Genomic DNA, 56017 nt, shown 5'->3' with positions numbered 1-56017 from the left:
CTACCTCAACCCCGATCAGCGCCGCCTCTACGACCTCGTCTGGAAGCGCGCCGTCGCGTCCCAGATGCAGTCCGCCGAGATGGACCAGACGGCAGTCGATCTGGATGACGCCGCCGGCAAGGCGCGTCTGCGCGCCACGGGCCAGGTCATCGCCTTCGACGGCTATCTGAAGCTGTACCGCGAGGACATCGACGACAGCCGCCTGGCCGCCGATGACGAGAACAAGACCCTGCCCCCGATGCGCGAGGGTGACGCCCCCAAGCGCGGCGAGGTGGCGGCCAACCAGCACTTCACCCAGCCCCCGCCGCGGTACTCCGAGGCGTCTCTTGTGAAGAAGATGGAGGAGCTCGGCATTGGCCGCCCCTCCACCTACGCCTCCATCCTGCAAACGCTGCAGGACCGCGAGTACGTTCGCATCGAGCAGCGCCGCTTCATCCCCGAGGATCGCGGCCGCCTCGTGACCGCCTTCCTCGTCTCCTTCTTCGAGCGCTACGTCGACACCAATTTCACCGCCGCGCTGGAGGAGAAGCTCGACGACATCTCCGGCGGCCGCGCCGAGTGGCGCGAGGTGATGCGCGAGTTCTGGGCGCATTTCCATGAGGCCGTAAATGCCACAAAGGACCTCAAGATCAGCGACGTCATCGACGCGCTGGACGAGGATCTCGGCCCGCACTTCTTCCCAGCGAAGGAAGGCGGCACCGACCCGCGACTCTGCCCCAACTGCCATGCCGGGCGTCTCGGCCTACGGCTAGGCCGTACCGGCGCCTTCATCGGCTGCTCGAACTACCCGGAATGCCGCTACACCCGCCCCCTCGCCGTCCCCGGTGCCGAGGGCGAGGATGCTGGGAATGAGGGGCCGCGCAGCCTTGGCAACGATCCGGCCAGCGGCCAAGAGGTCTCGCTGCGCCGCGGTCCCTACGGTCTCTATGCCCAGCTCGGTGAGCCCGGCACGGACGCGAAGGGCAAGCCCACCAAGCCGCGGCGCGCCTCGCTTCCCCGCGGCATGGACCCGGAGACGCTGACGATCGACCGGGCCGTGGCCCTGCTGAACATGCCCCGCATCATCGGCCTGCACCCCGAGACGGGTGAGGAGATCACCGCCAATCTCGGCCGCTTCGGGCCTTATCTGAAGATGGGCGCCCTCTCGCAAAGCTTGCAGCCCGGCGACGACGTGCTGGCGATCGGCATGAACCGCGCCGTCGAGCTGCTGGCCAGTGCCAAGCCGCGCGGCATCGCCTTAGGCAGCCATCCGAAGGATGGCGCGCCGGTGGAGGTGAAGCGCGGTCGCTTCGGGCCCTTCGCACAGCACGGCAACACCGTCGCTTCTCTGCCCCGCGGCGTGCAGATGGAGGATTTCACCCTCGACCAGGCGGTCGCCCTCCTGACCGAGAAGGGAAAGGTCCTGGTGCCGAAGGGCAAGGGCGGGGCACGCAAGGCACCGGCGAAGAAGGCCGCTGCTCCGGCCGCCGAGGCCGCGCCGCGCAAGGCGCCGGCCCGCGCCGCCAAGCCCGCCGCGAAGGCGGCAGCCAAGGCCACGGCCAAGAAGCCGGCAGCGAAGAAGGCTCCGGCCAAGGCAGCGGCCGCAAAGGCAGCCAAGCCGGCCACCCGCGCCAAGCGGTCGGTCTGACTTGGCGGCAGGCCTCCCGAACGACCCCGAGCCGAACGACCCCGAGCCGGAGGACCGCGTCGGGGCGGAGCCCACAGGGGAAGGCCCGCCCACTCCCCTGCCCTCGCGCGAAGCGCTGCGGGCGTATATCCGCAACGCCACGGGCCGCGTGGGCAAGACCGAGATCAGCCGGCATTTTGGCCTCTCCACGGAACAGCGGCCCGCGCTGCGCGCCCTGATGGCAGAGCTGAAGGAGGAGGGCAGCGTGTCCCCCGTCGGCCGCCGCACCATCCGGTACAGCGCCAACCTGCCGGACATGGCGGCGCTCGAGGTGTTCGGCACCGACGCCGATGGCGATCCCGTGGCCCGTCCGATCGCTTGGGACGGCCCCGACAAGCCCGTCGTCTACATGCGCCCGGAGCGCCCCGGCCAGCCTGCCCTGGCACCGGGGGACCGCGTGCTGGCTCGCATCACCCGGATCGGGCCTGGCAGGTATGAGGGGCGTACCTTCAAGCGCATCGGCACCAGCAGCCCGTCCCGCGTCCTCGGTATTTTCGCGGACGGCATGGTGGAGCCCGTGGACCGCCGCTCACGCGCCAACTGGGTGATCCCCGCCGGTGAGGAGAACGGCGCCGACAGCGGCGAACTGGTGCAGGCCGAACCTCTGCCTGGCATGGCGGGCGCCCGTCTCTTCGGCCCCAAGCCCGCCCGCATCGTCGAGCGGCTGGGCCGCATGGACGACGCCCGCGCCATCTCGCGCCTCTGCATCGCCGCCCATCGCATCCCCGATACCTTCCCAGAGGAAGTCGTCCAGGCTGGCGAGCGCGCGCGGGCGGTACCGCTGGGCACGCGCGATGACCTGCGCGATACGCCCCTTGTCACCATCGACGGCGAGGACGCGCGCGACTTCGACGATGCGGTCTTCGCCGAGCCCGACGGGGACGGGTGGCGCGTCCTCGTCGCCATCGCCGATGTCGCGCATTACGTGCGCACCGACGCCCCGCTCGACCGCGAGGCGCGGCTGCGCGGCAACTCCGTGTACTTCCCCGACCATGTCGTGCCGATGCTGCCCGAGACCCTGTCCAACGGCTGGTGCAGCCTGAAGCCCGGCGAGGACCGGGGCTGCCTCTATGTCGAGATGCGGTTCGACGGTGGGGGCACCAAGACCGGCCATCGCTTCGGCCGCGGCCTCATGCGCTCCGCCGCGCGCCTCACCTATGAAGCCGTCCAGGCCGCGCGCGATGCCGGCGAGGATGCCGGGCTGGAGGAGGGCCATGTCGCCCGCCTCTATGGCGCCTTCGAAGCCCTGCTGGCCGCGCGCACCCGCCGCGGCACCCTCGAGCTCGACCTGCCGGAACGCCGCGTGGTCCTGGACGGGAACGGAAAGGTCCTCTCCGTCGTCCTGCGCGCCCGCCTCGACAGCCATCGGCTGATCGAGGAATTCATGGTCGCCGCCAATGTCTGCGCGGCCGAGGAACTGGAGTGCCTACACCAGCCCTGCATGTACCGCATCCACGACCGCCCTTCAGACGAGAAGATGGAAGGTCTGCGCCGATTCCTCTCGGGCTTCGGCATCAACCTCCCGGCTTCCGACCGCGTGCGCCCGCGGGACTTTGCCCAGGTGCTAGAGACGATGCGCGACGCCCCGGAGTCGCGGCTGGTGAGCGAGACCATCCTCCGCGGCCAGTCCCAGGCCGAGTACAATCCCGAGAACATCGGCCATTTTGGCCTCGCGCTGCCGCGCTATGCCCATTTCACCAGCCCGATTCGCCGCTATGCCGACCTGCTGGTCCACCGGGCCCTGATCCGGGGCCTGAGGCTGGGCGAGGATGGATTGAGCGACGCCGAGGCGGCCGGGATGCCCGATACTGGCGAGCACATCACGAAGACCGAGCGGCGCGCCGCCATGGCGGAGCGCGACGCGGTGGACCGCTACCTCGCCTCTTACATGGCAGACCGCGTCGGCGCGCATTTCACGGCGCGCGTTTCGGGCGTGACACGCTTCGGCCTCTTCGTGACACTGGAGGAGAACGGCGCCAACGGAATCGTCCCGATGGCCGCCCTTCCGGACGACCAATGGATTCACGAGGACGCGGCGATGCGCCTGATCGGCCGCCGCACAGGGTTGAGCTTCACCCTTGGCCAGGAGGTCGAGGTGCGGCTGGCCGAGGCCGTGCCCCGCACGGGCAGCCTGACCTTCCATCTGCTGCAGGGCACGCCGGTGCCGGCTCGGCGCGCAGGGGGGACACCGCCGCGCGGCCGCCAGAAGGCCGGGGATCGCAAGCCCGGCGGCAAGGCGAAGCGCCCGCGCTGAATTCCCGGTCCCTCGCCCGCTCCACAATCGCAGCGATCCGCCGGGCACGTCTGGCGCTGTGGGTCGGCGCTTGGTTGCTGGCCCTCCCGTTGCTCACTGCGCCCGCCCGCGCGCAGGAGTTCGGCCCGGCTCTGCGCGTTGGCTTCACCGCCATCGCCGAACGCCATCTCGACTCGACGGACCCGATGGAGCTCGGCCTCTGGGCCCTGCGTGGGCTGGAGGCGATCGATCCCTACCTCTCCGCCGCTCGCCGCGGCCCAGCCCTCGTGCTCGGGTTCTCGAACCGGCTGGCGGCGGACCGCTTGGCGGGCACCAGCCCTGCCCAGGTGGCGGAAGCGGTCGCGGCCCTTTTCGCCGAGGGCGAGCGGCAGTCCCCGGCGCTGCGCCGCGCCGGCCGTCAAGCCATGCTGCAGGCCGGCTTCGAGGAGGTGTTCAATCACCTTGACCCCTATAGCCGCTACATGACCCCGGATGAGGCGCGCCACGGCCGCGAACGCCGGCTCGGCGCGGGGGACCTCGGCCTCTCCCTGGTGCCAGCCGCGCGCCGCGCCGTTGCCGTCGGGCCGGTCGCGCCCGGAAGCGCCGCAGCGCGCGCGGGGCTGCGGCCCGGGGACGTTGTGGTGGAGGCCGACGGGATTGCCCTTTCCGCCGAGGACATGGACGAAGCGCATGCCGCTCTGGAAGGCACGCCGGGCAGCAGCGTCCTGCTCTCGATTCGTCGCGGGCGTCGGCGGCTGGAGGTCTTGCTCACCCGCAGCGCGGCGCCCCTTCTCTCGGTGACAGCCCAGGCGCGGGACGGGGTGCTTTGGCTGCAGCTGCCGCTGTTCTCCTCAGCGACGCCCGAGCAGCTCGACCGCGCGCTGTCCGATTACCCGGCCAGCGCTGCCCCGCTCGGTGTCGTGCTGGATCTGCGCGGCAATCGCGGCGGGCTGCTGCAGCAGGCGATTCGGGTGGCCGATTCCTTCATACCGGCCGTTCCGCCCGCCACCCTCGCCACCACCGAGGGCCGCCACCCCGATAGCCGCCGCCGCTTCACGGGTGGTGGGCCGGACCTCGCGGCGGACCGCCGGCTGGTGGTCCTCGTCGATGGCCGCACCGCCTCGGCCGCCGAGGTTGTCGCGGCAGCGATCGGGGATCTCGGCCGCGGCGTGGTGGTGGGCAGCGCGACGATGGGCAAGGGCCTGATCCAGGTCCTGGTGCCAGTGCCTGGAGGCGGGGAACTCGCCCTGTCCTGGTCCCGTATCCTCGCCCCGCGGGGCTGGCCGCTGCAGATGCTGGGCGTCCTGCCGGCCCTGTGCACCAGCCGTGGCGCCGAGGAGATGGCCCGCAACCTCGCCATCCTCGGCACGCCGGACAGCCCGATGGCCGTGCCCCTGGCCCGCGCCCGCGCCGCCCGCGCCCCGGTACCGACGAGCGAGGTGGCCGCCCTGCGCGGCGCCTGCCCGCCGGCCGAGGGGCGGGACGCCGACCTTGCCGCGGCCCGGGCCGTGCTGGAGCGGCCGGAGATCTACGCTGCCGCCCTGGCGCGCTGAGCTTCCGCGCCAAAATGCTTGACCTTCCGGCCGACGGCGGTAGTTTGCGCCCCCTCTGCGACCCGGCCCTGGCCGGCACCCGCCCCTGTGGAATCGAGTCCCGAGTCAGAACATGGCCAAGTCAAACACCATCCAGATCCGCCTCGTCTCCTCCGAGGACACCGGCTACTTCTACGTGACGAAGAAGAACACGCGGAACGCCACCGGCAAGATGGAGAAGAAGAAGTACGACCCCGTTGCGCGCAAGCACGTCGTCTTCCGCGAGGCCAAGATCAAGTAATCCCCTTCGGGCGCTCCGGGGCCTGATAGCGACAGGGTTGCTTAGCGCCCGGGAACCCCATGGTTCCCGGGCGTTTCGTCATGCCGTCTGTGTTCAGGCCGCCTCCGCTCGCAGCACCACCCGGCCCGTCACCGTGCCGTCCCGCAGGCGGCGCAGCACCGAATTCGCCTCGGCCATCGGTACGGTCTCTACGGGCAGTGCGGCCAGCTTGCCGGACTTGGCGAGCGCCATCACCGCCCGCAGATCGGCGAGCGAGCCGACATAGGATCCCTGCAGCGTCAGCGCGCGGATCGCCATGAGGGGCAGCGGCAAGGTCACCTCCCCCCCGAACAGCCCGACCTGGACGAGCACCCCGCCCTTGCCCAGCGCATCGAAGGCAAAGCGGGCGGTGGCGGAGCCATTCACGAGGTCGATCACAGCGAGCGCCGGGCCGCCGCAAGCGGCGACAATGGCTGCCGTCACGTCGCCCTCCGCCAGCACCGTATCCGTCGCCCCGGCCGCGCGCGCCGCCTCGAGCTTCTCCGCCGAGATGTCGACGGAGACGATGCGGCGATGGCCCAGGGCGCGCAGCATGTGGATGGCGTTCAGCCCCAGCCCGCCCGCACCCACCAGCACCACTGGCCGGTCCGGCGGCAGGTCGCCGAGTTTGCGGATGGCTGAATGGACGGTGATGCCCGAGCAGGCATAAGTGGCCGCGACCGCCGCTGGAACGCCGTCCAGCGGGACGAGGTAGCGCGCGTCCGGCACAAGGACATGGCTGGCGTAGCCGCCGTTGCGGTAAATGCCGAGGGTGCGCGCGGCGTTGGGGCACATGTTGTCCTCCCCAGCCGCGCAGCGCTCGCACTTGCCGCAGCCGATCCAGGGGAAGACCACTTTCTCCTCGCCCACCGAGACGCCCGTTGCCTCCGGCCCGACCGCCGCGACCCGCCCCGTGATCTCATGGCCCATCGCCAGCGGCAGAACCACGCCGCGGTCCTTCAGCGAGAGCCGGCCGCGGCTGCCCAGGTCGTAGCCGCCCTCCCAGATATGAAGGTCGGAATGGCAGACGCCGCAATGCGTCACCTCCACCAGCACCTCGGCCCCTTTCGGCTCCGGCGTCGGCATGTCCAGCGCCTGCAGCGGCGCCCCTTCCTCGACCACGGCCCAGGCGCGCATCCTCGTTCCCTCCACTCTTCTGTCAGGATCGCACACCCCGGGCGGGCACGGGTCAAGCGCTTCCCCTGGCGCGGCGCGCGCGATGGCGCTACGCGTTCGGTAAGATTCGGGAGAGAACGCCAATGGATCGCCGCGCCCTTCTCGGCCGCGCCGGACAGGCCGCCACGCTTGCTGCCGGCACCGCCACCGCGACAGCGGGCCTTTCAGCCCCGGCCGTCGCGCAGACCGCCCAGCCGGCGCTTCGCTGGCGCCTCACCTCCTCCTACCCGCGCTCGCTCGATGCCATTTACGGCGCGGGCGAGGTCTTCTCGCGCGTGGTGTCGGAGCTGACCGACGACCGTTTCCAGATCCGCGTTTTCGCCGCCGGCGAGATCGCCCCGCCGCTGCAGGCGCTGGATGCCGTACAGTCCGGCTCCGTGGAATGCTGCCACACCACCAGCTTTCTCTACACCGGCAAGAATGACGCCTTCGCCTTCGCCACCGGCCTGCCCTTCGGCCTCAACACGCGCCAGCAGAACGCCTGGATGTATGAGGGCGGCGGCATCGACCTGATGAACGAGCTGCACCGCAAGTTCAACGTGTACGGCATGCCGCTGGGCGCCACCGGGGCGCAGATGGGCGGCTGGTTCCGCAAGGCGCTGGGCCCGGCGAGCGATCTGAACGGGCTGAAGATGCGCATCGGCGGGTTGGCCGGCCAGGTGCTGTCCCGGCTCGGTGGCGTGCCGCAGCAGCTCGGTGCCGGCGACCTCTATCCGGGCCTCGAGCGCGGCACGATCGATGCCGCCGAGTGGCTCGGCCCCTATGACGACGAGAAGCTTGGCTTCGTGCGCGTCGCGCCCTTCTATCACTACCCGGCCTGGTGGGAGGGCGGTGCCTCCACCTACTTCTACGTCAATCTCGACCAGTGGAACGCGCTGCCGAAGTCCTATCAGGCCGCGATTCGCGCGGGCTGCGCGGAGGCGACGCACTGGATGGTCGCGCGCTACGACATCCGAAACCCGGACAGCCTGCGCCGCCTCGTCGCCCAGGGCGCGAAGCTCACCCCCTTCTCGCGCGACATGCTCGACACCTGCCTGCGCACTTGGCTGGACATCGAGCGCGACCTCGTCGCCCGAAACCCGGATTTCGCGAAGATCCATGAGAGCTGGTCGAAGCACCGCGACGATATGCGGATCTGGCACCGCGTGTCGGAGCTGAGCTTCGATAACTATGTGGCGCAGGCCTCTGCGCGCCGCTGAAGGAAGGCCCGGGGAGATGAACCCCCCGGACTCCTACTTTATGTTCGAGTTCGTCGTCGCGCCGGACGCGCCGACGCTGCAGACCAAAGATAGAAGGGGCCCGGGGGGGAACTTCCCCCGGCCTACTGACCGGGCCGCCGCTCCGGTGCCCGTGCCGCCACCAGCGCCCGGCGGATTTCAGCCTCGGCGTCGCCCAGCGCCTTCGTCGCGGCCTGCCGCCTCTCCCGCCCTTCATGGGCAATGCGAAGGCTGTCCTCGATTGTCGCGACCAGCGCGGCATTCGCGGTCTGCACGGCGTCCAGATCCACCACCCCGCGCTCAATCTCGGTCCGAGCCTCGGCATTCGCGCGGCGCAGGCCCTGGGCGTTGGCGGTGAGCAACTCGTTGGTCAGGTCGGTCGCGGCGCGCACAGCGTCTCCCGCCTCGCGCATGCGCTGAAGTGCCAGCGCCTGGGCCAGCTGCGTGCGCCAGAGCGGTACCGTATTGGCCAGCACCGAATGGATGCGTCCGGCCAGCGCCTTGTCGTTCTCCTGGATCAGCCGAATCGAGGGCAATGCCTGCATGGCGATCTGGCGTGTCAGGCGCAGGTCATGGATGCGGCGGTCCAGCTCCTCGCGGGCGGCGCGCAGGTCGCGCAGGCGTTGCGGAGCGAGCGGGTCGCGGCCGACCTCCGCCTCCCACTCGGCGGCGGGAACCGCCTCCTTGTCGGTGCGGGCCAGGACGGCCTCACCGGCGGCGATGTGCTCGGCCAAGGCATGGAACCACTGCAGCGTGCCGTCATAGAGGCGCTCCAGCCGCTCCACGTCCTCCATCAGCCGCGTGCGGTGCGCGTCCAGCTTGTCGCCGATCGTCTCCACCTGGGCCCGCACGCCCTCGTAGCGCTGCAGGATGGCGGTGGTCTCGGCGCCGGCGCGGGTGAAAAGGCGGGCGATGAGGCCGGGCTTGGCATCCAGCTTCGTCACGTCAAAGCCGCGCAGAGTGGAGAGCAGGTTGGACAGCGAGCTGCCCGCCTCCCCCACCGCGTCGTTGCGCGCGGCGCCTAGCATGGCATCCGCGGCCGCGGCGGCGCGGCCCTGCGCCTCCTGCCCGAAGCGGGTGATGCTTCCGGGGTCGTTCAGGTCGATCCGGCTAGCGAGTTCCGTCACGCGCTCCGGCGCGGGCTGCAGCGTATCGCGGCTCACGCGATGCCCTCCTGGTGCAGGCGGTCCTGCAGGACCTTCACCTGGATTGCCAGCGCCTCGGTCTCTGCGCCGCGCAGGTCCTCGGCGGATTGGCGGGCGGCTCGGGCGAGGTCGTCCACCAGCACCGGCAAGGCCTCGGGCGGCGTGGCACCCTGGGCCAGGCGAGCGCCGATCCGCTCCAACCCGTCCACGCCCACGGCCAGGACACGTCGCGCCTGCCCAGCGGCGTCGGGGCGCAGCGCCAGCTCGTCCAGCAGACCACCCATGGCGTCGGCGGCAGGCAAAAGGCGGGGATCGGCGCCGCGAAGGGCGGCGATGCGGGCTCGCATCGGGTCGAGCGGACCCGGCGGGGGCGGGGCCGGGCGCGGCGGCGGGGGCGCCGCCTCGGTCACGCCCTCATAGAGCAGCCGGGCACCGCCCCAGGCCATGAGGCCGAGCACGACCGCGCCGATTGCCCCTGTGCCACCGGCAAAGCCGGCTGCCAGTCCCGTGCCGACGCCGAGCAGAACCGATGCCCGGCGGGCATCGCCGCTGCGGGCGCGGGCGAGGCGCGACATGGCCAAGCCCACCCCGGCAAGTCCTGCGATGCAGCCGCCGATCAAGCGTCCCTCCCCGCTGGCCAGTGCCAGGAAGAAGGCCGGGACCAATGGAATGGCGAAGAGGGCAATGGGCACGCCTCGCAGCCCCGTCCACCAGCGAGGCAGGCGGTCATGCCCGCGATAGGGGCTTCGGGCGGCGCTCAATCAAAGAGCTCCAGCAGGACGTGCACGAAGGACAGCATCCCGGTGAAGCCAAGCCCTGCCGCGAGGAGCGCGAGACCGGTCAGGCGCCTGACCGGGGCAGGCCAGGCGATGGCAGTCGGGGAAACCGAAGGAGGGGCACGATTCATGGCGGCAGACAGATCGCCCCGCGATGCCCCCTCTTCAAGCGTCCGGCTACAGCTTCACCTTCAGCAGTCTCCCCACCTCGCCGACGATGCCCGCCCTGAAGGCAAGGACGCAGAGGACGAAGATGACCCCCTGGATGATCGTCACCCAGGCACCGAAGGGCGCCAGATAGGTCTGCATCCCGACCACGGCCGCAGCCCCCAGCACCGGGCCGAACAGCGTGCCCAGGCCGCCGAGCAGGGTCATCAGCACCACCTCGCCCGACATGGACCAGTGGACATCGGTCAGCGTCGCGATGCCGACGGTGATCGCCTTGGCGCCGCCCGCCACCCCCGCGATCCCGGCCGAGAGGACGAAGGCCACCAGCTTGTAGTCATCCGTGCGGTAGCCGAGCGAGGTCGCGCGCGGCTCGTTCTCCCGGATGGCGGTGAGCACCTGCCCGAAGGGCGAGTGGATGATCCGGTGGATCAGCAGGAAGCCCGCCAGGAACAGGCCGGCGATGAACCAGTACAGGGTCATGTCCGTCGAAAGGTCCACGATCCCCAGCAGCCGACCGCGCGGGATGGACTGGATGCCGTCCTCGCCATGGGTAAAAGGCGCCTGGAGGCAGAAGAAATAGACCATCTGGGCCAGCGCCAGGGTGATCATGGCGAAGTAGATGCCGGCGCGGCGGATAGCGATCCAGCCGAAAACCAGCCCGAGCCCTGCGCCCACGGCGCCGCCGAGCAGGATGGAAAGCTCCGGTGTCAGCCCCCAGACCTTCACCGCATGGGCGGCGATGTAGCTGCCCATGCCGAAATAGGCGGCGTGGCCGAAGGAGAGCAACCCGACATAGCCGATGAGCAGGTTGAACGCGCAGGCGAAGAGGGCGAAGCAAAGCAGCTTCATCAGGAATTGCGGGTAGAGAAAGAAGGGGCAGACAACGAGCGCCGCCACCAGGACGAGGAGGGCGATGCCTTGGGCGCGACTGAAGCCCAGGAACCCCGTGCGGGGCGCCGCCGGCGGCAGGGCAGCGGGGGTCAGGTCGGGCGAGGCGGTGGTGGCGGACGCCATGGGTCAGGCCCTTCCGAACAGGCCGGCGGGGCGTGCGAGCAGCACGATCGCCATGATGACGAAGATCACGGTAGCCGAGGCCTCCGGGTAGATCACCCGGGTCAGCCCCTCGACGAGGCCGAGGCCGAAGCCGGTGATGATGGAGCCGAGGATCGAGCCCATGCCGCCGATCACGACAACGGCGAAGACCGTGATGATGAAGTTTGACCCCATACCCGGGTTCACCGAGTAGATCGGCGCCGCCAGCACGCCCGCGAGCGCAGCAAGGCCGACGCCGGCCGCATAGGTAAGCGTGATCATGCGCGGCACGTTCACGCCGAAGGCCTGCACCAATGGCGCATTCTCGGTCGCCGCCCGCAGATAGGCGCCAAGCCGGGTTTTCTCGATGACCAGCCAGGTGGCGATGCAAACGGCGAAGGCCGCGACCACGACCCAGACGCGGTATTTCGGCAGAAGCATGAAGCCGAGATCGATCGGCGCGCCGGTCAGGGCCGCCGGCGGTGCATAGGGCAGGCCGGAAGCGCCGAACTGGTTCCTGAACAGCCCCTCGATGATCAGCGCGAGCCCGAAGGTCAGCAGCAGGCCGTAGAGGTGATCAAGCTTATAGAGCCGCGAGATCATGGTGCGTTCGAGCACCACGCCAAAGGCCCCGACGATCAGGGGTGAGAGAATGAGCGCCCCCCAATAGGGAATGCCCGCCCAGTTCAGCAGCATCCAGGCCACGAAGGCGCCCATCATGAACTGGGCACCATGGGCGAAGTTGATGACGTTCAGCATGCCGAAGATGACGGCAAGACCCAGCGAGAGCAGCGCGTAGAAGGCGCCATTGACCAGCCCCAGCACGATCTGCGGCGCCGACATCTCAAGCTGGAAGAGGAGTTCCTCGAACAAGGCGGGTCACCCGGCAATCTGGCGGGGAGGCAAGCCGCCTCCCCGCGTTTCGGTTCAGGTACGGACGAGCGAGCAGCCGCCATCCGCCATCGGGCGCCAGGCCTCCTCGACCGGCACGGTGCGCAGGAGCTTGTAGTAGTCCCACGCGCCCTTGCTCTCGCCGGGGGTCTTCACCTCGAACAGGAAGGAGGGATGCAGCTTGCGGCCGTCCTGGCGGATGGAGCCGGCACCGAAAGCATCGTCATCCGTCGGCATGGCCTTCATGCGGGCCACCGTCTCGGCGCCGCTCGCGCGCGCCTGGGCGGCGCCCATATCGGCCACCGCCTTCAGGTAGTGCAGCGCCGCGCTGTAGCAGCCCGCCTGCCACATGGTCGGCATGGCGCCACCCATCGTGCCCTTCACCTTGTTGGCGAGGTTGCGCGTACGGTCGTTGAGATCCCAGTAGTAGGTCTCGCTCAGCACAAGGCCCTGGGCGGTGTTGAGGCCGAGGCTGTGCACGTCGCTCGCGATCATCAGCAGCACGGCCAGCTTCTGGCGGCGCGTGAGGCCGAACTCAGCCGCCTGTTTCACACAGTTGATCGTGTCGACACCCGCATTGGCGAGGCCGACGACCTTCGCGCGCGACTGCTGCGCCTGGAGCAGGAAGGAGGAGAAGTCGGTGGTGCCCGGGAAGGGATGCCGGACGGAACCGAGGACGCGGCCACCGTTCTTGCCGATCACCGCGGAGGTGTCACGCTCCAGCGCGTGGCCGAAAGCGTAGTCGGCCGTGATGAAGAACCAGGTATCACCGCCCGACTTCGCCATGGCGCCGCCGGTGGAATTCGCGAGCTGCCAGGTGTCGTAGGTCCAGTGGATCGTGTTGGCGTTGCAGGCGGAGCCAGTAAGGTCGGCGGTCGCGCCCGTGCTGTTCAGCATGATGGAGTTCTTCTCCTTCACCACGCTGTTCACGGCCAGCGCGCAGGAGGAGGTGGCGACGTCGATGATGACGTTCACGCCGTCGCGGTCGATCCACTGGCGGGCGATGGTGGAGGCGACGTCGGGCTTGTTCTGATGGTCGCCCTGCAGCACCTCCACGTTGATGCCGCGGCCCGTGACGCCGCTGTCCTGCACGGCCTGCCGCACGCAGGCCACAGAGCCGGGACCGGCGCCGTCACGATAGGTGCCGGACATGTCGGTCAGAACGCCGATCTTGATCGTGTTGTTCGACTGGGCGCGGGCGCTGTTCCAGGGAAGCATGCCGAGCGCGGGCAGCGCAGCGGCGCCACCCAGGATGGTGCGGCGGTCGAGGGTCATCTCTGTTACGTCTCCCGTTATGTTCTGTTCTGCTTCGCGCGGTGGCCCATCCTGGGCCTCTCGCGCCTAGACGCCGAGATAGGCGTGCAGCCGATCCATGCTGCCCGCCATCTCATCGTTCCGGACGGAATCGACCACGCGGCCGTGCTCCATCACATAGTGGCGGTCGGCGACCGTCTGGGCGAAGCGGAAGTTCTGCTCCACCAGCAGCACGGTGAAGCCGCGCTGCTTGATCTCGCGGATCATGACGCCGATCTGCTGCACGATGACGGGCGCCAGACCCTCGGTCGGCTCATCCAGCAGCAGCAGCGGCGCGCCGGTGCGAAGAATCCGGGCGATGGCAAGCATTTGCTGCTCGCCGCCCGAGAGCTTCGTGCCCTGGCTGCGGGCGCGTTCCTTCAGGTTGGGGAAGAGCGCGTGGATGGTCGGGATGTCGAGCCCGCCATCGCGCACACGCGGCGGAAGCATCAGGTTCTCGGTCACGTCGAGGCTCGCGAAGATGCCGCGCTCCTCCGGGCAGTAGCCAATGCCCGCGCGGCCGATCTGGTCCGGGCTCATCCGGATCGTCTCGCGTCCCTCGAAGGTCACCGATCCCGAGCGCCGGCCGGTGAGACCCATGATTGAGCGAAGCGTGCTGGTCTTGCCCGCACCGTTGCGGCCGAGCAGCGTCACCACCTCGCCAGGCCGGATGTCGAGCGAGACGCCGTGCAGCACATGGCTCTCGCCGTACCAGGCGTGCAGGTCGCGGATGGCCAGCAGGGCGTCGGTGCTCACCTCGGGCATGGCGGGCGGCAGGGCGTCAGGCATGCGCCGTCACCTCGTCCTGGGCCGTGGCGCCGGAGACGCCGGGGTCGCTGCCGAGATAAGCCGCGATGACGGCCGGGTTGCGCGAGACCTCGGCATAGGGGCCTTCCGCCAGCACCTTGCCGCGGGTGAGCACGGTGATGGTGTCGCAGAGACCTTCGACCACCTTCAGGTTGTGCTCCACCATCAGCACGGTGCGCCCCTGCGCCACGCGGCGGACGAGGGCAACGATCCGGTCCACATCCTCATGCGTCATGCCAGCGGTGGGTTCGTCCAGCAGCATGAGGGTGGGCTCGAGGGCGAGAGTGGTGGCGATTTCCAGCGCGCGCTTGCGGCCATAGGGCAGCGTGCCGGCGGAGGCCTGGGCATAGCTGGTTAGGCCGACATCCTCGAGCAGCGCCATGGCGCGGTCATCGTAGCGGCGCAGGACCGAATCGCTGCGCCAGAAATCGTAGCTGCCGCCCCGCTCGCGTTGCAGCGCCACGCGGACGTTCTCCAGCACCGTGAGATGCGGGAAGACGGCGGAGATCTGGAAGGACCGCACCAGGCCGAGCCGCGCGACCTCGGCTGGCTTCATGCGGGTGATATCCCGCCCGTCGTAGCGAATTACTCCGCGCGAGGGCTGCATGAACTTGGTCAGCAGGTTGAAGCAAGTGGTCTTGCCCGCGCCGTTAGGCCCGATCAGCCCGTGGATCGTGCCCCGCCGGACGCGCAGGTTCACATCTGAGACCGCGACGAAGCCGCGGAACTCCTTCGTCAAACCCTCGGTCTCGAGGATGTGTTCCTGCACTCGGTACGCCCCATTTCCCTGTTGCCGTCTTCGCGGCTGCAACGGAACCATGCCGGGCCGGGGTGAGCCGTGCAAGCGGATTGCGGCTGCGCCATAAATCGCTCCGTCTGCCCCCGAAATGAAGGGCGCGTGCCGAGCAGGCGTGTATGGTTCGGTCAATGAAGGCCTCTGCTGCTCCCGTATCCCGGGCGACAGCGGTCCGCTCCGGATATCAGCCGGGCGGGACCTACCCGCCGTGACGCTTGCAGGAGCCATCCTCGCCGCGCTCGGCGGCACGGTGATTCTGTTCTGGCTTCTGGCCAACCTTGTCTTCCTGCGGCGGGCGAAGCCTGCAGAAATCCATTGCCGCGGGCCCGTGGTGCTGCTCCTGCCACTGGCAGGCGCACCACCGGACTTGCCGGCTCTGCTGCAAGCCCTGGCCAGGCAGAGCCTACAGCCCGTCCGCATGATCGTGGCCGTGGAGGAGGGTGACGAGAAGGCGATGCTGGCCGCGATGTCCGTGCCCCTTCCCTTTCCGCTCGAAATCGTCACGGCGGCGCCAGTCGCCCATCGCGGCCAGAAATGCTCCAACCTCCTGGCGGGGCTGGCGCTCCTCACCCCCGAGGAGCCTGTGGTGGTCCTGCTCGACGCCGATATCCGCCCGCCATCCTGGTGGCTTTCCACCCTCGCCTCCCTCGTGCTGGAGGGTACGGCCGACCTCGTCACCGGCTATCGCTGGCTGCAACCGGGCCGGGGCGTTTGGACGCATTTCGTCGCTTGGCTGGACCGCTCGGTCGTGGCGCTGCCGCGGGTGCGCTGAATGCCGGTGGCCTGGGGCGGGTCCCTCGCCCTCGGCCCCGCGGCGCTGGCGGGGGGAGCCGCCGCAGCGGCGCTGGAGCGCACGCTGTCGGATGATCTCTCGCTTGCCGAGATGGCCCGCCGACGCGGCCTACGCCTGCTGACTCGGCGTATCCTGCTGCTGCCCACGCCGCTCGAAAACTCGGCGCGTGCCATGGCCAGTTTCACGCTGCGGCAGCACCGGATCCTGCACCTGTACAGGCCGGCCCTGTGGTGGGCGGGCGCTGTGGCGAGCCAGGTGATGTCGCTCCTCTGGCTCTGGCTCGCCCTGTTGCAGCCGCTCTGGCTGCCGCTACTACCGGCCTGGGGAGCGCTTCGCTGGGCCATGCACGACCGGATCGCGTTCCGCCTGGGGGAAGCGGATCCGGCACGGACCCGAATTGCCCAGCTTCTGCTTGCCGTCTCGCCCCTGCCCGACTTCCTGAGTTGCGCGTTCCACTGGGCCAGCCTGGTTCCACGGCGGATCGACTGGGAGCACGTCTCCTATGACGTGACCGGGCCTGAGAACGTGCGCGTGCTCCGGCGGAGCGCGCCATGACACCACCGCCCTGCCCGGTCACGGGCGACAACAGTCCGGTCATGGTGCAGCGCCTGACGCGCGGCCTGCTGCACGCCATGTAGCGCTACTGGCACGGGGTGGAGCCTACTCCGCTGGGGCGGAGTGGGCCGGCCATAGCCCTTTGGCGCGCGGACTGCGACGTGATGTTCTTCCACCCGCCAATTGCCGGCGACAGCGCCTTCTACCAGCGCTTCTACGCGAAGCTTGGCATGCTGGAAGGTCCGACACCTCGGGCCTTGGAACGGCCCGAGTTGGTCGAGGCCGCGCGGCATGTTCGCCCGGGTGAACGCGTGCTCGATGTCGGCGCCGGGCGAGGCGGCTGGAAACCTTGCTGCCGGCAGGCGCGCACTGGCAGGGGCTGGACCCGCACCTGCCGGAGGAGGTGCCGGGTATCCTGCGCGAGACGGTGGAGGTGCATGCAGCCCGGCATGCCGGGCAGTACGATGTCGTCTGCGCCTTCCAGGTGCTCGAGCATGTCGAGGATCCGCGCGCCTTCGCCGAGGCGATGGCGGCCTGCCTGAAGCTGGGCGGACGGCTGGTGCTCTGCGTCCCGCTCTGGCCCTCGCCGCTCACCGAGATCCCGAACTTGCCGCTGAATGCGCCGCCACATCACCTGAGCTGGTGGACCACCGGCGCGCTCCGCCGTTTGGCGGAAGTGCTCGGCCTCGAGGTTCTGCGCGCCGAGACGCTCCCCCCTCCCCGCCACACCGCTGCGCTGATGTGGCTTCACCACCTGCTCGTCCGGCGCACCGAAAGAGACCTGTATTTCGCGCATCGCTGGGACTGGTGGGCGTCACTGGCTACGGCGGGGCTTGTGGTGCGGCCCTTGCTGGCCTGGCGGCGCGCGCCGCTTCCGCCGGGGGCACGATCGATCGACGCCTTCCTGGTCGCGGTGAAACCAGGGGGGGTGAGATGGGCGCGATGTTGATTTAGGGAGGCCGCCGCAGCTGGCGCAGTCGGGCCTAGCTGATGTGCGCGGAAAAAATGGTCGGAGCGGCGGGATTCGAACCCACGACCCCTTGTCCCCCAGACAAGTGCGCTACCAGACTGCGCCACGCTCCGATGCGGCGGGGTCTAGCACCCGTCCGCCGGGGCCTCAACCCCGGTCGGACCGGTTTCGCCAGCCGCCCTTCAGCGCGGCGCCGAGAGCGCCTTCAACTCGGCGGAGATCGCCTCCAGCTCCGCCAGGCAGGCGCGCAGTTCGGAGCCCTCGTTAGCGACCTCTTGCGGCACCTCATAGGCCTCGCCCGCCGCCTCGACGGCCTCCAGCCCACCCTCACGTAACAGGCGCTGCACGCCCTTGATCGTGTAGCCCTGAGTGTAAAGCAGGTCGCCGATGCGGCGCAGAAGGGTGATGTCCTCGGGTCGGTAGTAGCGGCGGCCGCCACCTCGCTTCAGCGGCTTGAGCTGGGGGAACTTTGTCTCCCAGAAGCGCAGCACGTGCTGGGGAATATGAAGGTCCTCCGCGACCTCGCTGATGGTGCGGAAGGCGTTGGGGGACTTGCGGCGGGCCGTGGCCTCGGGCCCGGCTTCGCCCAGCCCTCCCTCGCTCATGTCGGAGGGCAGGTTCGGGGTGATTTCGCCAAGCACGCTCATGCCGCTCATCGCGCTCCTGCTCTACCCTTGCCCGTTCCGGCCGTGCTCATCCTAGCCCACCCGCTGCCCGGTCAATCCTCGGCCCGCGGCGGCGTCTCGCCGTTGATCCGGGCCTTCAGTACCTGACTCGCGCGGAAGGAGAGGACGCGCCGCGGTGTGATCGGCACTTCGACGCCCGTCTTGGGATTGCGCCCGATCCGCTGCGCCTTCTGCCGCACCGCGAAGGTGCCAAAGGCCGAAAGCTTCACAGCCTCGCCGGCCTGCAACGTGGCGGAGATGCGGTTCAGCACGTCCTCAAGCAGTGCGGCACTCTCGTTCCTCGAGAGGCCCACCTGCATGTAGATCGCCTCAGCCAACTGGGCACGGGTAATGGTGTTCACGCGGCCATGCCCCTCTGCCCCAGCCCGGGCCAAATCCCGGCCTCGAAAGCAGTTGGATTGGACCGCTGGGGCGATGCCCCGTCAATCGACTCACGGCGAAAGTGTGGACTCCGGCACGCAGTGTTGCCGAAATGCCGAGATGAGTCGCGCGACCGTCAGAAGCGCGCGAGCGCCGCACCCCAGGTAAGCCCGCCGCCAATGGCTTCCATCAACACGAGATCACCGGCACCGATCCGGCCGTCCCGGGTCGCTTCAGCAAGTGCAAGCGGTATCGAAGCGGCAGAGGTGTTTGCGTGGCGATCCACAGTCACAACCACGCGCTCAGGCGGCAGGCCCAACTTGCGGCCCATGGCGTCGATAATCCGGAGATTGGCCTGGTGCGGCACCAGCCACTGCACGTCGGACTGGACGAGACCATTCGCCGCGAGCGCCTCGTCCACCGCCGAGGCAAGCTTGGAGACGGCGTGGCGGAACACCTCGCGGCCGGCCATGCGGACCATCCCGCCCTCCACCTGCAGGATGTCGCCGTGGCGGCCATCGGAATGCAGATGGGTGGAGAGGATGCCCTTCTCGCCGGGATCCTCGCTGGCCCGCATCAGCACGGCACCCGCACCGTCGCCGAACAGCACGCAGGTGCCGCGGTCGGTCCAATCAAGGATGCGGGTAAAGGCCTCGGCGCCGATGACCAGCGCACTGCGGCACTGACCGGCGCGCAGCATCGAGTCGGCGACGCCTACGGCATAGATGAAGCCGGTACAGGCTGCCGAGATGTCGAAGGAGAAGCCCTGCCGGATGCCCAGCTTCTCCTGCACACGCGTGGCGGTAGAGGGAAAAGCCGAGTCGGGTGTCGCGGTCGCCAGGATGATGGCATCTACTTCGGATGCATCCGCGCTCGCCTGAGCCAGGGCTTCGCGCGCGGCGGCTGCGGCCATGTCGGCCGTGGTCTCACCCGGGGCTGCCATGTGGCGCCGACGGATGCCCGTCCGCTCGCTGATCCAGCTGTCGGAAGTGTCGAGCCCGTAGGCGGCAGCCAGCTCGTCATTGGTGAGGCTGCGCGCCGGCAGATACCCGCCGGTGCCCGCTATGATGGAACGGATCATCAGCTGGCCGAGGCCTGCTGCGCCACGGCCTGCTTCTGGCCGAGTAGGGCCACACCCGTCCGGATGCGGTCGTTGAAGCCGTGCGTTACCATGTCCATCGCCACATCCACGGCATGGGCGAAGCCGAGCGCGTCGGTGCCGCCATGGCTCTTCACCACCACCCCGTTCAATCCGATCAGCACGGCGCCGTTATAGCGCCGCGGGTCCATCCACTGCCGCAACCGGTCCAGCGCGGGCCGGGCCAGCAGGTAGCCGATGCGCGCCGGCAACGAGGAATTGAAGACCTGGCGCAGGAGGCTGCCAACGAGCTTCAGCGCCCCCTCCCCGGTCTTCAGCGCGACGTTGCCGGTGAAGCCGTCCGTCACCACCACGTCCACCGTGCCGGCGGTGATGTCATGCCCTTCGACGAAGCCGTGAAAGTTCGCTCCCACATGGCTTTCGCGCAGGACCTCGGCCGCTTGGCGGATTCGCTCGTCACCCTTCAGCTCCTCGGAGCCGACATTGAGCAGGCCAATCGTGGGGGCGGTGAGGCCGAGCACAGCGCGGGCGAAGGCGTCGCCCATGATGGCAAACTCCACGAGGTTGCGGACCTCGTAGGTGATGTTGGCACCGAGATCGAGCAGCACGACATCGCCGCGCGCGGAGGGACCGATCGCGGCCAGTGCCGGACGGTCGATCTCGGGCATGGTGCGGAGCACGATCTTCGCCAGCGCCATCAGCGCGCCGGTGTTGCCGGCGGAGACCACGCCTTCCGCCTCCCCGGCTGCGACCGCGTCGATCGCAAGGCGCATGGACGCGCGGCGCAGACGCAGGGCTGCCGTCGGCTTCATGTCGCCGGGAATGTAGTCGGGGGCGTGGCGAATGGTGCAGAGCGCGGCAGCGCGCGGCCGTGTGGCGAGGCCGGCCGTCAACCGTGCCTCATCGCCAACCAGCAGAAACCGGGCACCTTTATGGCGCTCGGCAGCCTGCTCCAGCCCGTCGAGCACGGCATCAGGGGCATGGTCGCCCCCCATGGCATCGACCGCGAGGGCGAAGCGCTCCGCCGGTCCCACAGCGCCAGACCCGGCGGCCCCAACTTCAGCCAACCCGGATGCGGCCAATTCCGGCGCTCCTCACTGTCTCGGCCTCGACTGTCCTGGACGGGAACCCCGCCGCGGACGGCGGGGTGGACCGAATCAGGCGCGGACGGCGCCCTTCAGCGGCTTACCGGCAGCAACGACCTCACGGCCGTCGTAAAAGCCGCAGGACACGCAGATGTTGTGCGGGCGACGCAGCTCGCCGCAGTTCGGGCAGTCGGCATGAGCCTCCCGCGGGAGGGCCTCATGGCTACGCCGCATGCCGCGGCGGGAGGGCGATACTTTGCGCTTCGGGACGGCCATCGGTGCCGGGCCTTTCTAGTTGCAACACGTCACGCGAACGGACGGGAGTCTCGGGAGGCGCGCGCCTTACCACCCGCCATCATCAGGGGCAAGGCTTACGGCGCCCTGCCCCCCATTTCGGCCGTGCTCAGCCCGGCTTCAACCCACGCAGCGCTGCGAAGGGGGAAGATGCGGCATCGCGCGCCGAGTCCGGTAGCTCGGCGCCGGGCGCGCGCGGATAGGGGTCGAGCGCGAGGGCTAAGCTCTGCGCCGCAGCCTCACCAAGGTCCACCGTACCATCCGGCTCGGATTCGATCTCGTCCGGCCCCTCGTCCAGCTCGTCCGAGGGCTCCTCGCCCAGTGGGAGAATGCGCCAGTCCAGCGGCTCCTCCACCGCCTGAGGCACCGGGTCGAGCGTGACGACGCAGGCCTGCACCACTTTTGCCCTTAGCGTGCCACGGGCGCGAAGCCCGCCCGGCGCGGGTTGGATGGTGAGGTCGGCCGTGAGCGCATCCAGCCCTAGCAGCCCCAAGCGCTCGGCCAGGGCGGCCCGCTCCTCGGCAGTGGCTTCCAGACGCTCCTGGCGCCCCTCCGGGCCGACAATAACCGGGCGGAGGCGGCGACTGAACTCGACGGTCATACGGCACCATCCAGAACGGCACGGCCGGCCGCGAGCTCCGCGAAAGGCTGGGTGGCCAGGGCCGCGTCGATGGCCAGCGCATGGTTCGCCAGTCGGCGTGCCGCCCCATTCGGCGGTTCGCCACTCCATACATTGCGGGCAAGCGCGGCCTCCAGCGCCGCCGCATCTCCCGCTTCCAGCGCCGTCTCATAGGCCAACGCCCGGCCGTGGAAGGCTTCCCACATGCGGCGGACGCGCTTGCCGATGGACATATCGCCCACCCCCATTTCCCGCAGGTTCATGTCCATATCGGCGAACATCGCGTCGAACACCGCCTGGGCGAGCACCGGGCCGCGCGGGTCAGGGTCCCGACGCAGGCGGCGCACCATCAGGGCGCCATGAAGGGCAACCAGGTCGAAGCGCCCCTCCAGCGTGTCCGGAACGCCGTCCTCGCCGAACAGCGAGGGGTCGCGAGCCGCTGTGACGGCAGCGGTGTAAAGGGCAAAGCCGGCCCGCTCATGCGGGCGCCGGCGGAGGAGGCCGAGAAGGGCCATGATGCGCGGTTCCGTTCGGGCCTAGGCAGGCCAGCATCCCAGCGGGACGCGGCCAGCCGCTGCCTCTGTTGACCAGGCGGCGGGGTGGTGGCAATCGAACCAACGAGATGGCCCCCATGACCGCCCCCGTCAATCCGCCCGCCACCCGCCGTCCCGGTGCCCCTTCCGGCAACGGGGCCAGCCATGGCCTCGCGACCCGATCGGCCCTCCGGCACGCCGCCCTGGCTGCGGTCCTCCTCGTCCCGCTCGCGGGATGTGGCTTCTTCTCCGCGCCCGAGGAGCCGCGCGGCAACCGCGCCGAGGCCGAGCTTCTGAGCGAGATCAGGCCAGGCGTTTCCAGCCGCGCGGATGTGACCGCCGTGCTCGGCTCACCCAGCGCCACCGCCACCTTCGATGCGCGCGAGTGGTACTACATCAGCGCCAACACGCATCTGCGCCCGGGACGTCTGCCCGGGATCGACAACCAGCGCGTGGTCGTGGTGCGCTTCGACGAGCGCGGCATCGTGCAGGGCATCGAGGAGAAGGGCCAGGCCGATATGCGGAACGTGGCAGTGGTCGAGCGCACCACCCCGGTTCCGGGCAACGACCGGTCTCTTCTGCAGGCCCTGTTCGGCAATATCGGCCGCTTCGGTCCCGGTGTGACCCAGCCGACCGCGCCGGGTCCGTCCGCACCCAGCCCGTGATCCGGGCGGCCCTGTCAGGGCCGCCCTCTTTTCTCCGGCGCCGGCCGGCATCCCTGCCCGGCGCCTCTCTGCATCCCCGCCAAGCTCGCGCCGTTGATCCCGCATCCCGTTCACGATGCGAGGCAGCGCCCATGGTCGATACCACCCTCATCCGCCCCCACATGAACGTGGTGGACTGCAACGGGCGCCCGATTGGGACGGTGGACACGCTGGATGCCGGGCGGATCAAGCTGACCCGGGCCGGCAGCGCCGATGGCCAACATCATTTCATCCCACTCTCGCAGGTATCCATGGTCGATGACGACAAGGTCACGACCCAGACGACGCTTGAGGAGACCCTGAAAATGATGCGCTCCGGCGCCGAGGGAAACCGCGAGGAGGGCTGAGTTGCTCGGGCGCGCCGGTGCTCAGGCCAGCCGCGCGGGGCTCCGCGCCAGCCGCCAGAGCGCCAGCAGCAGCGCGGGCAGCACCAGGATATTCAGCAGGTTCCAGCCGCTTGCGGCATGGAGCAGGCCGGAGCCGAATGCGGTGCAGGCCACCGTGCCGAAGACGATAAAGTCGTTTGCCGTCTGGGCACGGACACGCTCCGCGGGGCTGTGGGCCTCCGCGAGCAGGGTGGTGGCGCCGGTGAACATGAAGTTCCAGCCAAGCCCGAGCGCAACCAGCGCCACCGAAAACTGGTGAAACTCCTTGCCCGTCAGCGCGACCGCGACACAGATGGCGTTCAGCGCCAGCCCCGCCAGAATCACCGGTCGGGCTCCGAAACGCGCAATCAGCCGGCCCGTGACGAAGCCCGGGGCAAACATGGCGATCGCATGCACCTGGATAACGGAGGCGCTGGCGGCGATATCATAGCCGCAGAGCATCATCTCGAGCGGTGTCGAGGTCATCAGCAGGTTCATCACGCCATAGGCGACCGATCCGGTCAGCGCGGCGGTGATGAAGGCCGGGCGGGACACGATCTCCATGACCGGCGTTGCCACATCGGCCCGGGACGGGGCCGGCGGCAGCGTCACCACCTGCAGGATCGACATGCAGACGATCGGTGCGATGGCGAGGATGAGATAGGTACCGAGGAAGAGCGAGGGCGCGAGCAGGTCCCGGCTGTGCTTGACCAGCTCCGGCCCAAGCGCCGCCGCAATGACGCCGCCGGCCATGACCATCGCGATGGCCTTGGGCCGGTAGGAGGGAGTGGCGACCTCGGCCGCCGCGAAGCGGTAGTGCTGGGCGATGCCGAAGCCCAGGCCCGCGGGAATCGCGGCGAGGCAGTATATCGGGAAACTCGCCTGCCAGACGCCAAACGCGAAGGTGAGGCTGCCCAGCAGACTGCCCGTGGCCCCCAGCATGAAGCCTGCGCGCCGCCCGAGCCGGGCGAAGACGATGCCGGCGGGGATGGACGCAGCCATGGTCGCCAGCATCTGCAGCGCCATGGGCAGAGTGGCGAGCGACTTGTTCTCCACGAGGCTGTAGCCGATCAGTGCGCCCATGGTGGCCTGGCCGACAACCGCGGAATTCATCAGCGCCTGGCAAAGAAAAAGCAGCCGGACATTGCGGCGCATTGCGGTGTCGGCACGCAGGTCGGCGGTGGTCGCTGACATCAGAAGTGGCTCCATCCCCCCTGGGGCAGGATCATGGCCCTGCCCTCACTTCCCATCACCGTGACCTCGGGCGGGCCATCCGTGAAGCGCCCGATACGCGTGGCTCGTGTGTTCGCTGCAAGGGCAGCGGCATCGATGCGGAGGGCGTCAGCGGGACTGGCAGCGAAAAGCAGCTCGTAATCATCCCCTCCAGTGGCGAGCCGGGGGAGCCAGGAAGGGTCGTCGGCCAGGATGGAGGCCGCGGCGGGGGAGAGCGGGAGGCTGGCAAGTTCCAGCACGGCGCCGATCCCTGCGGCGCGGCAGAGATGGCCGAGATCCTGGGCCAGTCCGTCCGAAACATCCATCGCCGATCGCGCAATGCCCCTCAGTGCGACTCCCAGCGCAAGCCGCGGCTCCGGCAGTCGGTAGCGCCGGGCCAGATGGCCTTCCGCATCGGCCGGGGCGCGGCCCTGCAGCACCGCAAGGCCCAGTGCCCCGTCGCCGATCGTGCCAGAGACCCAGAGGTCATCCCCAGGACGGGCGCCCGCCCGGCGCAGGGCCTGACCGGGCGGGACCGTGCCGATGATGGTGAGGGACAGGCAGGCCGGGCCGGGGATAGAGACCGTGTCGCCACCCAGCACATGGATCCCGAATTTCCCTTGGTCCTCGGCCAGACCTGCAGCGAAGCCCTCCAGCCACTTCGGCCCGGTGCCGGGCGGCAGGGCGGTGGTCATGAGATAGGCGAGCGGTTCGGCGCCCATGGCCGCAAGGTCCGAGAGGTTCACCCGCAGCAGCTTGCGGCCAATAGTATCCGGTGGGTCGTCTGGCAGGTAGTGCACGCCCTCGACCATGGCGTCGGCGGCCAGGACCAGTTCCCGCCCAGCGGGCGGGGTGAGTAGCGCGGCGTCGTCCGACAGGTCGAGCGCCCCCTCCCCCGCCAGCCCGCGGAAGTGCCGGGCGATCAGCGCGAATTCGGCGGGAAGGCTCACGCGCTCATCGCCCCTGGTCAGGGCTTGGGCTGGAACTCCTCGCCGCGCATCTGGCGGGCGAGGGAGTCGAGCACGCCATTGGCGAAGCGCGGCTCCTCGCCGTCGAAGAAGCCGTGGGCGATGTCCATGTACTCGTTGATCACCACGCGGGCGGGGGTGTCGGCGGCGCCCCAGAACTCGGTGGCGGCGGCGCGCAGCAGGGCGCGCAGCACGGGATCCAGCCGCTCCAGCGTCCAGTTGGCGGAGAGCTGGGCGGAGATGGCGGCGTCGATCGTCTCGGAATTGGTCGCAGCACCGCGGACGATCTTGCTGAACAGAGGCACGTCGGCCTGCGGGACACGGCCGTCCTCGTAGCCGGCATCGCTCCCCAGCGTGCCGATCCGGTGGCGGACGAACTGGTCGATCACCGTCTCGGCGCTCTCGCCCCCGGCCTCGGACTGGAACAGGGCCTGCACCGCGGCTACGCGCGCGCCGGTGCGGGGCCGGCCGGTATTCGGCCGCGGATTGCGTTTGGGAGCCTGGCTCATGCGTCCGTCTCCGCGAAACGTCGGGTCAGCGCAATCTGGCCGATCATGGCGTTCGCGGCCTCCACGCCCTTGTTGTGGCGGTCGGGCGAGGAGCGGGCGATGGCCTGTTCGAGAGTGTGGACGGTCAGCAGGCCGAAGCCGACCGGCGCGCCCGTCTCCACGGTGATGTCCATCACGCCGCGGCAAGCTTCCCGGCAGATGTGGTCGTAGTGGTCCGTCTCGCCCTTCACCACGCAGCCGAAGACGAGATAGCCATCATACCGCCCGGTACGGGTGGCCAGCCGCAGGGCGGCCGGCAGCTCGAAGGCGCCGGCAACGTCCACGACCTCGGCCTCCGCGCCGATACCGGCGAGAACGGCGAGCGCGCCGTCCACCATGCCGCCCACCACATCCGCGTAATAGGGCGCCTGGATCACCAGCACGCGCGGGGGCAGGCCGGAGAGCTCGGGGGCAGCACGAAGCGGGGCGTCGGCAGTGCTCACGTCTGCTCCTCCATGGGGGCGCCTCCGATGGGGCGGATATTGGTGATGGTCAGGCCGTAGCCTTCAAGGCCCACCACGGGGCGAGGATGGTTGGAGAGCAGGATCATCTCCCGCACCCCGAGATCGGACAGGATCTGGGCGCCGATGCCGTAGTCGCGCAGCTCGGGCGCCGCCTTCTCGCGCCCGGCGCGGACGCGGGCGGATAGGGCATCGGGCTTCACGTCGCGGATGAGCACCACCACGCCGCGGCCCTCGCGCGCGATCTCCTCCATGGCGTCGTGCAGGTCCTTCGGGCCGTTCCGGCCGGTGATGTCGGACAGCAGGTTCACAGCATGGACACGCACCGGCACCGGGCCGGGCCGGGTGAGGTCACCGCGCACCAGCGCGAGGTGTTCCCCATATTCCAGGGTGTTCGCATAGATGACCACGCGCCAGGGGCCGCCAGGCGCGTCCTCCAGCATGCCTTCCTCCACGCGGCGCACCAGGCGCTCGGTGCGGCGGCGATGGGCGATCAGGTCGGCGATCGTGCCGAGCTTCAGCCCGTGGTGCTGAGCGAAGGAGACGAGGTCCGGCATCCGGGCCATAGAGCCGTCGTCGTTCATGATCTCGCAGATCACGCCCGCGGGGTTCAGCCCGGCGAGGCGGGAGAAGTCCACCGCCGCCTCCGTATGGCCGGCGCGCACCAGGGTGCCGCCCTCCCGCGCCACCAGCGGGAAAACATGGCCGGGGGTGACGATGTGCTCGCGCCCCATCTCGGGGTTGATCGCCACCGCCACCGTCCGGGCGCGGTCGGCGGCGGAGATACCGGTCGTCACGCCGTCACGCGCCTCGATGGAGACGGTGAAGGCGGTCTGGTGCCGGGTGCCGTTGGACTGCGCCATGAGAGGGAGGCCGAGCTGCTCCACCCGCCCGCGGGTCATCGCCAGGCAGATCAGGCCGCGGGCGTGGCGGGCCATGAAGTTGACGGCGTCGGGGGTGGCGAACTGGGCGGGGATGACGAGGTCGCCCTCATTCTCCCGGTCCTCATCATCCACCAGAATGAACATGCGGCCGCGGCGGGCCTCCTCCAGCAGTTCCTCGGTGGGGCTGATGAAGTCGGCGAAGCTGGTGGTGCGGGCCTGGACGTTCATGCCGGCGACTCCCCCGTCTCGAAGCTGCGGAGCCGGGCGACGTAGCGCGCCAGCATGTCGATCTCGATGTTCACCCGCCCGCCCGGCGTCAGGGTGCCGAGCGCCGTCACCTCGGTGGTGTGGGGGATGAGATTAACCCCGAAGGTTTCTCCTTCCACCGCATTCACCGTAAGGGAGACACCATCGATGGTGATGCTGCCCTTCTCGGCCACGAAGCGAGCCAGGGCGGGCGGCAGCTGGAAGAGCCAGCGGTGGGACCCGTTCTCAGGCGTGATGGAGAGCACCTCGGCCACCCCGTCCACATGGCCCGACACGACATGGCCGCCCATCTCGTCGCCCATGCGCAGGGACCGCTCGAGATTGATCCGGGTGCCCTCCGCCCAGCCGCCCAGCGTGGTGCGGGAGAGGCTTTCGGCGGAGATCTCCACCTCGAACAGGTCCTGCCCGAGGGAGACAACCGTGAGACAGCAGCCGGAGCAGCAGATGGAGGCACCGATCGCCACCCCCTCCAGCCAGCCCGGCGGAGTAGCAATGGCAACGCGCATGTCCTGCCCCGCCCCGATCGGGGACAGGCTGCGGATCGTGCCGATGGCGGTAACGATGCCGGTGAACACGGGGGCTTCCGTCCGGGGAGGTTGTTGCGCAGCAGGGGATGGCGCGCGGGGCGCCTTGTGACAAGGGGGAGACGGCGCGGGTCAGCCCGGCAAGGCCCGGGGTGGAAAGATGTCGGCCTCGACCAGCCAGCAATCGCCCGCGGGCCGGCGTCCGGTGATCGTCAGACGAGGCATGTCAGCCAAGCTATCCACACCAAGGGATTCAAAGCCGGACAGCCCATCCCCACCGATCAGGGAGGGTGCGACGAACCAGGCTAGCCGATCCACCAGCCCGGCCCGCATCAAGGAGGCCGCGAGCACCGCGCCGCCCTCGACCATCACCCGGGTGATGCCGCGGGCGGCCAGCGCGCGCAAAAGAGGCTCGGGCTCCAGCCCGCCAGCCGGCGCGGGCGGCACCTCGATGAACTCGGCACCGCGCTGCTCCAGCGCCGCCAGGGCGGCAGGGTCGTGGCCCTGCCGGGTGGCGATCCAGGCTGGCGCTTCGGCGTTGAACAGCCGCGCGCCGAGCGGGGTGCGGAGGCGCGCATCGGCGATCACCCGAACAGTGGGCACGGGGGCATAGCCGGGCAGCCGGCAGGTCAACTCGGGGTCGTCTGCCAGCAAGGTGCCGCTGCCGGCCATGACGGCATCGTGGCTGCCGCGCAGGGCGTGGGCGATGCGCCGCGCCTCTGGGCCGGTGATCCACTGGCTCTCGCCGGTGCGGGTGGCGATGCGGCCGTCCAGCGTCGTGGCGAGCTTCACCGTCACCATGGGCAGGCCGCGTTCCAGGCGCTTGGCGAAACCGGCATTCACCCGGCGCGCCTCGCCCTCCAGCAGCCCGACTTCCACATCGATCCCCGCATCCCGCAGGCGCTTGAGGCCGATGCCGTCCACGCGCGGATCGGGATCGCGGAGCGCGACCACCACGCGGGAGACGCCGGATGCGATCAGGGCGTCGGTGCAGGGCGGCGTGCGGCCCCAGTGGCAGCAGGGTTCAAGGGTGACATAGGCGGTGGCGCCGCGCGCGTTCACGCCGGCGGCACGCAGCGCCTCCGTCTCCGCATGCGGGCGGCCACCCGGGCGGGTGTGGCCGCGGCCGACGACACGCCCGTCCCGGACGATGACGCAGCCGACGGAAGGGTTAGGCCAGGTGTTGCCCAGGCCCCGCGAGGCCAGCGCGAGCGCCCCACGCATATGCTCAAGATCCGACACGGCAGGCCGTTTGCGCCGCCCGTCAGCCGTTGTCCAGGGAGCCCAGGAAGGCGTGGAAGTCCCGCGCGTCACGGAAGTTCTGGTAGACGCTGGCGAAGCGCACATAGGCGACGGGGTCCAGCTCCCGCAGCACCTCCATCACGCGATGGCCGATATCACGGGAGGTCAGCTCCTCCGTGCCCTCGGATTCCAGGCGGCGCTGGATGCCGGAGACGATGCGCTCCACCTGGTCCTCGTTGACCGGGCGCTTGCGCAGGGCCACGCGGATGGAGCGTCCGAGCTTCTCGCGGTCGAAGGCGACGCGCCGGCCGTCGGACTTCACCACCGTCAGCTCGCGCAGCTGCACGCGCTCGAAGGTGGTGAAGCGGGCGCCGCAAGCATTGCAGGAGCGGCGCCGCCGAATGGCCGCACCGTCCTCGGCCGGACGGCTGTCCTTCACCTGCGTGTCCTCGGACTGGCAGAAGGGGCAGCGCATCCGGTCTGGGCAATCTTAGCTGCGGTAGATCGGGAAGCGGGCGCAAAGGGCGTGAACCGCCTCGCCCGCAGCGCGTTCCGCGGCCTCGTTGCCCTCGGGCGAGTTGGAGCGGGACAGACCGTCCAGCACCTGGCCGATAAGGCGCCCAACCTCGCGGAACTCCGCCTCCCCAAAGCCGCGGGAGGTGGCTGCGGGGGAGCCCAGGCGGACGCCGGAGGTGACGAAGGGCTTCTCCGGATCGAAGGGGATGGCGTTCTTGTTCACCGTGAGATGGGCACGGCCCAGCGCCCCCTCGGCGGCCTTGCCGGTGAGGTTTTTCGGGCGGAGATCGACCAGAACGAGGTGGTTGTCGGTGCCACCCGTGACCAGTCCGAAGCCGCCATCCCGCAGCGTGTCCGCGAGCGCGCGGGCGTTGTCCACGATAGCGCGGGCGTAGCTGCGGAAGTCCGGACGCAGCGCCTCGCCGAAGGCGACCGCCTTGGCGGCGATGACATGCATCAGCGGCCCACCCTGGGTGCCCGGGAAGACCGCTGAGTTCAGCTTCTTCGCGATCGCCTCGTCATTGGTGAGGATCATGCCGCCGCGCGGGCCGCGAAGGGTCTTGTGGGTGGTGGTGGTGACGACATGGGCGTGCGGGAAGGGCGAGGAGTGCGCGCCGCCCGCAACGAGCCCGGCGAAATGGGCCATATCGACGAGGAACAGGGCTCCCACCTCGTCCGCGATCTCGCGGAAGCGGGGGAAATCCCATTCGCGGGCATAGGCGGAGCCGCCGGCGATGATCAGCTTCGGGCGGCTCTCCCGCGCGATGCGGGCAACCTCCTCCATGTCGATCCGCTGGTCTTCCTGGCGCACCGTATAAGGAGCGACCTTGAACCACTTGCCCGAGAGATTGACGGGCGAGCCATGGGACAGATGCCCGCCGGCGGCGAGGTCCAGGCCCATGAAGGTGTCACCGGGCTGCAGCAGGGCGAAGAACACCGCCGCATTGGCCGAGGCGCCGGAATGGGGCTGCACATTGGCGAAGCCGCAGCCGAACAGCTTCTTGGCGCGCTCGATCGCCAGGGTCTCGGCCAAGTCCACAATCTCGCAGCCGCCGTAGTAGCGCTTGCCCGGCAGGCCTTCGGCGTACTTGTTCGTCAGGACCGAGCCCTGGGCCTCGAGAACGGCGCGGGAGACGATGTTCTCGGAGGCGATCAGCTCAATGCCGTCCTGCTGGCGCACCAGCTCGCGGCCAATGATGTCGGCGATCTCGGGGTCGATCTCGGCCAGAGGGGCGTTGAAGAAGCGGTCCGTGCTGGCGGCGGGCGACTGTTCGTTCATGGCGTGCGGGTCCAGTCCGGTGAGAGCTTCAGGACCCGGCGGTCATGGCGGCCGCCGGCATAGGGGGTGGCGAGGAAGGCGCGAAGGGCCTCCAGCGCGGGCTCGGGGCCAATCATCCGGGCGCCGAAAGCGATGACATTGGCGTCGTTGTGCTCGCGGGACAGCCGGGCGCCGGTCACGTCATGCACCAGGGCGCAGCGGATACCGGGGGACCGGTTGGCCGCGATGGAGATGCCGATTCCCGTGCCGCAGACGAGCACGCCGTAGCGGGCGCGGCCGGCCTGCACGGCCTCCGCCACCGCATGGCCGAAGTCGGGATAATCCACGCTTTCCGTGCTGTGCGTGCCCATGTCGAGCACGGAGTGGCCGGATTCCTCGAGCGCCTGGCGAAGGGTTGCCTTCAGCGCGAGGCCGGCATGGTCGCCGCCAAGGGCGATGGTGAGGGGGGCAGTCATGGCCGCGCTCTACCACGGCTGGGGGCAAGGGTGGAACGGTGCCGCTAATCCTTGGGGGCGGGTCGGCCATGCATGGCCTCCCGGCCTTTCGGTCCGGCGGATTGGCCTAGCGAGGTGCGGCGTTGGCGGTGAGGAAGGCCGGGACGCGGCGCAGGGCGTCCTCGCGCGCCGCTGGGTCCAGTCCCATGCGGGCGGTACCATCGCCCTGCGCCGTCATGTCCAGCCCCGAAAGCGTGCGCTGCGGCATCCCAGGCTGATCGAAGCCGTGCGGCGCACCGGGGTACTCCACCAGTTCGACTGGCGCAGGGAGGGCCCGCTGGGCGGCAAGACGGCACGGGCCGGGCGGGGTCGAGTCATCGGCGCCGCCGAGCAGCATCAGCACCGGCGCGGCCGGGTGCCAACGCGGGGGTTGCTGCCCGGGGCGGGCGCAGCCGGGATAGAGAGCGACGGCACCCCGCAGCAGGCCCGGAGGCACGGGCTGGCCGATGGCGGCGAGGGCGGTGCTGCCGCCGTGCGACCAGCCCATTAGCAGGGCCCCACCTGGCAGGCTCCAGGATTGGGTGGCAGCCCAGGCAGCCGCTGCATGGGCATCGGCGCGGCGGGTCGTCTCGGGCAGGATGCCCTTCTCGCCGCCCGAACAGACCTGGGTCACGCCACGGCTTCCAAAGCTGTCGGGGAACAGGACGGGGTGGCCCAGGGCGGCGAGCCGGGCGGCCCAATCTGCCTCGCGCGCCAGCAGGAACAGTGGCGCGCCGGGGCCGCCGAGTCCGCCGCAGCCATGGAGGGCGATAACCGGAGTGCCGTGCGCGGCTCCATCCGGCCGGACGAGAAGCTCTCGCAACGCCACGCCGCCGGGGCCCGGGATGGTCACGGGCTCCGCGGCAGAGGCGGGTACAGCGGCAAGGAGCGCGAACGGGGCGAGCCACTTCATGCCCTTCCAGCGCCCCTCCCCTGCCCGGGTTTCGGCTTGGCGACGCAGCGTGATAGCGCGAGAAAGGCGGGCATGACCCAGCCCGCCTTCCCCATCTCCCGCCCCCGCCGCAACCGGCTGGACGACGCCACGCGCCGGCTGGTGGCGGAGAACCGGCTCTCGGTCGACGACCTGATCTGGCCGATTTTCGTCGTCGAGGGCGAGGGACAGAACCAGGAGGTGGCCTCCATGCCCGGGGTGCGGCGCGTGTCGCTAGACCGGTTGTCGGACCATGTCGGGCCAGCGGCGGCGCTGGGCATCCCGGCCGTCGCGCTGTTCCCGGCGACGCCGGCCGGGAAGAAGGATGCCGAAGGGACGGAGGCGAAAAATCCGGAGAACCTGATGTGCCGCGCCGCGCGGCAGCTAACGCGGGATTTCCCCGATCTGGCGCTGGTTGGGGACGTGGCGCTCGATCCCTACACGGACCACGGGCATGACGGCGTGATCCGCGACGGCTACGTCCATAACGACGATTCACTGGAGGTGCTGGTCGCGCAGGCGGTGCTTCAGGCGGAGGCCGGGATCGGGATTATTGCCCCCTCAGACATGATGGACGGGCGGGTCGGCGCGATCCGGGCAGCGCTGGATGCCAAGGGGCTGATCCACACGCGGATCATGGCCTACTCGGCCAAATACGCCTCCGCCTTCTACGGGCCGTTCCGGGATGCGGTTGGTTCGGGCGGTGCGCTGAAGGGCGACAAGAAGACATACCAGATGAACCCCGCCAACTCGGACGAGGCACTCCGCGAGGTGGCGGCGGACATCGCGGAGGGCGCGGACATGGTGATGGTGAAGCCCGGGATGCCCTATCTCGATATCATCTGCCGCGTGAAGGACAGGTTCCGCGTGCCGACCTTCGCCTACCAGGTGAGCGGCGAGTACGCGATGATCGAGGCCGCGGCGCGCAACGGCTGGATCGACCGCGAGCGCGCGATGATGGAGAGCCTCATGGCTTTTCGCCGCGCGGGTGCCGACGGTGTGCTCACCTATTTCGCGGTCGATGCCGCGATGCGCCTGCGCGCCGGCTGAGCCGGCGCGCAGGACGCTCCCAGCGCTACATCTCCGGACGCCGCATCGGGCGACGGCCACGCGGTGCAGGCGCCATCGCGGCAGGACCGGCCATGATGCGCCGAAGCTCGCCGCCGACGAAGGACTGCGCATCCTTCGCCTTGCTCAACACCGCGTCGGCCCCGAAGAACTCATGCGTCACGCCGGGGTAGAGTCGGCGATTCACCGGCACACCGGCTGCCGTGAGCCGAGCCGCCAGCAGCTCGCCATCCGATTGCAGCGGATCGATCTCGGCATTGACGATGATGGTGGGCGGCAGTCCGGCCAGCTCGGCCCGGCGATACACGTCAAGCCGCGGGTCCTGCAGGTCCTGCGGGCCGCGCGTGTAGTTCTGCACGAACCACTGCATCGACGCCTTGCTCAAGGGCTTCGCAACCGCGAAGTCGTTGTAGGACGGCGTGGTCAGGTCCGTGCCGGCCACCGGGTAGATCAGCGCCATCGCGCGCGGGGCAGGCAGGCCGGAGTCCCGGGCGTAGATGGCGGCATTGATCGCCAGGTTGCCGCCCGCGCTCTCGCCGGCCAGCACGATCCGGTTCGGATCGGCGTTCAGCGTCGCGGCATTCCGGACGGCCCAGGCATATGCGACGTTGGCGTCGTCATGCGCGGAGGGGAAACGGAATTCCGGGCCCTGGCGGTAGTTGATCGACAGCACCAGCGCGCCGGTCTCCACGCAGAGCGCGCGGGCGGAGGCATCATAGGTGTCGATATTCGCCACCACCCAGCCGCCGCCATGGAAGTACACGATCAGCGGCAGCGGTGCATTGTTCGCGGGAATCGGGCGGTACAGACGTGCGACGAGCGGGTTCGGCAGCGTCGAGAGGGTCATGTCCTCCTGGCTGCCAATCACGCGCTGAGGATTGGTGTTGGCCATCTCCAGCGCGCGCGCGCGAACGGCATCGGCGAAGGAGGGCTGGCGGCGCGCCTGGGCGACACTCAACGCCTCGAAAGGCTGGATGCCGAGCCGGCCCATGGTCTCCAGCAGGGCGCGCATCTCGGGGTCCGCACGGCCGGTCGGGTCCGCGGGCATCACGGCGTTGGAAGGCGGCTGCACGCAGGCAGCGGTGAAAGCGGCGAGGCCGAGCGGCAGTATCAGCGCCCCGCGGCGCGAAAGGGTTGTCATATGGGGAATCTCCACAGTGCCGGACGGGCACTGGGGCCTGGAACGCTCGTTCTTGCCAGGGGGTTGCCGTCCTCCCTCAGGAGAGGAACGCGACGATCGGGCCGGTCTGCGCCGCGTCGATCAAGGCCGGGGCATGGCCGCAGCGCGGGATGGTGACGAGCTGCGTCTCCGGGCGCGACGCCATCGTGGCGGCAGTGGCCTCGTCCAGCAGATCGCTTTCCGCGCCGCGCAGAACGAGGATGGGCAGCGACAGCTTCTCCCACACCGGCCAGAGATCGATGTCCGAGATCGCGGTGCTGTTCATCGGGGCGGCGATCGCCGGGTCGTAATGCAGCACGAGGCGGCCCGCCGGCGTGCGGCGCGCGCTGGTCTCGGCCATGTGCCGCCAAGCGGCATCCGGCAGCTCCCCAAAGCCGGCATGGACCAGGCGCAGATGCGTCTCCACCTCGTCCATCGATGCGAAGTCATGCGTCATGCCAAGATAGGCCGCGATGCGCCTGAGGGCGGAGGCCGGCAGGAATGGGCCAATGTCGTTCAGCACCATCCGGCGCGGCGCGGCACCCGGCATGGCGCAAACAGCAATGCCGATCAGCCCGCCCATCGAGGTGCCGACCCAATCGAAGGGCTGCGGCAGCTGCGCCAGGAACTGCTGGAAGGCGAGCGCGTAGGTGGGCACGGCATAGAGCTTGCCGTCCGGAAGCCAGTCACTGAAGCCGCGGCCGAAGACATCCGGGCAGATCACTCGCCGGCCGCGCCGGGCGAGATGCAGTGCCAGCGCGTCGAAGTCCCGCCCATTGCGCGTAAGGCCGTGGACGCACACGACGGGCACGCCGTCCACAGGCCCCCATTCCACCCAGCGCAAGGTTGCCTTGAACGGCCCGACGCCGCAGCGGAAGGCGCCTGGGCGGGGTGTCAGGCCCTCACGCAATCCCGGCATCCCGCAGCTTCGCCACATCCTCGGCCGAAAGGCCCAGGCGCGACAGCACCTCTTCCGTGTGCTGGCCGAGCACGGGCGCGGCGCTGCGATAGCTCGGCGGGGTGGCGGAGAGGCGCACGGGGTTGGCGATCACCTGCACTGTCTCGCCGCTCGCGTGATTCATCTCAACGATGACCTCGCGGGCCTGCACCTGCGGGTCCTCGAACACGTCCTTCAGCGTGTTGATCGGCCCGCAACCGATCTTCGCCTGCTCCAGCACGGCTACCCATTCCTTTGTGGTGCGGGAGCGCATCACGGGGGTGAGCGTGTCGGTGACGAGCTGCCGGTTCGCCACGCGCGCCGCGTTGGTTGCGAAGCGGTCATCCGCCAGCAGAGCCTCCTGGCCCGTCAGCTTGCAGAAGCGCTCGAAGGTCGGGTCGTTGCCCACGGAGAGGACGATGTAGCCGTCGCTGCTCGGAAACACCTGATAGGGCACAATGTTGGGGTGCTGGTTTCCCAGGCGCTTTGGGTTCTCGCCGGATGCCAGGAAGTTCGACGCCTGGTTGGCGAGCCAAGCCACGCTCGTGTCGAGCATGCCGATATCGATGCGCTGCCCCTGCCCCGTCGCGTGACGGTGGTTCACCGCGGCCAGAACACCAATGCAGCCGTAAAGACCGGAGAAGAGATCCGCGACGGGAACGCCAACTTTCTGCGGCTCGCCCTCGATGTCGCCGGTAAGGGACATGACGCCGCCCATCGCCTGGATAAGCGCGTCATAGCCCGGTCGCGGCGCATAGGGGCCGGTCTGGCCGAAGCCGGTGATGGAGCAATAGATGAGCCGGGGATAGCGGCCCTTCAGCTCGTCCCAGCCAAGGCCGTATTTAGCCAGAGCACCCACTTTGAAATTCTCGACGAGGATGTCGCATTCGGCGAGCAGCTTGTGGATAATCGCCTGCCCCTCGGGCTTCGCAATATCCAGAGTCACCGATTTCTTGTTGCGATTCACGCCGATGAAATACGCGCTCTCGGTCGTGCGCGGCACATAGGGAGGCGCGAAACCGCGCGTGTCATCGCCGGCACCAGGACGCTCGATCTTGATCACCTCGGCGCCGAGATCGCCCAGCATCTGCGTACAGGTCGGCCCGGCCAGTACGCGGGTGAGGTCGAGCACCTTCAGGCCGTTCAGCGCTCCGGGTGCGAAAGGTGCCGTCATGCGCCAGGAACCTTGGCCGGGCTGCGTGGCTTCTTCGCAGGCACAGCCTTGCCGGGGATCAGCAATGCGTCCACGGCGCCGGAGCGCACCACCGTGCCGCCGCGCGCGAAGGCTTCGTGGTTCCGCTCGATCTCGTCGCGATCGTAAAGGTAATTGACCATCAGTCCGTGAGATTCCTGCATGCCGCGGGGCGCGGTGTTGCCGAGCCAGTTGATGCGCTCCAGCCGGGCGCCGTTGCCGAGGTGGAAGCGAGCGACCGAATCCAGGCGGTCGCCAGGATTGGTCAGGTACTCGGCGCAGAGGCGCATGAGCGGCCCGCGCAGCGCCTCTGCCCGCGCCGGATCCTGCCACCAGCCCGGCTCGGAGAGCGGCAGGGCGAGTTCGTTGTCCACCAGCCCGTCAGCCATGCGGCGTTCCATCCAGCGACGGAAGCCCGGGATTGGCGAGAGGGTGGAGAAGCGGGTGAGCTGCGGCAGCTCCGCCTTCAGATCTTCCACCACCTGCTTGATCAGGAAGTTGCCGAAGGAGATGCCGCGCAGCCCCTCCTGGCAGTTGGAGATGGAGTAGAAGATGGCCGTGTCCGCTTCCGCCGCACGGGCCTCCGCACCTGCTTCACCCTCGGCATCCAGAAGCGGCTGTACCGCGGCCGCCAGGCCCTGGACGAGCGCGACCTCCACGAAGATCAGCGGCTCATCCGGCAGGGAGGGGTGGAAAAAACCGTAGCAGCGACGGTCCGCGGCCAAGCGCCGGCGCAGGTCGTGCCAGCCGGCAATCTCGTGCACGGCCTCGTAGCGGATGATCTTCTCCAGCACCGCGGCCGGAGTCTGCCAGTCGATGCGGCGAAGCTGCAGGAAGCCGCGGTTGAACCAGGAAACAAACAAGTGGTGCAGGTCCTGCTCCAGCGGCTTCAGCGCCGGCTCCTCGCGGATCTCGTGCAGCAGCTGGCGCCGCAGCTCCACCAGGGAGGCGGTGCCGCCCGGGGACATGTTCATTCGGCGCAGCAGCTCCTGCCGCGGCGGCTCGGCACAGCGGGCAAGATGGGCGGCGTTCGCCGAACTGGAATCGGCGAGATAGGCCTCGGCGGCGGCGCGCAGGGGCTCCGGCTTCGGGTCGAAGCCGGTCGCCATGAACAGGTGGAACGCCGCGCGGTCGGCGGGCGCCAAGTCGCGCAGCGCCCCCATCACCTCGCGCGCGACGGCCGCGCCGGAGGCCTCGCCCCGCTCGGTCAGCAGCGCCTCCACCAGGCTCTTGGCCCGGTCCAGCGCAGGCACGGAATCGCTGGGAACGGAGGCGAAGAGGCGGCCCCGGTCGGCAATGGAGGACCAGAGGCGCTCGATCCAGGAACGGGCGGCGGCGGGGGCGGCCTCGTTACGGGGATCCTCCTCATCGGTGTCGCGCTCGATCGTCGTCGCGGCCTCGGACATGCGTCTCCTCCGGTTGGCGCTGCCGGGCGCCGATGGTGTTCCGGCGCTATGGCGCGCCGGGTTGGCTCTGGCGCCGCTCGGGCGCCGGTCGCGCCAGATTGGCCGTGCGGCCGGGCATGGGCAAGGCACGCTTCCGACAGGACCGGCCGGATCTCCCCAAATCCCGCCAACGCGCTTGCGGGCCCGGCTCGGCAGGGGCACCCTCCCCCGCCCTGCCCGACAGGAAGAGGAAACGCGCTGTGCTCGATCGCCCCCATCCCACGCCCGAGGCGCCCACCACGGACCCCTTCCTGCTGGCCAAGGCGCTGTCCGGCCAGCATTTCATCGGTGGCCGCTACGTGCCCGCGCGCTCCGGCAAGACCTTCCCGGTGGTGAACCCCGCGACCGGCGAGGAAGTGGCCACGGCCGCCGACGGCGATGCCGCGGATGTGGATGCGGCCGTCGAGGACGCCGCGCGCGCCCAGAAGGAATGGGCCAAGACCCCGGCCCGCAAGCGCGGCGCGCTGGTGGCGCAATGCTCGGCCATCATCAAGCTCCATGTCGAGGAGCTGGGCCGGCTGATCGCGTTGGAAACCGGCAAGGCGCTGCGCACCGAAAGCCGGGTCGAGGCGAACACGGTTGCCGATATCCTGGAGTTCTTCGGCGGCCTCGGCGGCGAGCTGAAGGGTGAGAGCGTACCCTTCGCGCCCGAGGTGCTGAGCGTGACGGTGCGCGAGCCCTTGGGCGTGGTGGGCGCCATCATTCCCTGGAACGTGCCGATGCTGCTGATGGCGCTGAAGGTGGCGCCCGCGCTGGTGGCCGGCAATTCTGTGGTGGTGAAGAGCGCGGAGGAGGCCCCGCTCGCGGTGCTGCGTATCTGCGAGCTGATGAACCGCGTGCTACCGCCCGGCGTGTTCAACATGGTGTCCGGCTTCGGCCCGGAATGCGGCGCACCGCTGGTCTCCCATCCCAAGGTGCGGAAGGTGACCTTCACCGGCTCGGTCGAGACCGGGAAGATCGTGTACCGCGCGGCGGCTGAGAAGCTGATCCCGGTGACGCTGGAGCTGGGTGGCAAGTCGCCCATGATCATCTTTGCCGATTGCGACTTCGACAAGACGCTCGCAGGCGCCCTCACATCCATGCGCTTCACTCGCCAGGGGCAGAGTTGCACGGCCGCCAGCCGCATCTATGTGGAGCGCCCGATCTTCCAGCGCTTCGTCGATGCCATGGCCGAGCGCGTGGACAAGATGGTGATGGGCGACCCACTGGATGAGGCGACCGACATCGGCACCATCATCTCCGAAGGGCAGTTCGAGAAGGTGAAGACCTTTATCGACGAGGGGAAGGCGACGGAGGGCGGCACCGGGCGCGCCTGCTCCGCCATGCCCTCCGACCCCGCGCTGAAGAAGGGGCTGTTCATCCAGCCGCATATCTTCACCGGCCTGACCCGCGAGAGCCGCTTGGTGCGCGAGGAGATCTTCGGCCCCGTCACCTGCATCTTCCCCTTCGACGACGCCGAGGCGGTGCTGGAGGAGGCAAATGACAGCGAGTACGGGCTGGCCGCCAGCTTGTGGACGAATAACCTGACCGTCGGGCTGCGGCTGGCGCACAAGCTCGAGGCCGGGCTGGTGCAGATCAACCAGAACCTCGTCGTGCAGGCGAACCTTTCCTATGGTGGGGTGAAGTCCTCCGGTCTCGGCAAGGAGGCCTCGCTGGAGGCCATGCTGGAGCATTTCACCCACAAGAAGACCATCATGGTGAACATGGGCTGACGCCGGCGCAGGCCGGGGCCCCAGCCCCGGCCTGCCAGCCGCCCGCGTCAGCGGGACGTTAGGATTCAGGTTCTAGTCTGGCGCACTCGCGACACAGTGCATGCCAGGGACGGGATGAGGATCAGCTATCACGAGGACGGGCGGCCCTATGTCGCCCGTTATGAAGTCGGAGACTTCGTTCAGCTCCGCACCGATGAGAGTGGCGACGGCGCCATGGGAAAGGTGGGGGATTGGGGCAGCGTCCTGTCCGTCGAAGGGCGTATGGGGAGCCTTCTCACCATCAAGCTGGCCGGACATTCCCAGAGGCGGGAATCTCCCCTCCAGCGGCTGGCTGGCATCCCTGTCAGCATCGTGGTGCCCTGCAATGCCCGCGGTGAGATCACTCCACTGCCGCGCCAGCGGGACGTCCGTGGGCTGCAGGTCAGCGCCAGCAACACGAGCAGCACCGGCGGCAACCAGCATGTCACGGTGAGCACGGGCACTGCCCTGCCACCCTGGGCCGCGACGCTGGTCGTGGCCGGCTCAACCCTGCTGCTCGTGGTGGCGGCCGTCGTGGCAATGAAGGGGTTCGGCGTGATCTGACGCGCGCTGGCCTAGGAGATCCGGCGCAGTCCGCGCGCGAGCAGCACCATCCCGAGTCCAGCGGCCAGGAGCGGCAGCGCGGCAAGCGGCCAACTGCGTTGTGCAGCCGCCGCGATGACGAGCGGGGCGAGCACCGAACCGATACTGTTGAACTGCACCAGCAGGCCGAGCGCCGGCGCGACGAGCACGGGTTCAGGTACCGCGCGCGGCATGAGAGCGAAAAGCGAGCCCGGGACCGTACCGCCTAGGCCGGAAGCGAGCATCGCGGTCGCAACCGTCAGGACCAGTGAGGAGGGCAGCGCAAAAGCACCAGCCGAGAGGATCGTCATTGCCGATCCCGCCGCCATGACCAGGATGGCCGGTCGCCAGCCGCGCCGCATGAGCCACCCAGAAAGGAGGTTGCCGCAGACATTGACGATTGCCGCGCCGGCACCGATCAGCCCAGCGGTCGGCAGCGACACGCCGAAGCCCTCGACCAGCCGCGCCGGCAGGAAGCCCGCGATCCCAAAATAGACGATGGCGTAGCAGGAGAAGGCTCCCGCCACGACCAGCGGCAGGCGCGCGCGCCAGAGCGCCGGCACGGGTTGCATAAGCCTGACTTTTGACGGCACCGGCGCGCCCGCGCAGTACGGCACGAGGGTTGTGACCAGCACCGCGGCCCCCCAGGGCATCAAAGCAAGCAAGCCCCATGCGGCGCGCCAGCCGAGTGCTGCCACCAGCGGTGCCGCCAGCATCCCGAGCGCGATCCCGCCCGGCATGAAGCTGCTCCAGCACGCCATGGCCACTGCGCGGTCGACCGGCGCGGCTCGGGCGGCAACCAGCGCCGGGGCGGAAACGACGACGGCGAGGAAAGCGGCCCCTTCGACCAGGCGGCAGGCGTACAGAGTTGCCCGGTCGGGTGCGATGGCGGCGGCCAGCCCCGCCCCGCCCAGTACGCAAAGTCCTATAAGAGCGGTGCGCCGCACCCCGGCCCGGGCCGCCAGCAGCCCGGCCGGAAGCCCCGTCGCGGCCGCCACCAGCGCAAAGACCGAGAGCAGCCCTGCAGCCCCGCCCAGCCCGATCCCGAGATCCGCGGCGACCGCGAGGAGTGAGGGCGCAACCTTGCCGAGTTGAAGCGCCGCGGCCATCCCAGCCGCGACGAGTGCGAAGATTTCCAGCCAGCGCGTCGCCGCCGCCGGCGCGGCGGCTTCAGCCATCGCGCCCGGCGGCGAAGAACCAGCCGATCAGCCGGCGCTCGATCCAGAGAAAGCCGCGATTCAGCGCGTAGCCGAGCACCGCCAGCACGAGCACGGCCGCATACATCTCCTCCGCCCGCCCCGCGAATTGCATCAGCACGAGGTAGTGGCCGACGCCCTGCTCGCCCGCGATCATCTCCGCGACCACGGTGGTGACCAGCGCCAGCGCCAATGCCACGCGCAGCCCTGCGAGCACATAGGGCAGGATCGCCGGCAGGGTGACCTGGAACAGGCGGCGCCAGGCGGGCACGCCGAAGGTGCGCGCCATTGCGATCTGGTCTGCCTCCACCGCGCGCAGTCCCTGGGCGGTGTTGGTCAGCACGGGGAAGAAAGCGGTCACCGCGGCGACCGTGATCTTCATCGTATTGTCGAGACCCAGAAAGAGAACGAGGGGCGGGATGACGGCGGGGATGGGAATGGGACGAAGCAGTTCCACGGTCGGCCCCAGCACGCGCTGTGCAATGCGGCTGGCGCCGAACAGAAGCCCGACCGCGACCCCGGCGAGCGTGCCGGCGGCGAGCCCCGTGAACATGCGCGCCAGTGTCGAACCAACGAGGCGCGGGATCTCGCCGGAGGCGATGTCGCGCGCGAGCGCTGCCAGCACGCGGGAGAGCGGCGGCCAGTTCGGGCTATCCACCATGCCGGTACGGGCAGAGACCTCCCAGAGGAGGAATAGGGCCAGCACCAGCAGCAAGCCGGAGGTTAGGCGAAACCGCGACGGCGCGGCGGCTGCCGCCAGGGTTGCGCCCGACACGCCTTCAGCCCCGTGCGGTGCGGAAGATGAGCTGGCTTGACGCCGGATAGCGACCGCCCAGCCCGTACTTCGTCATGGTGGCGATCACCTCGGCGATCTCGGCTTCGGTAATCTCCTTCGCGTAGGCGGAGAAGGTGCAGTCCTTCAACCGCTCCACCGGCACGCGGGAGAAGTTGGCGACGAGCTGGATCAGCTCCGGCTTCCCCAGCCGCTCGTTCACCCAGTCCACGCCCTTGTACAGGCCACGGGAGAAGCGCTCGAACACCTCCCCGTTCCGGTCCAGGTCATCCTTCATCGCCACATACTGCGCGACGGAGGAGCCGGGCGCCGTCTCCTGGATGAACCAGCCGGCACGCTCCAGCTTGTCGCCATGCGTCTGCAGCGCGGCGGTGACGAAGGGCTCGCTGAACAGCCCGGCCTCGATCTGCCCGCCGGCCAGCGCGTCGGCCATCTGCGGGAAGGGCACCTCCACCGTGGTCACCTTGCGCCAGTCGCCGCCAGTCTTCTCCACCCAGGCCATGCCGCGCAGCCAGACCACGTTGTTGCGCGTGTTGGAGGCGATGCGCTTGCCCTCGAGTTGCCGGCCGCTGGTGATGCCGGATCCCTTGCGCACCAGCACTGCCATCATGTCCGGCGGGTTGGGCTGCGAACGAACGGAGGGCGCGGCGAAGCGGAAGTCGATCCCCTCGCGCACGCCCAGCAGTGCGGAGACGGTGTTGGTGAAGGCAAGGCGGAACTGTCCGGCCACCACACCCGGCAGCCCCGTGGCGCCGCCCGCGGTGGTGGAGGTGTCGATCTCAATCCCTTCAGCGGCGAAATAGCCCTGCGCGATGGCGGCATGAAGGGGTGCCACGTCCAGCACGGGGATCACGCTGACGCGCAGCTTGGTCAGGGCCTGGGCGCGCAGCGCGGGGGCTGCGAGCGGCAGGGCCAATCCGGCACCGAGCGCGGCACGACGGGTGAGATGAGTCATTCCTGTTGTCCTCTCCTATGGCTGGTTCAGTTCTTCGCTTGCCAGTGCAGGGCGCGCGCCTCCGCCCAGGCGAAGACGGCATTCAGCGCGAGGCCCACAAGCGCGAGGATCACGAGCCAGGCATACATCTGCCGGATCAGAAAGCTGCGCTGCATATCCAGGATGAGGAAGCCGAGCCCGCCTTGCCCCGTCAGCATCTCCGATAGCACGGCGATGATGAGGGCTAAGCCGAGGCTGGTGCGCATCCCCGCAAGAATAAAGGGCAGCGCCGCCGGCAGCACCACCAACCGCAAGGCCCGCGACGTGCCCCATCCATGCGTGCGCGCGGCATCCAGCAGCACGCGATCGACCCCGCGCACGCCCTGCAGCGTGTTCACCAGCACAGGAAAGGTGACGGCGAGGGCGACCGAAGTGATCTTCATCGTGTCGCCGATACCGAGGAACAGCATCAACGGCGGCACCAGAGCGGCCTTCGGCACGGGCCGCAGCATTTCGACCAGCGGCTCCAGGAGCCGATAAGCAGCACCCCACCAGCCCATCGCCGTGCCGAGCGCGACGCCGACAGCCGAGCCGATGGCGAAGCCGATGAATACGAGGCGCAGCGTGGCATAGAGCGGCCCCAGTACCTCGCCCGAGGTGAAAAGGTCCTGCAGCACCTCCCAGATCGCCGAGGGCGGCGGCATCAACGCCCGCCGGATCAGCCCGCCCTGCACCGCCCACTCCAGGGCCGCGATCAACAGCGCCAGGAACAACAGACCGGGCAGCAGCCGCAGGAGGCGCTCAGGCCGCGGCATGGCCGCCGCGCGTCAGTAGGTCATCCAACAATTCGTGCCGCAATTCGAGGAACCGGGGCGTCTCGCGCACCTCCACGGCGTCGCGCGGCCGGGGCAGCCCGGTTTCCACGACGCGCGCGATGGTGGACGGGCGCTTGGTCAGCACCGCAACGCGGTCCGACAGCGCCACCGCCTCCTCCACGTCATGGGTGACGAGCACCACCGTCAGCCCGCGCTTCTCCCACAACTCCAGCATCAGCCGATGCAGGTCCAGGCGGGTCAGCGCGTCCACGGCGCTGAAAGGCTCGTCCATCAGCAGGATCTTCGGCTCGGCGGCCAACGCGCGGGCGAGGGCCACGCGCTGCTGCATTCCGCCCGAGAGCTGCCAGGGGAAGTGGTCCCCAAAGCCGTCCAGCCCCACCGAGCCGAGCTGGACATCGGCCGCCATGCGGGCGCGTGCCCGTGACATGCCCGGCCGGTGCTCCACCGCAAAAGCGACGTTATCACGAACGCTGCGCCAGGGCAGGAGGGACCGGCCGTATTGCTGGAACACATACACCGCCTCGGGCGGCGGGCCGGTCACCGCGCGGCCAGCCACGCGCACCTGGCCACCGGAGGGCATCATCAGCCCCGCCGCGATCTGCAGCAGCGTGGACTTTCCGCAGCCGGACGGGCCGAGGATGGAGAGGAACTCCCCCTCCCGGACCGAGAGCGACAGCTTGTCCATGGCAAGCGTCGGCGGCCCGCCCCGGCCGGGGAAGGACTTCTCGACCGCGTCCAACTCAAGGATCGCCATTCCGCCCCCATGTCTCGCGTCCGATGAAACCGGATCCGCGCCTCAGAACAGCTCGAAATACTCCCGCTGCTCCCACTCCGAGACCTCCGCCTCGAAGCGGGCGATCTCGGCGCGCTTGAGCCGCAGGAACCAGTCGATGACGCCCTCGCCAAAAGCCTCGCGCGCCGTTGCGTTCCTGTCCAGCGCGTCGAGCGCCTCGGCCAGGTTACGCGGCAGCGACTCGGCTTCGGTCTCGTAGGGCGTGTCGGCGGGCGGACCGGGATCGCGGGATTGGGCGATGCCGTCCAACCCGAAATGCAGCTGGGACGCCACGTAGAGATACGGGTTAGCCGCGGGCTCGCCGACGCGGTTCTCCAGCCGCGTCGCGCGGTCGCCCGGCTGTCCCAGCGCGCGCACCATCACCCCGCGGTTGTCGATGCCCCACACTGCGCGATCGGGCGCCAGCGACAGCGGCCGGTAACGGCGGTAGCCGTTGATCGTCGGGGTGGAAAAGGCCGCAGCAGCACGGGCGTGGTGCAGCAGCCCGCCGAGGTAGTGCAGGGCCGTCCCGGATAGAAGCGACCCACCTTCTCCGACGAAGGCGTTGCGGCCCGTGGCGCGATCCGTCAGTGACTGGTGCAGGTGCCAGCCTGACGACATCACGTTTGGAATGCGCGGCCGGCACATGAAACTGGCGTGGTAACCGTGCCGCCGCGCCACCTGCTTCACGGCGGCGCGGAACAGGATGGCGGTGTCGGCCGAGGCCATGGCGCCCTGCGCGTCGAAGGTGAACTCGACCTGGCTCGGCCCGTACTCCACCTCCATGGAGCGCAACGGCAGGTCGAGGCTCTCCACCGCGTTCCGCAACACTTCCAGAATGGGGTCGAGCGCATCGTAGCGGCTCTCGGTAAGGTAGTTGTAACCCTGCGTCAGAAGCGCGACCTCGGGCGGGGTCCCGGGCTGCCCGGCATCCTCGGGCGCCAGCTTCGGATCCAGCAGGCGGAACAGGTGGAACTCCAGCTCGATCCCGGTGGTCAGGCCGAAACCCATCCCTGCCGCCCGGTCCAGCGCGCGGGTGAGCTGGTGGCGGGGCGAGAGCGGCACCGGCCGGCCATCCGCGAAGTAGGCATCGCAAAGCAGCCAGCCCGTATGGGGCGCCCAGGGCAGCACGCGGAAGCTGGCCGGGTCGGGCAGGAGGAGGAAGTCCGCCGCCCCCTGCATCTCACGCATCCCGACCCCGGCGCCGGCCGCGAAGACCGGCCAGGCGGTGCGATGCGCGCTGTCCTTGAGCAGCATCGTCGTGGTCATGGCGATGCCGTCGCCCAGCGCGCGAGCCGCATCGGCCGCCACCACGGTCTTGCCGCGAAGGATGCCGTGCTGATCGGGCCAGGACAGGCGCAGCACGCCGATCCCCTCCGCCTCGATGCGACGCAGCACCTCCCGCGCCTGATCCCGGGCCACGTCGTCGCGCAGCCCGTGGCGTTCCGCGAAGCTCACCCGCCCGCTCACTCGGCGGCGAGGCCCATGGACAGGGGCGGGGCGGACCAGGGCGCGGCGGCGCGACGCCGGGCGACGGCCGCGCGCCAATGCGCCTCCCATCCCTCGGTTGGCGCCATGCCGTCGATTGTGGCTGGGCCGGTGAGGGTCGCGGCCTCGGAAGGCCCGATCGCCAGCAGGGGCGCCCTCCCCTCCTCCACTGCAGTCATGGCGCGCAGCAGCAGCCGGCGGTTGGCGGCGATGGCCTTGTCGGTGGAGGCCAGGTGCTCGCGCGTGCGATCCTGTATCTTGCCTTGGCTCTCCACGGCCCATTGGTCGTGCGTGTTGATGTCGTGGCCCATGCCCGTATAGGTCTGACTGGCCTGCTCCTGCGGGTCGTAGCCGTACTCGTTCTTCGAGTTCCGACGCGGCAGGTAATCCGGCAGGGCGTAGGTCTCCAGCCGCTGGGCCCGCATCGTCGCATGGTCCACCGGCCCCGCGAAGCTCGTGAAGATGGCCACCCAGTAGCAGCGCGTGTCGTCCACCGGCACGTGCCACTGGGTGATGGTCATCTCCGCGCTCATCGGGATGACAAAGGCCTGGGGGAAATACAGGTTCGTCACGCGCACATGCGTCGTCGCGTCGCTGATGCGGCGGAGCGCGGTGAGGCGCAGGCCGTACTCCGTGTTCTCCACCTCAATCTGCGGGCGGGGGAACTCGCGCAGCACGCGGGTCATCGGCATGTCGGAACCGTCGGAGGCGCCGCGGAACTGCTTGCCGTAGCTCTCCTTCTCGTCCCCGTCCTCGAAGAAGCGGTGCAGGAAGGAGGCATGGGCGGGGTCGATGCCCACCTCCAGCGCCTGCAGCCAGTTGCATTCGATCAGCCCCTTGAAGGCGAAGGTGTGCGTGCCCGGCGCGACGAAGCAGTCGAAGGCGGGCAGCGCGGGCGCCTCGCCCTCGCCGAGATAGGCGAAGACGATCCCCGACCGGACCTGCACGGGGTAGGAGCGCGTGCGGATGCGCTGGCACAGCGTGCTGCCTTCCGGCTCCGCCGGCGTCTCCAGGCATCGCCCGTCGGTCGCGAACAGCCAGCCATGGAACGGGCAGCGCAGCCCACCATCCTCCAGCCGCCCATAGGCCAGGTCCACGCCGCGATGCGGGCAGTCGCGGTCGATCAGGCCGATGGTGCCGGCCTCATCGCGGAAGAGGACGAAGTCCTGGCCCAGCGCGCGCACAGGGCGGACAGGGCGCGGCCCTTCCAGCTCGTCCATCAGCGCGACCGGCTGCCAATAGCGCCGCAGGAGGGCACCGCCGGGCGTTTTCGGCCCTACGCCGGTCAGGCGCTGGTTCTGCTCCGCGCTCATCATCGCCGATCGCTCCCCTCGGTGTCTCGAAGCCCGAGCGATCTTGGGTGCAAGCCGCGCGCCGCGCAACGCGCCTCCTTCGGCGATGCACGATCCGCACCGGCCGAGTCGCGTGCCAGATCGCCCAATCTGGAACGCGATCGTCTCATCTGCCCTCAAACTCGCCCCATCCTGGATCGTTCTGTCTGTCCGCGATGACGCGGCAGGAGGTTCTGTGCAGGAGCGCGCGCCAGCGGGAGGCATCCCTCCGGACCCCGGTCGCAGGGACGGCGTCCCGGAGGTGGAGCGGCTGCGTGCTGCCCTCGCGCAAGCGCGTGGGGAGTCCGCGGGCCTCGCGGCGCGGCTGCGTGCCGCGGAGCGTCAGATGGCGGCACGCACCGCCCTGATCGCGTCGCGTCGCGCGGGACTGGACGAGGAGGACCCAGTCCTCGACGCTGCCCTCGAGGACCTCTGGTCGCTCACCTCCGAGCTGGAAGAGGCCAACGCCTCCCTTGCCCGCGAAATGACGGAGCGGCGGGCGGAACTGGCCGCGATCGACGCCGCACTGCGCGAGAGTGAGGACCGCGTTCGGCTCGCCCATCGTTACGCAGGCGCGGGCGCCTGGGAGTGGGAGATCCCGACCGACAGCATGACCTGGTCCGAGGAGTACCGGGAGCTCTTGGGCCTGCCGCCCGACGCCACCGCCTCCCGTGTTGCCTGGCTCGAAGGCATCCTGCCGGAGGACCGGGTGGCCACCGAGCGCAGCCTCCGCCGCCTTCTCGAGTCCGACATGCCGGAGTTTGAGGTGGAGTACCGGATCCGTAACCCGCATCACGGCATCCTGTGGCTGGCAGGGCGCGGCCGGCTCCGGCGCGATGCGGCCGGGCGCCCCTGGCGCCTGACCGGCCTGTCCATCGACATCACCGCGCGGAAGCGGGCCGAGATTGCGCTGCGAGATGCGAATGAGAACCTCAGGCGGGAAGTGGAGCGCGAGGTTGTCGCGCGCGAGGCAGCCCAGGCCCGCATGACCCAGACCCTGAAGCTGGAGGCGCTGGGGCGCCTTACCGGCGGAGTGGCGCATGACTTCAACAACCTGCTGGCCGTCGTCACCGCCGGCACCTCGCTCCTCGCCCGCACAGAGGACCCGGCACGGCGGGAGAGGCTGACTGCCAGCATTGCCCAGGCGGCCAGCCGCGGCGCGGATCTGACGCGGCGGCTGCTGACCTTCGCCCGGCGCCAGGCGCTGCGGCCCGAGCCGGTCGCGCTCGCCCCTTGGCTGGCCGATATCGGCGCCCTGCTCTCCCGCTCGCTCCAGGCCGACATCGCCGTCGAGATTGATGCGCCGGAGGACCTTTGGCCCGTGCTGGCGGATCCGGCCGAGATGGAGCTGGCCGTGATGAATCTCGGCCTGAACGCGCGGGATGCGATGCCGCGCGGCGGGGCGCTCCGTATCTTGGCCCGGAACGTGGAGCTGGATGCCGCCGAGGATCCGGATGGGCTGACCGGCAATTTTCTACGCCTGGAGATGTCCGACACCGGCACCGGCATGGCGCCGGAGGTGCTGGCGCGCGCCTTCGAACCCTTCTTCACCACCAAGCCTGGCAGCGGAACGGGGCTCGGCCTTGCTCAGGTCTATGGCTTTGCGCGCCAGAGCGGCGGTGCCGCGCGCGTGGCCAGCCGGCCCGGCCACGGCACCTGCATCACCCTCATCCTGCCCCGCGCGACCACTGGCGCCGCGGCCGTGCCCACCGCTGCGCGCCCCGAGCCCACCGGCGCCGTCCGGCCACTGAGGGTGCTGGTGGTGGAGGACGACGAGGCCGTTGCATCGCTCGTGCTCGATATGATGGGCCATCTTGGCCATACCGCGATGCGTGCCACCGGCCCGATCGACGCCCTGCGCCAGTTGGAGAGCGGGCTCGAGATCGACCTTGTCTTCACCGATGTGCTGATGCCCGGCGGCATGGACGGGCTGGACCTCGCCCGCGCACTGCACGACGCGCGGCCGGAACTACCTGTGCTGCTGACCAGCGGCTATGGCGGCGCACCGGCCCGAGTGGCCGAGGCTGGTCTGCCGCTTCTGCGCAAGCCCTACACACTGGGCGCATTGCGGGACGCTTTGGCGGCAGCCGCCCAGCGCTGACGCGTCCTTCGCGGCAGCCAGTCCGGGCCTTGGCCAGGGTGCCCCAGCAGGGTCATATGGCGGCCCATGCCTATCCCGCCCCGGCGTTCCCGCTCCCCCTCACGAACTCCGGGCCGATCCGTGGGCCGTTGGCTGCGCCGCGGGCTGCTACTGCTTGTGGCGCTGCCCCTACTCCTGATCGCTCTCGCGGCCGGGGCGGTGTGGTGGACCCTGCCGGGGGAGGACGAAGCCCTGCGCCTGGCCGGGCTCTCGGCACCCGTGGAGATCGGCTTCGACCCATTGGGCATTCCTCGCATTCGCGCCGCGAATGACCGCGACGCCGCCATGGCCATGGGCGTGCTGCACGCGCGCGACCGCCTGTTCCAGATGGAGATGACGCGCCGCGGCGGTGCTGGGCGGCTGAGCGAGTTGGCCGGCCCCTCCACCCTTCGGCTGGACCGCTTCGTCCGCACTCTGGGGCTGCGCCAGCGGGCGGAGGGCGACCTGGCTGCCCTGCCGGCAGAGGCGCGCAGCATGCTGGAAGCCTATGCCACAGGGGTGAATGCCTGGATCCGCGCCAGAGGCCGTTTCGCGGCGCCGGAATTCGTTGCCCTTGGCGAGCCGGAGCCCTGGCGGCCGGCGGACAGCCTTCTCTGGGGCAAGGTGATGGGGCTCTGGCTGTCCGGGAACTGGCGGACGGAGACGGAACGAGCACGGCTCGCGGGCATTCTGTCGCCCGAGCGCCTCGGCCAGCTCTGGCCCTCGGACGACACCTCCGGGCGGGCCGATCTTGCCACACTTCCCGCACCCGCCCGGCTGGCGGCAGTGCTGGGCGCGACGCCGCGCTGGGGAGAGGACGCGCCCCTGCCGGAGTCCGCCTCCAATGCCTGGGCAGTCGCACCGGCGCGTTCGGCCACGGGCGGTTCGCTGCTGGCCTCGGATCCCCATCTCGCATTGCAGGCGCCCACTATCTGGTACCTCGCCCGGATCGAGTTGCCGGGCGGGCGCTTCCTGGCGGGCGCGACGGCACCGGGCGTGCCGATGGTGGTGATCGGCCGCAACGAGCGCCTGGCCTGGGGCTTCACCACCACCCATTCCGACACCCAGGACGTCTTCGTCGAACGCCTTGCCGGGCCGGACGCCTATGAGGCCCCCGATGGCCCGCGCCCCTTCAACACGCGGGAGGAGCGCATCGCGGTGCGCGGCCGGCCGGATGAGGTGCTGCGTGTGCGCGAGACGCGGCATGGCCCGGTCATCTCCGACCTGGATGAGGAGCCGCCCACGGATCGGGTTCTGGCAGTCTCCATGGCCAACCTCGCCCCCGCGGACTCCCAGGCCGCAGGGCTACTGGCGCTGAACCGGGCGCGCTCGATCGCCGAGGCGCGCGGGGCAGCGGCCCAGATCTCGAGCCCCGCACAGAATCTGATGGTGGCCGATGCGGCTGGCGGGATCGCTATGTTCCTTACCGGCCGGACGCCCGTGCGTATGGCTGGCGACGGCACCCTGCCCGTGGCGGGATGGGATGGGGCGCATGACTGGACGGGCTGGGTGCCCTTCGATTCCATGCCGCATGTCGAGGCCCCGGCCAGCGGAGTTCTCGTGAACGCCAACAACCGCGTCCAGCCGGCGGGGAGCGAGGTCTTCCTCGGCCGAGACTGGTATGGCGACTGGCGATACCGTCGGATCGGCGACCTTCTGCGACAGCGTCCCCGCCACGCGCCCGGCGACTTCGCCGCGATCCAGGCCGATGCCGTCAGCCTTCTCGCGCGCGACCTGCTGCCCTTGCTATTGGCCCCGCCGCGCCCCGCCGGCGCTGCGGGCATGGCCCGCGACCTGCTGGTCGGCTGGGACGGCAGCATGGGAATCGGGCAGCCGCAGCCACTGATCTTCAACGCCTGGATGCGGGAACTGGGCACCCTGAGCCTCGCGGCGGGCGGTGTGCCTGAGGGGAGCTGGACGGCGAGCCCGGAATTCCTCCGCCTTCTCACCACGCCCGAGGGCGCCGGCTGGTGCGGGACCGCGGGCTGCGAGGCCATGTCGCTGCGGGCGCTGGAGGCCGCAATGGCCTCGCTCACACCGCGCTTCGGGCCCGATCCCGCTGCTTGGCGCTGGGGCGACGTCCATCGCGTGCGGATGGAGCACCCGCTGCTGCGGATGGCGCCGGGCCTCGGCGCCCTGCTGCGGATCGAGGCGCCCACCCCCGGCGATGGGCAGACGGTGAACCGCGGCGGCATGGCGCGCGACTTTACGCACGCGCACGGGCCGGGGCTGCGGATCGTGATGGATCTTGCCTCGCGTGACGGGGTGATGGCCGCGATCAGCACGGGCCAATCGGGCAACCCCTTTTCCCGCCACTGGGGCGACATGAACCCCGGATGGGCCGCGGGCCGGTTGGAACCGCTGCCCGCGCTGGCGCGAACGGTGGCGCGGCTGCGATTGGATCCCTAGATATGGTCCTTCGAACGTACTGAAGCGGTGGACGGCCGGGCCCGTTCGGCCGAGACTGGAACCAGCATGCTGCAACGCGCCCAACGCCGACCGCAGTTCTTCTACACCACCGCCCCCCTGCCCTGCCCTTATCTGGCCGGGCGGACGGAGCGGAAGGTGGTGACCGAGCTTTCCGGACCGGAAGGCGAGGCGCTGCACGATCGCCTCTCCCGCGCCGGCTTCCGACGCAGCCACAACATCGCCTACGCGCCGGTCTGCCCGGGCTGCCAGTCCTGCATCCCCATCCGCATCGTGGTGGCGGATTTCGAACCGGGGCGCACCCATCGCCGCGTGCTGCGCAACAACGCCGGGGTGCTGGCGCAGGAGGTGCCGGCGCGCGCGACCGCCGAGCAGTTCGCGCTCTTCCAGCGGTATCAGCGCGCCCGCCACCGGGATGGCGACATGGCCGCGATGGGCTTTTACGACTACCGCGCGATGGTCGAGGACACGCCGATCACCACCATGCTGATCGAGTTCCGCGAAGCGCCGGACCGTCTGGTTGGTGCCTGCCTAACCGATTGGCTGAAGGACGGGCTCTCGGCCGTCTACTCCTTCTTCGAGCCGGAGCATGCCGGGCGATCCCTCGGCACACTCGCCATCCTGCATCTGGTCGATCGCGCGCGGGCGCTGGGCCTACCCTATGTCTATCTCGGCTACTGGGTCCCGCAGAGCGCGAAGATGGCCTACAAGGCCAGCTTCAAGCCCAGCGAGATCCTGACCAACGGCACCTGGCACCCGCTGCGCGACGGGGTGCCGCCGGTCGCGCAGCTCGTGCCGGAGAGCGTGGGCTAGCGCCCCTCACCCGTCGAAGCGGTTGGACTTGGGGAAGCCGTTCGGCGGCATCTTGCCCGCCCCGCCGCGATTCCCGCGCCAGGGGGCCAGCGCCGTCTCCGTCCGCGTCCGCTCGCCGAGCTGCCAGGTGAGGCCCTCGTTCTTCGGGAAGACCTTCACGTCCGACAGCCCGCCGTCGCGGTAGCCCTGCAGAGAAACGCCGCGGCCGCGCGTCATCTCCGGCACCTGCTCCAGCGGGAAGACCAGCAGCTTGCGGTTCTCACCCACCACCGCGACCGTATCGCCCTCCACCGGTACACAGGCGGCCAGCGTGTCCGGCGCGTCCACCACCAGGATCTGCTTGCCCGTGCGCTTCTCGGCCAGCAGATCCTCCGCCTTAGCCACGAAGCCGCGGCCGGAGGCGGAGGCGAGGAGGAACTTCAGCCCCTCCTTCCAGACAAAGGCGGAGAGGATATTGTCCTCGTTGCCGAGCTCCACCATCAGCCGCACCGGCTGCCCGTCGCCGCGGCCGCGCGGGATGACATCGGCCTTGATCGTGTAGGAGCGTCCGTTTGAGGCGAGGAAGCCGATGCGGTCCGTCGTCTCGGCATGCAGGTGCATGGCGAGGCTGTCGCCCTCCTTGAACTTCAGCCCCGACGTCTCCTCGATGTGCCCCTTCACCGCGCGCAGCCAGCCCTTCTCGGACAGGATGACGGTGATCGGCTCGCGCTCGACGAACTGGTTCTCGTCGAACACCACCGCCACCGCCTCGGTCTGCACCGTGCGGCGATCGCCCAGCGCGCCCGAGCCGAACTTCTGCCGGGCCTCTTCGATCTCCTCGGCGATGCGGTTCCACTGCGCCTTGTCGCTGGCGAGAAGCTTCTGCAGCCCCTTCAGCTCCTTGGTCAGGCGCGTGTGCTCGCGGCGGATCTCCATCTCCTCGAGCTTGCGCAGGGCGCGAAGGCGCATGTTCAGGATCGCCTCGGCCTGGGTATCCGTCAGGCCGAAGGTCTTGATCAGCGCGTCCTTGGGATGGTCCTCCTCCCGGACGATGCGGATCACCTCGTCAAGGTTGAGATAGACAATCAGATAGCCGTCGAGGATCTCGATCCGCCGCTCGATCGCGGCCAGCCGGTGCGACGAACGGCGCACCAGCACCACCTGCCGGTGATCGAGCCAGGAGCGCAGGACCTGCTTCAGTCCCATCACGACAGGCGTGCGCTCGGCGTCCAGCACGTTCATGTTTAGCGGGAAGCGGCTCTCCAGCGGCGTCGCGCGGAACAGGCTCTCCATCAGCATGGCGGGCTCGATGGCCCGCGTCTTGGGCTCGAGCACGAGGCGCACCTTGTCCGTGCTCTCGTCCCGCACATCGGCCAGCAGCGGCAGCTTCTTGGCCTCAAGCAGCTCCGCGATCCCCTCGATCAGGCGCGACTTCTGCACCTGATACGGGATCTCGGTGACCACGATATGCCAAGTGCCGTTCTTGAGCTTCTCCACCTCCCACTTGGCGCGCAGGCGGAAGCCGCCGCGGCCGGTCTCGTAGGCCTGCAGGATGCTGTCGGCTGGCTCCACCATCACGCCGCCCGTGGGGAAGTCCGGGCCGGGCATATGGGTGAGGAGCTGGGCGGTGGTGGCCTCGGGGTTGCGGATCAGCTCCAGCGCGGCCGCGCAGGCCTCGCCCGCGTTGTGCGGCGGGATGCTGGTCGCCATGCCGACCGCGATACCCGCCGCGCCATTCGCCAGCAGGTTCGGGAAGGCCGCCGGCAGGACCACCGGCTCCTGCTCCTCGCCGTCATAGGTCGGGCGGAAGTCGACAGCGTCCTCGTCGATGCCGTCGAGAAGTGCCTTGGCCATCTCGGTGAGCTTGGCCTCGGTGTAGCGCATGGCCGCGGCGTTATCGCCGTCGATATTGCCGAAGTTCCCCTGGCCCTCGACCAGCGGGTAGCGCGCCGCGAACTCCTGGGCGAGCCGCACCATCGCCTCGTAGATCGAGGCGTCGCCATGCGGGTGATACTTACCCATCACGTCGCCGACGATGCGCGCGCATTTCTTGAAACCGCCCGCCGGATCCAGCTTCAGCTGCTGCATCGCCCAGAGCAGGCGGCGATGCACGGGTTTCAGCCCATCCCGCACGTCAGGCAGCGAGCGCGCCATAATCGTGGACATGGCATAGGCGAGGTAGCGCTCGGACAGGGCGCCGGCGAGCGGGGTCTCGTTGATGCGGCCACCGTCCGGACCGGGGGCGGGCAGCGTCTTGAGGTCGTCGGGCATAAGGGGCCTGGGCCTCGTGTTCTCAGTTCGTTCAGGGTCATTCGTTCTAGCAGGCCGGGCGTCCCGACGCCAGGGCACGGGTCTGTTGATGGACGGCAGACCTCGCCCGGGGCTAGGGAGTCGCCTCGATTTGGAGGACGCCGCATGGGCCAGCGTGAAACGACGTTGCAGGGGCGGTTGCGCGCCGGCGTTGCGGTACTTCCCCTGCTGCTTGGGCTCCCTGCCCTGGCCGAGGCGGCGGGCCAGCCAGATGCCGAGATGCTGGTAATCCCGGTACAAGGCGGGCAAATGAAGAACCCGGCGCCGGGCGGATCGACCCCGCCGGCCCGGCCTGCTCCGCCCACCCCGCCCGCGCCAACCATCGCCCGCACGCCGGAGGCCGCCGCGACCACGCCGCCGCTCCAGCCGGACCGCCCCGTTTCCGTTTCCCTACGCCAGGGCGAGCAAGCCTATTTCCGAGTGGCGCCCGAGGCGGGCGAGGCCTGGTCGGTGGAGACCCGCCGCCTCGCCCGCAACACGGACACGG

At 69.7% G+C, this 56017-nt stretch carries 54 protein-coding genes, 1 tRNA gene and 1 pseudogene (2 of these 56 only partly in view); 17 read left to right on the top strand and 39 right to left on the bottom strand.

The window, feature by feature from the left end:
- The 4 genes from topA to rpmG all read left to right on the top strand — a co-directional run.
- Nucleotides 1–1627, top strand: the 3' portion of a protein-coding gene (gene topA / locus ACVBD7_RS06385; RefSeq protein WP_458096659.1) for a type I DNA topoisomerase. It extends 1109 nt beyond the left edge of the window; only the last 1627 of its 2736 coding nucleotides appear in the window; its start codon lies off the left edge, out of view; it ends in the stop codon at nucleotides 1625–1627.
- A gap of 1 nt (nucleotide 1628) precedes the next feature.
- Nucleotides 1629–3920, top strand: coding sequence for a ribonuclease R (gene rnr, locus ACVBD7_RS06380; protein ID WP_458096658.1), 2292 nt, complete (start codon nucleotides 1629–1631; stop codon nucleotides 3918–3920).
- A gap of 89 nt (nucleotides 3921–4009) precedes the next feature.
- The gene (locus tag ACVBD7_RS06375) at nucleotides 4010–5452 is read left to right on the top strand and encodes a S41 family peptidase (RefSeq protein WP_458096657.1); all 1443 of its coding nucleotides are present in this window, start codon (nucleotides 4010–4012) and stop codon (nucleotides 5450–5452) included.
- 112 nt (nucleotides 5453–5564) lie between these two features.
- A complete protein-coding gene (gene rpmG / locus ACVBD7_RS06370; RefSeq protein WP_338662958.1) occupies nucleotides 5565–5732 on the top strand; it encodes a 50S ribosomal protein L33 in 168 nt (55 codons plus the stop codon).
- A gap of 93 nt (nucleotides 5733–5825) precedes the next feature.
- Here rpmG and ACVBD7_RS06365 read toward each other — a convergent pair whose 3' ends face one another.
- A complete protein-coding gene (locus tag ACVBD7_RS06365; protein ID WP_458096656.1) occupies nucleotides 5826–6887 on the bottom strand; it encodes an alcohol dehydrogenase in 1062 nt (353 codons plus the stop codon).
- Between the two features lie 122 nt (nucleotides 6888–7009).
- On the opposite strand from ACVBD7_RS06365, the gene ACVBD7_RS06360 reads away from it, so the two are divergent.
- Nucleotides 7010–8125, top strand: a complete 1116-nt coding sequence (locus tag ACVBD7_RS06360) for a TRAP transporter substrate-binding protein (RefSeq protein WP_458096655.1) — start codon at nucleotides 7010–7012, stop codon at nucleotides 8123–8125.
- Between the two features lie 122 nt (nucleotides 8126–8247).
- On the opposite strand, the gene ACVBD7_RS06355 is transcribed toward ACVBD7_RS06360, so the two are convergent.
- The 7 genes from ACVBD7_RS06355 to ACVBD7_RS06325 form a co-directional block, all read right to left on the bottom strand.
- The gene (locus ACVBD7_RS06355) at nucleotides 8248–9306 is read right to left on the bottom strand and encodes a toxic anion resistance protein (RefSeq protein WP_458096654.1); all 1059 of its coding nucleotides are present in this window, start codon (nucleotides 9304–9306) and stop codon (nucleotides 8248–8250) included.
- Nucleotides 9303–10049, bottom strand: a complete 747-nt coding sequence (locus ACVBD7_RS06350) for a hypothetical protein (protein ID WP_458096653.1) — start codon at nucleotides 10047–10049, stop codon at nucleotides 9303–9305. Before ACVBD7_RS06350 ends, ACVBD7_RS06355 begins: the two co-directional genes overlap by 4 nt.
- Nucleotides 10050–10241: 192 nt before the next feature.
- Complete coding sequence (locus ACVBD7_RS06345; RefSeq protein ID WP_458096652.1) at nucleotides 10242–11246, bottom strand: branched-chain amino acid ABC transporter permease; 1005 nt, start codon at nucleotides 11244–11246, stop codon at nucleotides 10242–10244.
- A gap of 3 nt (nucleotides 11247–11249) precedes the next feature.
- Nucleotides 11250–12137: a branched-chain amino acid ABC transporter permease gene (locus ACVBD7_RS06340; protein WP_458096651.1), complete on the bottom strand. Its 888-nt coding sequence runs from the start codon at nucleotides 12135–12137 to the stop codon at nucleotides 11250–11252.
- Between the two features lie 54 nt (nucleotides 12138–12191).
- Complete coding sequence (locus ACVBD7_RS06335) at nucleotides 12192–13430, bottom strand: ABC transporter substrate-binding protein (RefSeq protein WP_458096650.1); 1239 nt, start codon at nucleotides 13428–13430, stop codon at nucleotides 12192–12194.
- 66 nt (nucleotides 13431–13496) lie between these two features.
- On the bottom strand, nucleotides 13497–14213 hold the full coding sequence (locus tag ACVBD7_RS06330; protein ID WP_458097648.1) for an ABC transporter ATP-binding protein: 717 nt from the start codon (nucleotides 14211–14213) through the stop codon (nucleotides 13497–13499).
- A 16-nt stretch (nucleotides 14214–14229) separates the two neighbouring features.
- Nucleotides 14230–15024, bottom strand: coding sequence for an ABC transporter ATP-binding protein (locus ACVBD7_RS06325; RefSeq protein WP_458096649.1), 795 nt, complete (start codon nucleotides 15022–15024; stop codon nucleotides 14230–14232).
- Between the two features lie 235 nt (nucleotides 15025–15259).
- Here ACVBD7_RS06325 and ACVBD7_RS06320 point away from each other — a divergent pair, with 235 nt between their 5' ends.
- From ACVBD7_RS06320 to ACVBD7_RS06310, 3 genes are all read left to right on the top strand, one after another.
- Complete coding sequence (locus ACVBD7_RS06320) at nucleotides 15260–15823, top strand: glycosyltransferase (protein WP_458096648.1); 564 nt, start codon at nucleotides 15260–15262, stop codon at nucleotides 15821–15823.
- Nucleotides 15824–16399 carry a hypothetical protein gene (locus ACVBD7_RS06315; RefSeq protein WP_458096647.1) on the top strand — a complete coding sequence of 192 codons (576 nt, stop codon included), beginning with the start codon at nucleotides 15824–15826 and terminating at the stop codon, nucleotides 16397–16399.
- A 349-nt stretch (nucleotides 16400–16748) separates the two neighbouring features.
- Entirely contained in the window at nucleotides 16749–17348 is a 600-nt protein-coding gene (locus ACVBD7_RS06310) for a class I SAM-dependent methyltransferase (RefSeq protein ID WP_458096646.1), read from the top strand.
- A 57-nt stretch (nucleotides 17349–17405) separates the two neighbouring features.
- Here ACVBD7_RS06310 and ACVBD7_RS06305 read toward each other — a convergent pair.
- The 8 genes and pseudogenes from ACVBD7_RS06305 to ACVBD7_RS06270 form a co-directional block, all read right to left on the bottom strand.
- Nucleotides 17406–17482: transfer RNA gene (locus ACVBD7_RS06305), tRNA-Pro, on the bottom strand.
- 177 nt (nucleotides 17483–17659) lie between these two features.
- A pseudogene (locus tag ACVBD7_RS06300) lies at nucleotides 17660–17974 on the bottom strand (MerR family transcriptional regulator); the annotation flags it as partial.
- Nucleotides 17975–18087: 113 nt separating this feature from the next.
- Nucleotides 18088–18396, bottom strand: a complete 309-nt coding sequence (locus ACVBD7_RS06295; protein ID WP_458096645.1) for an integration host factor subunit alpha — start codon at nucleotides 18394–18396, stop codon at nucleotides 18088–18090.
- 155 nt (nucleotides 18397–18551) lie between these two features.
- Nucleotides 18552–19496, bottom strand: coding sequence for a beta-ketoacyl-ACP synthase III (locus ACVBD7_RS06290; RefSeq protein ID WP_458096644.1), 945 nt, complete (start codon nucleotides 19494–19496; stop codon nucleotides 18552–18554).
- Nucleotides 19496–20509, bottom strand: a complete 1014-nt coding sequence (plsX, locus tag ACVBD7_RS06285; protein ID WP_458097647.1) for a phosphate acyltransferase PlsX — start codon at nucleotides 20507–20509, stop codon at nucleotides 19496–19498. Before plsX ends, ACVBD7_RS06290 begins: the two co-directional genes overlap by 1 nt.
- A gap of 162 nt (nucleotides 20510–20671) precedes the next feature.
- Complete coding sequence (rpmF, locus tag ACVBD7_RS06280; protein WP_424139500.1) at nucleotides 20672–20875, bottom strand: 50S ribosomal protein L32; 204 nt, start codon at nucleotides 20873–20875, stop codon at nucleotides 20672–20674.
- A gap of 127 nt (nucleotides 20876–21002) precedes the next feature.
- A complete protein-coding gene (locus tag ACVBD7_RS06275) occupies nucleotides 21003–21494 on the bottom strand; it encodes a YceD family protein (protein ID WP_458096643.1) in 492 nt (163 codons plus the stop codon).
- Nucleotides 21491–22027 (bottom strand): ubiquinol-cytochrome C chaperone family protein, encoded by a 537-nt coding sequence (locus tag ACVBD7_RS06270; RefSeq protein ID WP_458096642.1) that lies wholly within the window; start codon nucleotides 22025–22027, stop codon nucleotides 21491–21493. The genes ACVBD7_RS06275 and ACVBD7_RS06270 overlap by 4 nt, the downstream gene beginning before the upstream one ends.
- Before the next feature lie 116 nt (nucleotides 22028–22143).
- On the opposite strand from ACVBD7_RS06270, the gene ACVBD7_RS06265 reads away from it, so the two are divergent.
- Both ACVBD7_RS06265 and ACVBD7_RS06260 read left to right on the top strand, forming a co-directional pair.
- On the top strand, nucleotides 22144–22710 hold the full coding sequence (locus ACVBD7_RS06265; protein WP_458096641.1) for an outer membrane protein assembly factor BamE: 567 nt from the start codon (nucleotides 22144–22146) through the stop codon (nucleotides 22708–22710).
- A gap of 131 nt (nucleotides 22711–22841) precedes the next feature.
- Nucleotides 22842–23096, top strand: a complete 255-nt coding sequence (locus ACVBD7_RS06260) for a DUF2171 domain-containing protein (RefSeq protein ID WP_458096640.1) — start codon at nucleotides 22842–22844, stop codon at nucleotides 23094–23096.
- Between the two features lie 21 nt (nucleotides 23097–23117).
- On the opposite strand, the gene ACVBD7_RS06255 is transcribed toward ACVBD7_RS06260, so the two are convergent.
- From ACVBD7_RS06255 to ACVBD7_RS06205, 11 genes are all read right to left on the bottom strand, one after another.
- Nucleotides 23118–24308, bottom strand: coding sequence for an MFS transporter (locus ACVBD7_RS06255; RefSeq protein ID WP_458096639.1), 1191 nt, complete (start codon nucleotides 24306–24308; stop codon nucleotides 23118–23120).
- Complete coding sequence (gene thiL / locus ACVBD7_RS06250; RefSeq protein WP_458096638.1) at nucleotides 24308–25276, bottom strand: thiamine-phosphate kinase; 969 nt, start codon at nucleotides 25274–25276, stop codon at nucleotides 24308–24310. The genes ACVBD7_RS06255 and thiL overlap by 1 nt, the downstream gene beginning before the upstream one ends.
- Before the next feature lie 17 nt (nucleotides 25277–25293).
- A complete protein-coding gene (nusB, locus tag ACVBD7_RS06245) occupies nucleotides 25294–25803 on the bottom strand; it encodes a transcription antitermination factor NusB (RefSeq protein ID WP_458096637.1) in 510 nt (169 codons plus the stop codon).
- On the bottom strand, nucleotides 25800–26285 hold the full coding sequence (gene ribH / locus ACVBD7_RS06240; RefSeq protein WP_458096636.1) for a 6,7-dimethyl-8-ribityllumazine synthase: 486 nt from the start codon (nucleotides 26283–26285) through the stop codon (nucleotides 25800–25802). The genes nusB and ribH overlap by 4 nt, the downstream gene beginning before the upstream one ends.
- A complete protein-coding gene (ribB, locus tag ACVBD7_RS06235) occupies nucleotides 26282–27415 on the bottom strand; it encodes a 3,4-dihydroxy-2-butanone-4-phosphate synthase (RefSeq protein ID WP_458096635.1) in 1134 nt (377 codons plus the stop codon). The genes ribH and ribB overlap by 4 nt, the downstream gene beginning before the upstream one ends.
- Nucleotides 27412–28029, bottom strand: a complete 618-nt coding sequence (locus tag ACVBD7_RS06230; protein WP_458096634.1) for a riboflavin synthase — start codon at nucleotides 28027–28029, stop codon at nucleotides 27412–27414. The genes ribB and ACVBD7_RS06230 overlap by 4 nt, the downstream gene beginning before the upstream one ends.
- An 81-nt stretch (nucleotides 28030–28110) precedes the next feature.
- Complete coding sequence (gene ribD / locus ACVBD7_RS06225) at nucleotides 28111–29202, bottom strand: bifunctional diaminohydroxyphosphoribosylaminopyrimidine deaminase/5-amino-6-(5-phosphoribosylamino)uracil reductase RibD (RefSeq protein WP_458096633.1); 1092 nt, start codon at nucleotides 29200–29202, stop codon at nucleotides 28111–28113.
- Between the two features lie 40 nt (nucleotides 29203–29242).
- The gene (gene nrdR / locus ACVBD7_RS06220) at nucleotides 29243–29695 is read right to left on the bottom strand and encodes a transcriptional regulator NrdR (RefSeq protein ID WP_458096632.1); all 453 of its coding nucleotides are present in this window, start codon (nucleotides 29693–29695) and stop codon (nucleotides 29243–29245) included.
- 15 nt (nucleotides 29696–29710) lie between these two features.
- Nucleotides 29711–31015, bottom strand: a complete 1305-nt coding sequence (gene glyA, locus ACVBD7_RS06215) for a serine hydroxymethyltransferase (protein ID WP_458096631.1) — start codon at nucleotides 31013–31015, stop codon at nucleotides 29711–29713.
- On the bottom strand, nucleotides 31012–31470 hold the full coding sequence (gene rpiB / locus ACVBD7_RS06210) for a ribose 5-phosphate isomerase B (RefSeq protein ID WP_458096630.1): 459 nt from the start codon (nucleotides 31468–31470) through the stop codon (nucleotides 31012–31014). The genes glyA and rpiB overlap by 4 nt, the downstream gene beginning before the upstream one ends.
- A gap of 106 nt (nucleotides 31471–31576) precedes the next feature.
- A complete protein-coding gene (locus ACVBD7_RS06205; protein ID WP_458096629.1) occupies nucleotides 31577–32401 on the bottom strand; it encodes a dienelactone hydrolase family protein in 825 nt (274 codons plus the stop codon).
- A 72-nt stretch (nucleotides 32402–32473) separates the two neighbouring features.
- Here ACVBD7_RS06205 and hemB point away from each other — a divergent pair, with 72 nt between their 5' ends.
- Nucleotides 32474–33469 (top strand): porphobilinogen synthase, encoded by a 996-nt coding sequence (hemB, locus tag ACVBD7_RS06200; RefSeq protein WP_458096628.1) that lies wholly within the window; start codon nucleotides 32474–32476, stop codon nucleotides 33467–33469.
- Between the two features lie 25 nt (nucleotides 33470–33494).
- Here the strand turns inward: hemB and ACVBD7_RS06195 are convergent, their stop codons facing one another.
- The 4 genes from ACVBD7_RS06195 to ACVBD7_RS06180 all read right to left on the bottom strand — a co-directional run bounded on the left by ACVBD7_RS06195 (nucleotide 33495) and on the right by ACVBD7_RS06180 (nucleotide 38181).
- On the bottom strand, nucleotides 33495–34628 hold the full coding sequence (locus ACVBD7_RS06195; protein WP_458096627.1) for an alpha/beta hydrolase: 1134 nt from the start codon (nucleotides 34626–34628) through the stop codon (nucleotides 33495–33497).
- Nucleotides 34629–34704: 76 nt separating this feature from the next.
- Nucleotides 34705–35556: an alpha/beta fold hydrolase gene (locus ACVBD7_RS06190; RefSeq protein ID WP_458096626.1), complete on the bottom strand. Its 852-nt coding sequence runs from the start codon at nucleotides 35554–35556 to the stop codon at nucleotides 34705–34707.
- Entirely contained in the window at nucleotides 35549–36757 is a 1209-nt protein-coding gene (locus ACVBD7_RS06185; protein WP_458096625.1) for a CaiB/BaiF CoA transferase family protein, read from the bottom strand. Before ACVBD7_RS06185 ends, ACVBD7_RS06190 begins: the two co-directional genes overlap by 8 nt.
- Complete coding sequence (locus ACVBD7_RS06180; RefSeq protein ID WP_458096624.1) at nucleotides 36754–38181, bottom strand: malonyl-CoA decarboxylase; 1428 nt, start codon at nucleotides 38179–38181, stop codon at nucleotides 36754–36756. The genes ACVBD7_RS06185 and ACVBD7_RS06180 overlap by 4 nt, the downstream gene beginning before the upstream one ends.
- 239 nt (nucleotides 38182–38420) lie before the next feature.
- On the opposite strand from ACVBD7_RS06180, the gene ACVBD7_RS06175 reads away from it, so the two are divergent.
- Entirely contained in the window at nucleotides 38421–39932 is a 1512-nt protein-coding gene (locus ACVBD7_RS06175) for an aldehyde dehydrogenase family protein (protein ID WP_458096623.1), read from the top strand.
- A 114-nt stretch (nucleotides 39933–40046) separates the two neighbouring features.
- A complete protein-coding gene (locus tag ACVBD7_RS06170) occupies nucleotides 40047–40514 on the top strand; it encodes a hypothetical protein (protein WP_458096622.1) in 468 nt (155 codons plus the stop codon).
- A gap of 11 nt (nucleotides 40515–40525) precedes the next feature.
- Here the strand turns inward: ACVBD7_RS06170 and ACVBD7_RS06165 are convergent, their stop codons facing one another.
- From ACVBD7_RS06165 to ACVBD7_RS06135, 7 genes are read right to left on the bottom strand one after another with little or no spacing between them, the layout of a single operon-like run.
- On the bottom strand, nucleotides 40526–41710 hold the full coding sequence (locus ACVBD7_RS06165) for an MFS transporter (protein ID WP_458096621.1): 1185 nt from the start codon (nucleotides 41708–41710) through the stop codon (nucleotides 40526–40528).
- Nucleotides 41703–42503 (bottom strand): ABC transporter permease, encoded by an 801-nt coding sequence (locus tag ACVBD7_RS06160; protein WP_458096620.1) that lies wholly within the window; start codon nucleotides 42501–42503, stop codon nucleotides 41703–41705. The genes ACVBD7_RS06165 and ACVBD7_RS06160 overlap by 8 nt, the downstream gene beginning before the upstream one ends.
- A gap of 4 nt (nucleotides 42504–42507) precedes the next feature.
- The gene (locus tag ACVBD7_RS06155) at nucleotides 42508–43476 is read right to left on the bottom strand and encodes an ABC transporter substrate-binding protein (RefSeq protein ID WP_458096619.1); all 969 of its coding nucleotides are present in this window, start codon (nucleotides 43474–43476) and stop codon (nucleotides 42508–42510) included.
- Between the two features lie 26 nt (nucleotides 43477–43502).
- Nucleotides 43503–44270 (bottom strand): ABC transporter permease, encoded by a 768-nt coding sequence (locus tag ACVBD7_RS06150; protein ID WP_458096618.1) that lies wholly within the window; start codon nucleotides 44268–44270, stop codon nucleotides 43503–43505.
- On the bottom strand, nucleotides 44257–45045 hold the full coding sequence (locus ACVBD7_RS06145) for an ABC transporter ATP-binding protein (RefSeq protein WP_458096617.1): 789 nt from the start codon (nucleotides 45043–45045) through the stop codon (nucleotides 44257–44259). Before ACVBD7_RS06145 ends, ACVBD7_RS06150 begins: the two co-directional genes overlap by 14 nt.
- A gap of 42 nt (nucleotides 45046–45087) precedes the next feature.
- Entirely contained in the window at nucleotides 45088–46521 is a 1434-nt protein-coding gene (locus tag ACVBD7_RS06140; protein ID WP_458096616.1) for a glutamine synthetase family protein, read from the bottom strand.
- A gap of 8 nt (nucleotides 46522–46529) precedes the next feature.
- Nucleotides 46530–47867 carry a Rieske 2Fe-2S domain-containing protein gene (locus ACVBD7_RS06135; protein ID WP_458096615.1) on the bottom strand — a complete coding sequence of 446 codons (1338 nt, stop codon included), beginning with the start codon at nucleotides 47865–47867 and terminating at the stop codon, nucleotides 46530–46532.
- A gap of 361 nt (nucleotides 47868–48228) precedes the next feature.
- Here ACVBD7_RS06135 and ACVBD7_RS06130 point away from each other — a divergent pair, with 361 nt between their 5' ends.
- The 3 genes from ACVBD7_RS06130 to ACVBD7_RS06120 all read left to right on the top strand — a co-directional run bounded on the left by ACVBD7_RS06130 (nucleotide 48229) and on the right by ACVBD7_RS06120 (nucleotide 53241).
- Complete coding sequence (locus ACVBD7_RS06130; RefSeq protein ID WP_458096614.1) at nucleotides 48229–49983, top strand: ATP-binding protein; 1755 nt, start codon at nucleotides 48229–48231, stop codon at nucleotides 49981–49983.
- Nucleotides 49984–50103: 120 nt separating this feature from the next.
- Nucleotides 50104–52410, top strand: coding sequence for a penicillin acylase family protein (locus ACVBD7_RS06125; RefSeq protein WP_458096613.1), 2307 nt, complete (start codon nucleotides 50104–50106; stop codon nucleotides 52408–52410).
- A 66-nt stretch (nucleotides 52411–52476) separates the two neighbouring features.
- A complete protein-coding gene (locus tag ACVBD7_RS06120; protein ID WP_458096612.1) occupies nucleotides 52477–53241 on the top strand; it encodes an arginyltransferase in 765 nt (254 codons plus the stop codon).
- A 6-nt stretch (nucleotides 53242–53247) separates the two neighbouring features.
- On the opposite strand, the gene parC is transcribed toward ACVBD7_RS06120, so the two are convergent.
- Nucleotides 53248–55491 carry a DNA topoisomerase IV subunit A gene (gene parC, locus ACVBD7_RS06115; RefSeq protein ID WP_458096611.1) on the bottom strand — a complete coding sequence of 748 codons (2244 nt, stop codon included), beginning with the start codon at nucleotides 55489–55491 and terminating at the stop codon, nucleotides 53248–53250.
- A gap of 144 nt (nucleotides 55492–55635) precedes the next feature.
- On the opposite strand from parC, the gene ACVBD7_RS06110 reads away from it, so the two are divergent.
- Nucleotides 55636–56017, top strand: partial view of a hypothetical protein gene (locus tag ACVBD7_RS06110; RefSeq protein WP_458096610.1) — the beginning only. Its footprint extends 1250 nt past the window's final position; 382 of the gene's 1632 nt are visible here — the first part of the coding sequence; the start codon lies at nucleotides 55636–55638; the stop codon falls past the right edge of the window.

It is taken from the genome of Roseomonas sp. WA12, from assembly GCF_054165765.1.
The sequence above is the reverse complement of the archived record's forward strand: the minus strand, read 5'-3'. Positions and strand labels throughout refer to the sequence as shown.

What these genes read in the sequence shown, in the direction of transcription:
- ACVBD7_RS06120 (WP_458096612.1), top strand. Translation starts at nt 52,477, where the DNA reads ATGCTGCAACGCGCCCAACGCCGACCGCAGTTCTTCTACACCACCGCC.
- rpmF (WP_424139500.1), bottom strand. Translation starts at nt 20,875, where the DNA reads ATGGCCGTCCCGAAGCGCAAAGTATCGCCCTCCCGCCGCGGCATGCGG.
- ACVBD7_RS06345 (WP_458096652.1), bottom strand. Translation starts at nt 11,246, where the DNA reads ATGGCGTCCGCCACCACCGCCTCGCCCGACCTGACCCCCGCTGCCCTG.
- ACVBD7_RS06260 (WP_458096640.1), top strand. Translation starts at nt 22,842, where the DNA reads ATGGTCGATACCACCCTCATCCGCCCCCACATGAACGTGGTGGACTGC.
- ACVBD7_RS06315 (WP_458096647.1), top strand. Translation starts at nt 15,824, where the DNA reads ATGCCGGTGGCCTGGGGCGGGTCCCTCGCCCTCGGCCCCGCGGCGCTG.
- ACVBD7_RS06195 (WP_458096627.1), bottom strand. Translation starts at nt 34,628, where the DNA reads ATGACAACCCTTTCGCGCCGCGGGGCGCTGATACTGCCGCTCGGCCTC.
- rpmG (WP_338662958.1), top strand. Translation starts at nt 5,565, where the DNA reads ATGGCCAAGTCAAACACCATCCAGATCCGCCTCGTCTCCTCCGAGGAC.
- nrdR (WP_458096632.1), bottom strand. Translation starts at nt 29,695, where the DNA reads ATGCGCTGCCCCTTCTGCCAGTCCGAGGACACGCAGGTGAAGGACAGC.
- ACVBD7_RS06365 (WP_458096656.1), bottom strand. Translation starts at nt 6,887, where the DNA reads ATGCGCGCCTGGGCCGTGGTCGAGGAAGGGGCGCCGCTGCAGGCGCTG.
- ACVBD7_RS06130 (WP_458096614.1), top strand. Translation starts at nt 48,229, where the DNA reads ATGGCGGCACGCACCGCCCTGATCGCGTCGCGTCGCGCGGGACTGGAC.
- ACVBD7_RS06150 (WP_458096618.1), bottom strand. Translation starts at nt 44,270, where the DNA reads ATGCCGCGGCCTGAGCGCCTCCTGCGGCTGCTGCCCGGTCTGTTGTTC.
- ACVBD7_RS06145 (WP_458096617.1), bottom strand. Translation starts at nt 45,045, where the DNA reads ATGGCGATCCTTGAGTTGGACGCGGTCGAGAAGTCCTTCCCCGGCCGG.
- hemB (WP_458096628.1), top strand. Translation starts at nt 32,474, where the DNA reads ATGACCCAGCCCGCCTTCCCCATCTCCCGCCCCCGCCGCAACCGGCTG.
- ACVBD7_RS06330 (WP_458097648.1), bottom strand. Translation starts at nt 14,213, where the DNA reads ATGCCCGAGGTGAGCACCGACGCCCTGCTGGCCATCCGCGACCTGCAC.
- ACVBD7_RS06170 (WP_458096622.1), top strand. Translation starts at nt 40,047, where the DNA reads ATGAGGATCAGCTATCACGAGGACGGGCGGCCCTATGTCGCCCGTTAT.
- ACVBD7_RS06180 (WP_458096624.1), bottom strand. Translation starts at nt 38,181, where the DNA reads ATGTCCGAGGCCGCGACGACGATCGAGCGCGACACCGATGAGGAGGAT.
- ACVBD7_RS06205 (WP_458096629.1), bottom strand. Translation starts at nt 32,401, where the DNA reads ATGAAGTGGCTCGCCCCGTTCGCGCTCCTTGCCGCTGTACCCGCCTCT.
- nusB (WP_458096637.1), bottom strand. Translation starts at nt 25,803, where the DNA reads ATGAGCCAGGCTCCCAAACGCAATCCGCGGCCGAATACCGGCCGGCCC.
- plsX (WP_458097647.1), bottom strand. Translation starts at nt 20,509, where the DNA reads ATGGGGGGCGACCATGCCCCTGATGCCGTGCTCGACGGGCTGGAGCAG.
- ACVBD7_RS06155 (WP_458096619.1), bottom strand. Translation starts at nt 43,476, where the DNA reads ATGACTCATCTCACCCGTCGTGCCGCGCTCGGTGCCGGATTGGCCCTG.
- rpiB (WP_458096630.1), bottom strand. Translation starts at nt 31,470, where the DNA reads ATGACTGCCCCCCTCACCATCGCCCTTGGCGGCGACCATGCCGGCCTC.
- ACVBD7_RS06255 (WP_458096639.1), bottom strand. Translation starts at nt 24,308, where the DNA reads ATGTCAGCGACCACCGCCGACCTGCGTGCCGACACCGCAATGCGCCGC.
- ACVBD7_RS06185 (WP_458096625.1), bottom strand. Translation starts at nt 36,757, where the DNA reads ATGACGGCACCTTTCGCACCCGGAGCGCTGAACGGCCTGAAGGTGCTC.
- ribB (WP_458096635.1), bottom strand. Translation starts at nt 27,415, where the DNA reads ATGAACGTCCAGGCCCGCACCACCAGCTTCGCCGACTTCATCAGCCCC.
- parC (WP_458096611.1), bottom strand. Translation starts at nt 55,491, where the DNA reads ATGCCCGACGACCTCAAGACGCTGCCCGCCCCCGGTCCGGACGGTGGC.
- glyA (WP_458096631.1), bottom strand. Translation starts at nt 31,015, where the DNA reads ATGAACGAACAGTCGCCCGCCGCCAGCACGGACCGCTTCTTCAACGCC.
- ACVBD7_RS06135 (WP_458096615.1), bottom strand. Translation starts at nt 47,867, where the DNA reads ATGATGAGCGCGGAGCAGAACCAGCGCCTGACCGGCGTAGGGCCGAAA.
- ribD (WP_458096633.1), bottom strand. Translation starts at nt 29,202, where the DNA reads ATGCGTGGGGCGCTCGCGCTGGCCTCGCGGGGCCTGGGCAACACCTGG.
- ACVBD7_RS06165 (WP_458096621.1), bottom strand. Translation starts at nt 41,710, where the DNA reads ATGGCTGAAGCCGCCGCGCCGGCGGCGGCGACGCGCTGGCTGGAAATC.
- ACVBD7_RS06265 (WP_458096641.1), top strand. Translation starts at nt 22,144, where the DNA reads ATGACCGCCCCCGTCAATCCGCCCGCCACCCGCCGTCCCGGTGCCCCT.
- ACVBD7_RS06335 (WP_458096650.1), bottom strand. Translation starts at nt 13,430, where the DNA reads ATGACCCTCGACCGCCGCACCATCCTGGGTGGCGCCGCTGCGCTGCCC.
- ACVBD7_RS06290 (WP_458096644.1), bottom strand. Translation starts at nt 19,496, where the DNA reads ATGATCCGTTCCATCATAGCGGGCACCGGCGGGTATCTGCCGGCGCGC.
- ACVBD7_RS06270 (WP_458096642.1), bottom strand. Translation starts at nt 22,027, where the DNA reads ATGGCCCTTCTCGGCCTCCTCCGCCGGCGCCCGCATGAGCGGGCCGGC.
- ACVBD7_RS06275 (WP_458096643.1), bottom strand. Translation starts at nt 21,494, where the DNA reads ATGACCGTCGAGTTCAGTCGCCGCCTCCGCCCGGTTATTGTCGGCCCG.
- ACVBD7_RS06360 (WP_458096655.1), top strand. Translation starts at nt 7,010, where the DNA reads ATGGATCGCCGCGCCCTTCTCGGCCGCGCCGGACAGGCCGCCACGCTT.